This is a genomic window from Treponema sp. B152, from assembly GCF_024181665.1.
Classification (GTDB): domain Bacteria; phylum Spirochaetota; class Spirochaetia; order Treponematales; family Treponemataceae; genus Treponema_B; species Treponema_B denticola.
On sequence record NZ_CP058668.1, the window covers coordinates 2,018,251 to 2,075,921 of the forward strand.

Genomic DNA, 57,671 nt, shown 5'->3' on the forward strand with positions numbered 1-57,671 from the left:
ATAATAATGAAGACTTCAATTTAGCTGAAACGGGGTAGAATTATGAAAAAAATAGCGATAGTGGCGGGAGGCTCAAGCGGTATAGGTCTTGAAATTACAAAGGCCCTGGTTCTAAAAGATTATTTTGTTTACACCATGAGCCGCAGAGAATTTTTAAGTTTGCCTCAAGAAAAGAGTAAGCACATCAGCCTTGATATTACGGATGAAGAAAATCTTACAAAAGCCTTTTCCGATATTTGGAAAAAGGAAGGTCGGATTGATTTAGCCGTATGTGCATCCGGATTCGGTATTTCCGGTGCTGTGGAATTTACAAGCCTTGAAGAAGCAAAAAAACAAATGGATGTAAACTTTTTCGGAGCCTTTTTATTTATAAAGACAGCCGCCTCGTATATGCGCCCCCAATCTTTTGGAAAGATATTTGTGATCAGCTCTATAGCCGGAGAAATTGCCATTCCGTTTCAGGGTTTTTACTCGGCATCAAAGGCAGCCCTTGGCAAGCTCTTAGAAGCTTTTAGAGCGGAACTTCAGCCATTCGGTGTTGACTGTGCCCTAATCATGCCCGGAGATGTTGCCACCCCCTTCACGGCCGCAAGAAATAAATCAAATCTTGGGGATGATGTTTACAATGGAAGAATTTCAAAAAGTGTTTCTAAAATGGAAAAAGACGAGCAAAAGGGGATGAATCCTGAAAAGTTAGGAAAATTCGTCGCCTGCCTCGCTGAAAAGCGAAAAGTCGGATTTTTTTATCCTTACAACTGGACTTACTCCTTCTTGCTGCTTTTATACAGAATTTTACCCCGCAGCCTCGCTCTTTTTATCGTCAAAAAACTATATGCCTAATAAAGATGCTATCAAGGCCCGATGAGTGAATCTCCGTAAAGGAGCTTTTACGTCTTAGGCCTTGACAGCGATTAATTATTTAAAATGCCATTACTTTTTCTTCAATAAGAACCTCCTCCTTTGCCTGTGTTTTTTCGCCTGCATTTTTAAAGATAGGCTTAAACTCTACATGTTCTGCAACAACCTTTACCTTGCTGTAGTTTTTTCCATCGGTACCGACCCATCTATCCTGCTTAATTCTGCCTACAACGCGGACTCCCCTGCCCTTAGCCCCGTTTTGTTCACATAATTTTGCAAGACTTGCCCATGACTCTACATCAAAATAAGAAGTTTCCTGCACAAAGGCATCGTCTTTTTTGTAGTTTCTATTTGAAGCAATAGAAAAAGTACAGATGTCTGTTCCGTTTGCCGTAGTTTTTAAAACAGGGTCCCTAACCATGTTTCCTTCAATAATGAGTGAATTTAATGATTTCATTTTATACCTCCAAAAATCACAAAAATAACGTCACCTTGAACACTTGTTCAATAAGATTTCGAAAGATTGGGCCGGCGCCGCTCCCTTGCCTTCATCTAATTATAGGCTTGTAAACGCAATTTTTAGTAAAATTTTTAAAAAAAAGTTTATAAAATTTTAAAAAAAAAGTTTTTTTTAAAAGCTGACCTCTTATTGACTGAATATGTAAAAATATGATATTGTATTTTCCTATATTTATATTTTAAATTACTTTAAAAAGGATGGGTTTTATGAATTTTATGCCTTTATTGCAAGGAACCGCTCCGGGCGGTTTCGGCTCCTTCGGTTTTTTAATACCGATGCTCTTGGTATTCGTTATTTTTTATTTTTTGCTTATCCGCCCGCAGAAAAAAGAACAGCAAAAAACCGAAAAGATGATTTCTCAGCTTCAAAAGGGGGATAAGATCATCACTATCGGCGGTATTCACGGTGTTGTGAGCTCAACAAAAGAAAAGACAATTATCATAAAAGTTGATGACAACTGCAAGATTGAAATTAACCGTTCTGCAGTAGGGGCCGTTTTAAAAGATGAGCCTCCAAAGCCTGATTTCGGAGGAGAAGGCGAAAAGAAAAAATCTCTATTCGGAAAAAAGGCCGATGACTCCGCAAATGACGATACAGTTTCACAAAACGAGTCAAAATAAAACAATTTGCGGTTTTATTATTAAAACCGCAAAGGGAGATAAATAATGAGCAAAAGATTTAGGTTTATCGTTGTTCTTCTTGTCATCGCCTTGTGCTTTGTTTTCTTACACCCTACCCTTAAATGGTATTTTTGGACAAATCAAGAAGATAAGGCATTAGCCTTGGCATCAAGAGAAAAGATTAAAGATTATTCCGAAAACATGGCAAGAGCTGATGTTGATAAGCTTATAGAAATGGCTGCTTCGAACTCAACAGAGCCTCTTTCGGAAAAATATGCCCCTATTATTAAAGAAGCTAAGAACCGTAGAAAGGCCTTAGGTATGGAAATCCCTTCTCAATGGACGGCTCAAGATGTTGCTGCAAGCTTTAAGCTTTCATCAAAAGAAAAGTTTATACCCATAGCCCAGTCTATTTTAGAAACTGCGTATAGGGATTCCATTTTAGGCATAAAAAACTATCAAACAAATGCCGTTAAACTGGGTCTTGACTTATCGGGCGGTATGTTGGTTATTATCAAAGCCGACTTGGATGCTGCAATTTCTGCCGATGGAGCAAGCAGCGATACAATAGCCGACTCAAAGAAGGCTGCCATGACTTTGGCCATGGACACCCTCCGAAGCCGAATAGATAAATTCGGTCTTACGGATCCTGTTATCCGCCGTCAGGGTGAAGACAGAATCTACATTGAAATGCCGGGAGCTGCCGATGCAGATAAGATAAACTCCATTATCATGGGCCGAGGTATTTTAGCCTTCCATATAGTGGATGATGAGGCGACTCAGGCATTTAGAGAATATTACCGAAACAATCCGGGAAAAACCTTTGATGCCGATTACAATCTTTTAAACCCCGAAATTATTCCTGAAGACTGTATGGTGCTGGGTGTATATCACAAGGATGCCTACGGTATAGATGAAAGAGACGATAGAGAACCCTTCCTTGTCGTAAAAAAGCAGGCAGGCCTTGAAGGAAAACACCTCGTAAGTGTTGACACTTCGACAGATCAAAGATCCAATAACCCCCTCGTAAACTTTTCTCTTGATGCTGAAGGAGCAAAGATATTTGCAGAATTAACTACAAACAATGTCGGAAAAAGGCTTGCCATAGTTTCGGACAACAAGATAAAGTCTGCTCCTAACCTCAAAGAGCCTATCACCGGAGGTTCGGGAAGCATAAGCGGAATGTCTGCAACAGAAGCAAACAACCTTAAAACCGTTTTACGGACTGCATGGCTAAATGTTCCTCTCCAGCTTGAAACACAGCAGGTTGTAGGAGCCAGCTTAGGAGACGAAAAAATTAATGAAGGTATTAAGGCCTTGCAATGGGGCTTAATTGCAGTTTTGGTTTTTATGCTTGTATTCTATAAGGAAGCAGGAATCAATGCCTGTATTGCTCAAATTTTAAACCTTTATATCATGTTCAGTATTCTTTCAGCCTTCAATTTAACTCTTACCTTGCCCAGTATTGCGGGTATGATTTTAACTATTGGTATGGCTGTAGATGCTAACGTTGTTGTTTTTGAAAGAATAAAAGAAGAACTAAGGCTTGGTAAAACAAGGGAAGCCTCCATAAACGCAGGCTTTGAACATGCCTTTTCTGCAATTATGGACTCAAACATTACAACATTCATTGCAGCCTTCTTTTTATCAATTCTCGGAACCGGACCGATAAAGGGCTTTGCATACAGCTTAGCCATAGGTGTTGTTTCTTCAGTATTTACCGCTTTGTTTGTTTCAAGATTAATTTTTGACTTTGGAACTCAAACATTAAAATTGGAGAAGATTCATATCAGCTGGAGGAAGTTATAAAATGAAAAAAATAATCAGTTTTTCGAAATTTTTCGTTCCGTGCATTATTTTAAGTATAGGGCTTATAGCCTTCGGAATTATAGGCTACTTTACCAAAGGAATAAATTTCGGTATTGACTTTCAGGCCGGTTTTATCGAAAAGGTAAAAATAGCCCCTACGGCAGTAGAACTTTCCTATGAAGGACCTTTAACGGTTTCCTTTTCTCAAGGTATATCCGACATTTCGATTACTACCACCTCTCTGGATGGAGAAAACAAATCTTATGTCTTTAAGTTTGCCGATAATCCGACTCTTAAAGATTTCGCTGACGGCCTTGCCTCTATTGATGGTTTAAAGGTAAAAGTTACCGCTTCGGGAAATGTGCTTCTTAAAAACTTGTTTTCCAATTCGGAATCTTCTTCCCGTCTTTCGGCTAATGTGTTTAGACTTCACCATTTGGAAAAAGGTCTTAAACCGATAAATACCGATGAGGTCCGCCATGCACTTTCTTCAATACCCTCAGTTTCGGTCCAACAACTGGGAACGCCTGAAGACAGATATTTTCAGATAAGACTTGCCGATGACGGAAAATATGAAGATGCAAACAAAGAATTACGCTCGATTATAAACACTGCCTTAAATGCAGCCTACGGAATCGAAAACATTGCAGTTATAAGTACGGACTTTGTAGGTTCCCGTTTTTCTTCTTCGTTGGCACAGCAGGCAATATTGCTAGTAGGCGGCGCCTTGGTCTTAATCTTTGTTTATGCGATGTTCCGCTTTCAGTGGAATTTTTCGCTCGCAGCAATTATTGCTCTGCTCCACGATACGCTCATAATGATTATGTTTATCTCGTGGACACAGATGGAATTTAATTCTACGACAATAGCGGCCATTCTTACGATTATAGGTTATTCCATAAACGATACAATCGTTATCTTTGACCGTATCCGCGAAAAGATTCATCTTGAACCTAAGCTGGAATGCAAGGAAATTTTAGACAAAGCCCTAACTGAGGTATTTACCCGAACAATTATTACAACCCTTACAACGATGGTTGCGGTTGTAGCACTGTATTTGTTTACCACCGATTCGATGAAGGATTTTGCCTTAGCCTTAATTGTAGGTCTTATAAGCGGAACCTATTCGTCAATCTATGTTGCATCTTATTTTATCGCTCTTACCTCCAAGGGTAAAAAAGCCGGAGAGATGATTACCAGAGGCAAAAAAGCCCCGGGTGAACTTTCAGGAGCGGTTATCTAACAAGATAGAATAAATTTCAGAAGAGAGAGAATTTTAAGTCAAGCGGTCGGTTAAAAAATCGGCCGCTTTTTTTATGCGTTTTGAGCTATTTTTTTTAAGGCCTCGGCAGCTTGCTTGACTTCTTCAAAGGTATTAAAAGAAGAAAAACTAAAGCGGACAATGCCCTGCTCTTCGGTTCCGAAAGCCTTGTGTACCAAGGGAGCACAGTGGGCTCCTGGTCGGCTTGCGATACCGAAGTCTTCATCGAGAGCACGGCTTATTTCTCCCGAGGGAATATCTCCTATGTTTATACCTACAACAGCCCCCGTTTTTTCGCTCCAAGGATTTCCGTATATTTTAAGATTAGGAATAGTTTTTATTTTCTCGATAAAAAGCAATTTTAAATCGGCCAATTTCTTTTGAATGGAAGTAATTCCTGTTTCTAAAACATAGGAAGCCCCTGCATTTAAGCCCATAAAGGACGGAACATTCATGGTACCCACTTCAAAGATGTCGGGCATCTCTGAGGGGTGAGTCTTATCAAAAGAGTGAACTCCGCTTCCTCCCGAAAAAACAGGAGCAAACTCGAAATTTCCGTTTACGATAATACCGCCCGTACCCTGAGGCCCGTAGAGCCCTTTGTGGCCGGTAAAACAAAAAATGCTTTGCCCGTATTTTGATACGTCTATAGGAATTGTACCCGCACTTTGAGAAGCATCTACAATTAAGATTAGACCGTGTTTTTTGCATATGGAATGAACATAGTCCAAGTCACAGATTGAACCTATCACGTTTGAGCAGTGGTTTACGATAATGGCTTTAGTGTTTGATTTGACCTCTTTTTCGATGAGCTCATAGCACAAAAAGCCGTCTTGGATAGGAATAATTGAAAGTTCGGCTCCTTCTTTTTCGAGCTGATAAAGAGGGCGCAAGACCGAGTTATGTTCAAGAACGGTAGTTATGATGTGAGTATTTTCTTTGCCTGAAAAAAGGCTTTTTATTACGAGGTTTAAGGCAGATGTAGCATTTTGACAAAGAGCAACATTTAAGGGATTTTTTATATTAAAAAGCTTTGCCAAAGTTTGCCTTGTTTTAAAAAGCTCTGCGAGGGCTGCATGTGCCGTACTATGAGCTCCTCTCCCCGGATTTCCGAATTGATGTGAAGCAATCCCCCTAAATACCTCTTGGGCCACGCTTTCAGGCTTTTGAAGGGTGGTTGCGCTATTGTCAAGATAGATCATATTTTTCCACAAACCTCTTATTTGTTTCTATTTTTAAAAGATAAGTTCCCGTGTAAGGAATTTCGGCCTCGGTTAAAAGGCGGGAGGCTTCTTTTATGCCTTCTTCATTTACCCGTAGAACCAAACCGCAGCCCGCAGAAATTTCAGGCGGAAGAGGAATAAGTCTCGCCTCAGTCAGGCCCTCGATTGCACTTGAAGCCGAAGAAGAAAAATCTCCCGAAGTTTCCAATGCTTCAGCATCGGAAACTTCACCTGAAGCTATAACTGCGTCAGCAGTTACAGCTTCAGCGGCTATCGCATGATGAGAAGACGAAAACGAAAAAACTCCGTAGGTTTTCAAATCTTTCTTCCGTTACTCTTTTTTTTGCTACACTTTGGTAAACTATGGGCGGACTACAAAGTGGGTGCGCATAATTTCGGTAATGCGGTACATATTTGTAGGGCTTCCTACCTTGAGCTTTTCTTTAAGCCCGTAAAAGTCCAGACACAAGCCGCAAGACAGAACTTCGCAGCCTTGAGAGGCAAGAGCCTTTAAGTCGTTTACGGTTTTTTCGTTTTCGGTTGTAAGCTTTACACCCGAATTATAGCATACAACGAACTTGGGAAGCACATCCTGTTCCGTGAGGGCATAGATAAAACCTTCTAAAAGCTTTTTGCCGAAGCCTTCATCTCCCGAACCCATCTGATCCGAGTTTATAACAACAGCATATTCAGTATTCGAAGTTTGAGGAACGGCAACAGGATTTAGATTTACACCGTCTTTTGCCTTTAAAAGAACTGTAAACTCTTTTTCAGAAATCTTGTTTACCTCAACCCCTATGCCGAGCTGAGCCGCCATCTTTGAAAGGTTTTGAGTTGCAACCTCATTATCAACCTTGACCGAGATATTTTCTTTACCCGTATTTTCCCTGACAGCCTTTTTTGCCATAATAACGGGAATAGGACAAGCCTGTCCCATAGCATTTACTTCTATCATAACAACCTCACAATATATTAAATTTTTAGATATATTATCATAAATGCTTATAATTAGTCAATGATGAGAATTATCAACATTATTTTATTTTGTGAATGTTAAATATCTTTACTTAAATCGGCAATAGTTGTTTTGTTAAGCGAATCCTTCATTGCTTTTTGGGCATCATCCAATTTAGCATCAAGCACAAGATGAATTTTGCTTCCCACAGGACATTTCGGATTCGGCTTAGGATGAAAATTAAAAATATCCCGTTCTTCATCGCCCTCATTGATTGCGTTGTAAACATCGAGAAGCGTTATTTTATCTGCGGCTTGAGCCAAGTGCGACCCGCCGACCCCTGCGGCAGTTTCCACAAGTCCCGCTTTTTGTAACTGAAGCAAAATTTTTCTTATGATAACGGCATTTACACCTGTGCTTGCAGAAATAAAATCCGAAGTAACGCGCATATCTTTTTCAAAATACCGGATACACAAAAGAGTATGTACTGCTGCCGTAAAACGAACACTTATTTTCATATTTCCAATTATACCATTTTCTTCAAGACTTCGCCAATATCGTCATTGATACAGATAGATTGCTTTTCTATTTTGGGCGGCACAACGGCTTCTCCAAAATTGATGCAGGCATAACTAGCATTCGGATTTTCTTCAGTCATTTGCCAAAACGGATACTTTATGATTCCGGGTGTGTTTACGCCAACGCCGAGCTCAAGGAACAAAACTTTTCCGTCGCCTTCCTGTTCACCGTTTTTTATTATATTCCGAGTTTGCAAAAACTTTTCATATTGTTTTGATGCCTTGTACCAACCTTTATCCGTTACAAAAGTGTGGTCTGCCCTAAGATTCATGCTCATCGGCTTTCCGCAAACAGGACAACGGGGAACAAGTTCTGTCGGAACTTTCATTTCATCACGAAATTCCCACATTGCCCGGATTTGTTTTTCATTGTCATAAGTTTTTTCATGACACGGCTCGCTGCATTGAAACAATCCGTAGTCGCCCTGCGTGTAAAATAGCCGGTTCTTGTCAAAGCCGGCTTTTTGAAAGCAATGGTCTACATTTGTTGTGATCACAAAATAATCCTTGTCCTTCACAAGCGAAAACAAATCTTTATAAACCTGTTTCGGCGGATCCATATAGCGGTTTATCATAATATAACGGCTCCAATATGCCCAATGCTCTTCGAGCGATTCAAAAGGAGTGAACCCTCCGGAATACATATCATGAAAACCGTATTTTACTGCAAAATCTGAAAAATATTTTTCAAACCGTTCTCCGGAATAAGTAAATCCTGCCGAAGTGGAAAGCCCGCTTCCGGCACCGATGACAATTGTTTCCGCTTCTGAAAGAACCTGTTTTAATTTCTTAATCTTCTCTGTCATACAAAAGCCTCTCATAAATTTCTTCATCTTTTTCAGTGAACACATTAAACACAACCTTCATCCCGCCGGCAGGACCTGTCACGTTCGGGCTTGAACCGGATTTCTCGTTTTTTTCTTTCCATTCCCTGACGGCAGCAACCGCGATTTGTGCCGCCTCCTCCTGCGGAAAACCGAAAACGCCTGTTGAAATACAGCAAAACGCTATCGACCTAAGGCCCTTATCATGCGCCAAATCAAGACAAGATTTATAGCATGAAGAAAGCAAATCGCAATCAGTTTGAGTAGGATGTCCGTCCGCAATCGGACCTACAGTATGAAGCACAAACTTACACGGCAGATTAAACGCAGGAGTGATTTTTGCTTGTCCAGTCGGCTCTTCATGCCCTTGTTTTTTTATAATCGAATCGCAGGCGGCACGGAGCCTTATTCCTGCAAAGGTGTGTATGCAGTTGTCGATACAGGAGTGGCACGGCTGCCAGCAGCCTGTCATTCCGCTATTCGCTGCATTTACGATTGCATCAACTTTGAGTGTAGTGATGTCGCCTCGCCAAATGTAAAGATCATCACAGGCCGGAACCAAATCCGTTATGTCGGTAATTCCGCACAATTTAATTTCTTCCTGCAAATACTCATCTTCAATATGCAAAAACTCTTCACTCGCAGGAACGGCATGACGCACATTTACAAGTGAGCGAAGAAGATATTTTTGCTCTGTTTCACTTTCAGGAATCTGCACTCCTCTATATTGTGAATTTTCTGCGAGAAGATATTCAATCAAAAAACGCCTCCGCTCTGTCTGTGTCATAATTCACCTTCTTTCGGGCATCTCTTGCCCGGTGTCTGTGTAAGTTATTCGAATCGTTGTTCTAATTAACTTACATCTATAATATACAACAAATCGTTTGTAACGTCAATAGAACTTCTGATTTTTTTTATTTTCCTATCTCATTTTTTAATTCATTTTCTAATTCCTCAATGCTATGATGATGACCATGTTTTGAATCAGAAATAAAGTGATTATGTAAATGAGAATGGGCTATTGTATGGGTGTGCGTTATGCCGTCATGTGTATGCGTAAATGTATGCCTATGTCCGTGCAAATGTTCTTTAATTAATGTGTCATACACTATAAAAACAGTGCCTATAATCATTACAACTAACGCCGATATATACTTAATTGATATGCTCTCTTTTAATAATATAAAGGCCAAAAATGTTCCTATAAATGGCGCAAGCGAATAATATGCACTTGTTTTAGCTGCACCCAAATATTTTTGAGCACGAATGTATGTAAAAATACTTAATCCGTAGGCTACAAATCCTAACAATAATGCGAAAGGAATATATTTAAGAGCAAAACCGGTTTTACCGGAAACAAGAGCTACAATTATCGAACCAAAGCCTGAACAAAGTCCTTTTATTGTTACAATCTGATATGTACTTTTATTTGATATTCTGCGGGTACAATTATTTTCCAATCCCCAGCAAATTGTTGCTCCAAGGACAAACAAAGAGCCTATGGAAAAATTTAATCCTTCAATATTTTCAAACGAAAGAATTATACTTGAAGCAGTAATAAAAAGAATTGCAAGCCATAATCTCCATGTCACTTTTTCCTTAAATATAATCAATGCAATTAATGCTGTAGCTACTATTTCAAAATTTCCAAGCAAAGACGCATTTGATGAAGTTCCGTATTTCACCCCAAGCATTAACAAAATTGGAGCGACAATATCAAGACCAATCATTCCCAAAGTGTACGGTAAATCAGTTTTACCAAGCCGTTCAGATTTTTGCTCTTTTTTAAAACTGAATAAATACAAAATCCCTACACCAAGTCCCGCTCCAATATAAAGAAGTCCGGCCATAAATACAGGTGAAATATTTTGAAGGAGTATTTTGGAACAAGGAACATTCAATGCATAAAAAGCTGCTGCAGCAACTGCATAAATAATTGCGATTATATTTTTATTCATTTTCAATTAAAACCTTCCTAAATTATTATATTTATAGTTTTATATACTTCAGTTGATTTCATTTTTTTCCTTATATTCTATCATTTCTTTATTCAAAAATACATTTGCATAATATTCATATTCTCTTATTTCCGGATGTTTTTGAAAATCAATATATGGAGCTTTACAATAGGGACATCTAAAAGGATTGTAAAATTTAAATCGTTCATATCCTTTTTTTTCTAATTGAGAATCAATTCTTTTTACCGATTCTTCTGAAATATTTTTACATAACTGACCAGGCATATCTTCAATTGCATCATATGGTACCATTAAAGTTTCGCTGCCATCATCTGAATAAAAATACTGGAAATAACCATTTCCTGCATGGTAACTATGAATATTAAAACTTTTTTTACATTCATCGCAGATGCAGCATAATCTGAAATTTGAAGGAGTTATAAATCCCGAAAAATGTAAGCCTCTGCTGAATAATCCCATTCCCTTATTTTCCGGATTATCATTATTATATGCATTTAATAAAACCGGCTGAAATCTTATTCCGTCTATCTGATTAATTTTCTTTTTTGTTTTAAATGGACTATCATCAATTTCGCCATCGATCACCAGACCAAAATTATTTAAGATCCGGATGCCTAAATGAAGAAATTTCAGACTTGAAAAATTACTTTTATTTCCGGATTCAATTAGATAATTTGCTATACATTTATTATCTTTAAAAATTATTAATTCATTACTTACCTGTTCCATTGTTGTTTTCACATTAACAACTTCAACTAATTCTTTTGACGATATTTTTGAATTATTAATTTCTTTTTCTAATTCAGAGAAATCAATATTTATTTTATTTTTATTTATTGTAATTACTTTTTTTTCTAACATTTTTTCCTGCTACACGCGCCCCAGTGAGGGTTGTCCACATAACATTCACTTAAGCCGCAACAAAGCTTGTCCTCAATGTCAGGTTGAAGCGGGTGTTAGATGCTTTTACATAACACCTGCATATTTTTCTACTATCGTGTTCTGTAATAATTGTGAAAAATTTACATTATTTTTTTCTGCAAGCGTATTCACCCATTTTGGAAGCGTTATATTCTTTCTTACACATTTGCTTGAATATTTTTCACTATACGAATCCATATCTAAAATAAGCATATTTATAAAACTTTTATTATCAGGTAGTTTTATTTTTGTAGGTTCACTTGCTTTTGGAACAGCATTTCCTTCCTCGATTTCCGTTAATATCCACCCTGATGCCGCATCTATTCCCATCTCTATCGCTTCTATAAGAGAAAAACCTCCGGAAACACAGCCTTGCAAATCGGGAAATTCTATACTATAACTATTATCTTCTTCACAATATGTTATTATTGCCGGATATGCTAATTTCATTTTATATTCCTCCATATATCCTTATTTCAATCCTGCCTGCTTTAGAATCGCTTTCACGGTTCCTATGGGTATATCTCCTTTATGATTTGGGACCGTAACTTTTCCGGATTTTACAGTATGTTTATATTGATTATGAGAACCTTTTGCTGTTACAAAATACCAACCATCCGCCTTTAGTATTTTTTCTATTTCTTTTACTGTCATTTTATATCCAATCATATTATACGCATTATGCGTATAATTATCAAGCAGTTATTATAATAAAATACAGCATTTTTACTAAAACTAAGCTATTAATTCGGGTTTTAAGCTTTAATTTATAAAAATATATCCTATTTTTAAAAGTTACAGTTAATTGCCCGAAAGGTATTCGTCTAATTAACGCTTAACCTGCATTTGCGGCTTGTCCTTGTTGTTAGTGTTAAAACTGTGTTATGCTTATATTTACGCTATCAATTTATCTTCCAAATGGTATAGTAAAAATAAGATGTTTTTCTATCTATAAGAATTATATTTCAATCATAAACTTTCAGATAAATCAAGTTTACAATTTCAAAAATTGTTATGACGAATAACCAATTCCAAGTATTTTCTTTTTCTCCTCGATTTGTTTTGCTCGTTCCTTAATATGTCTGAGAGTCGGTATTGGACGGTTGGTTACTTTGACTTCTTCCTCTTCAAGTTCATCAATTTTACCAGCATCCTTTGCAGCCATCGCTTTTATGATGTCTACGATGTCATCGATCTGTTCCACGCCGATAGCCACCCCACCTGTTACATTTGCAATCCATGAGAAAAATTCCGGATGATCAAGACGTGAAACACGATGGGTGAAATCTCCAATTTCAACCTCATACAAAGAAGCAAGACGACGATAATCAATATGGGAAGAACAATAGACAGTATTTATCGTAATTTGCTTTTGATAAAGCGACCTTACTATTTCAAAATAACTATGTTGATAAGGACATTCCGTTTCCTCATGAGGTCTTGCGTCTCCAAAAAGAACGATAGATTTAGAATTAATTTCATTCCAATTCATTTCAAAGGCATCATGCAGCGCATCTTCTACTGCTTCGTCTGCGTCTCCGCCATTTCCATCCGATGTATAAGAAATAAAATTCTGCAACTCCTCAACATTCACCGTAAGAGACTGAACTTTAGTGATATAACTATCTCCACTTCCATGGTCAAGGTAAAAAATTATACCAATACGAAGATGGGGAATAAGTTGAAATAATGTTGTACATATTTCCGTAAATTTAGTTTTTAATATAGCATGATAAGAACTCATTGAACCTGTCAAGTCTCCCATTAAGACCAAATCCAATCCCTTATGTGCCTGCTGTTCTTTGTGCATCTGCTGTTTTATTGTATCATTTTTAAGAACGGCATTTACCGTACTTTGTTTTTTTACTTTATTAAGGTCGAATGACTTTAATGGCTTTTTCCCTTCCTGCTTTTTTGCCATACTACCGCTTGGAGCTTTAAGTGCAGGCAGATTAAGTTTGTTTCCCGATTTAGAATCTGTTGTATTTTTCATTGTATCTCCTTATGCTGCTTGATGCGAATTCCTATTTTCAAGATATGTGCTGTCATATTCAGTGCGCCTGCCTGAATCAGAAAGCTCTTCCCATATCCTATTCAAGTGAGTTGTTATTTCTGTATATTCTGCTAGATCTTCATCTGAAGCCGCATCGGGATGATATTTTTTTGCCATCTTCCGATACTGTTTTTTTAAATCGTTTTCATTAAGCTGAGTGTAATCAAAAGAACAGTCATAATCATTCTCAAATAAGAATTCATAGTAATCTTCCCATTCAGAATCACTTTCATCTGAAGCATTCTCTTCACTACTTTCTGAAGAATCTGCATATTCGTTTAAGATATTGATAATATCAGAATATCCCTTGCAATAACTCAGACCCTCGACTGTATTTCGATAACATTCCGCAAAGAAAAATGACTTGAAATTTTTATCGGCTTCAAGAATACATGTTTCTATTTTCTCAAGCCAGACTGAAAAATCAAGCCCCGTTGATTCTGTGTGTTCTTTTACCGCTTCATACTGGCTTTTCAATTCTTCGTTTACACTGCTGATTTCATCAATTGGAATTGAAAAACCTTTAAATGTACCGCTTGCATACTTTTCATCAAGTTCCTTAAATTTCTGCAAATTTTCTTCAAGCGTTTTCATTGCCATACGGATAGTTTCTTTGACAACAATTTTTGCTTTTTTTCCGTCTTCGCTATCGTCAAAGGCAATATTGTCCATCGTTTCTGTCATTGCTTCCATGTCAGCGAGTCTTCGATCATACTCTTTGATTTTTTCGTTCAAATTATTTTCTATTTCAGCTCGTTCTGTTTCCCAGTGCTCTTTTTCCACTTCAAAAGCTTTAAGAATTGTTTTTTCTGTAGAAGAAAAATTTCTCTCCTTTGTCTCGACATCAAAAAGACGTCTTGAAATATCTTCTTCCAAACTCTTGCATTTTTCCTCTCGAGAATCCAAGTCTTTCAGTTTATCCTCAAATTCGCGTTTTTGCTCGTCTGCAGATTTTTGTCTTTCGATATATTCATCTTTTTTTTCAGTATACTCTTTTTCTGCTTTTTCTGCTTTTGCAACACGTTCTTTCATTGAAATTCGTTCGTCTTTGATATTCTGACGTTCAGATTCCAAGTCTGTATCTTTTTTAGCAACACGCTGCTCATCTTTTTTTACGGATTCGCTACGGATGTGAATCGACATCTCTTCTTTTCTGTTCGCTTCCGCACGGTTTTTCAAATCCTCTTCCCATGAACTTAGTTGAGTTTGCTTTATTTGAAGTTGTTCTTGAAGCCTTTGATTTTCATCTAGTTTTTTCTGGAATTCTGCAACCTGTTTATTAAACGTATCTATTTTTTGCTGTAGTTCTTGTTCACTTTCCAATGACTGCTGCAATACATCTATCGATTGTTTATTGATAGCCGCACTTTTATCAAGATTCCTTTCAGTTTTCTTGATACGCTTTTCCTGTTCTCTCTTGATGCGATTTTCTTTTTGCGATTTTTCATATTCATTACGAGCAAACTCTTCAGCTCGTTTCTTATTGTTCCAAAAATCAAGATGCATGGTTTCCTTCCTTCAGATATCCTATTTTCTATTAAAAAGTATCGTATTATTTAAAAAAATTATACTTTTATAAAATAATCATATCAGCAATATGTTAGCAAATTATTTTTTTGTATTGTCAAATGATAAAAGATTTATTCACATAATCTTTCAAATAATGCTTTAAAATTATTTTCTGTTTCTTCAGATACCGATTCTTCATTAAATAATATTTTTTTCTTAAATAAAGACGATGTAGAAGCATGTTTATCTTTTAATCCAAATTTTTCCATGTCTTCGCTTGAAAATAAGGATTCAATTGTCTTGAATGAATAATTCTGAATTTTTTCTAAAGAAATAACTTCCAACTCAGAATTTTCATTGATGCTCTCCATGATCTTCCCGGCATTATCACCATCTACCAACAAAATAGGATCGTTTTTTCTTATTTCAATGAGGCGTTTACTAATTTGCATATTTTCTTCTTTTGATTTACCTAATCCGTTAATCGGAATAAATACCAATTCTTCCTTTTTTAATTTGTTTTTAAATGCCGTCAAATAATTATAATCAGTTATACCTTCAACAAAAATTATTTTTTTATCAGGATTACAGATTACGTGATTTTCAACAGTCAATGAATTTTTAATTGGAAGTAAAGAATCAGGATCATCAGTATTGACTGCTGCAAAATTATTTGTAATTGAAGTGATATTGTCATTATTTTCTATTATCCTAAGTTCATCGAGATAATCTAAATCTATTAAAAAAGGGGAATGAGTAGCAATAATGATAGAAATATCATTACGTATTGCAAATTCTTTTAGAAATTGTCTTAATTCTCTTTGTCCTTTAGGATGTAAATGAGTTGCAGGTTCATCCATAATGATAATATCACCAGTATTTAGTTCAATACTATTTAATAATCCAAAATAAAGATTGAAAAACCATTTAAAACCGGTTGATTGATAATCTAAAAATAATGATTGTTCATTCCTAAATATTGAAAAATAAATTGTTTCACTTTCTAAATCTATATTAAATGAGTATTTATTATTTTCAAGATAATATAATTTATTAAAATCAGATGAAATTTTTGCTAATTTTTTGTTTAATTTCTTTTCTAATTGCTTTAATACGCCTTTGTTATTTTTTTGTTCTTCAAAAACTTCATATGCCTTTAAAATTTCTTCCGGCTTAGTATTAATTGAATTAAGTAATTTACTAAAAAAGAAATTGTTTTCTATTTCATCAGGACTGCATGATAAATGATCATTACTAATTATTCTTTCTTTATAATATGATATTTTACTATTAAAATCATAATTAAATTCTTTTCTAAAGTTTGTTTCAAGAATTCTCAATGGATCAGAGTCATTTTCTTTATAGTTTATATACTCATCATAAAGTGTTGAATTATCTTGTAAGTACGCGATAAAATCATTATCATTACGACGAAAAGATATAACACCATACTTATAATTATGAGTATAATTATTTACTAGTTTATCTAACAACGAAAAAGATTTTAATACAATCTTGTCAAATTCAGGTTTTGTTAATTCCTCAAAATTAACAGATTCCATTATTTGCCGGAACTCACTACTCGAGAGATAGTCTTCTTCATAGTTTGCAATTACTTCTAATTCATCCAATATATTTTCTTGGTTAAGATATTCAAATTCAATGCAATTGGAATCTTCGTTTTCTTTTGGATAATTTGCTTGTCTTTTCCCATCCATAGTTTTTTTTAAAGAATACTCCTTATCACCTTTATCATTTTTGTAAGATAAGGTTAGACTCGGCTCTCTACATTCTTCTTCCATAAACAAATCAGAAACATCTCTTGTGCTAATTTCAGAATTACTATATATATCTAAAGCCTCTAAAACATTAGTTTTTCCTGAATTGTTTGCTCCAATAAGTATTATTAAATCTCCTATTTCATTTTTCTTTAAAGAGTGACTAAGCACCAGCCTTTCAGTGTTTGGCTTTTTATTTTTAAAACCAATATTTCTAAATGCTTCAATTCTTAATGCCTTTTCCATTTGTTATTTCTCCTTATGTTTATTATCTATGATATTACGAATTTCATCGTAAGGTTTTAATAATTCAATTTCTTCTTTACTCAGATTCCTTTTTCTCAATAAAGGATATATTTTAATAAAATACTCACAAATGTCATTATAATCACTTTTTTTAACCAGTAATTCTAAAAACTTCGATTTACTTGAATCCGGCTCGGATATGATAAGTTTTTTGACTTGCATAAATAGACTTACATCAGTCTCCGTTCCTAATTCTTTTTCATCTACCAAATTAGTTAATATATAGTTTATTGACGATTTCTTTCCTACAAGAGGATTTTCATCTATATATTTTAATAAGGATAAAACATGATTATTTATTGATTGATAGTCTTTTTTATCGTATAAATCAATGAATTTATAAAGAGTAGGCCTGGAAATTTTTAAGTATTCAGCTAAATCTGTTAGCTTAAAATCAATTTCTTTCAATCTTTCTCTTATCATGTAAAACAATATACACTATTTTACATATTTTGTAAAGAGGTTTTAAGATTATTTTTTATAAAAATACGGTAGTTTGTACATTTAAGAAAACATCATACCGCTCGTCTATCTTTTTTTCTTCGTCAATGCACCCCTAAAGGCTATATCCAAAACTTCTTCAACATGGCTTACGGGGTAGAACTTAATGCCCTTTTTAATGTATTCGGGGATTTCGTCCAAGTCCCTTGTGTTAGCCTGAGGAATGATGACTTCCTTTATACCGTTGCGGCGGGCGGCGATTGTTTTTTCTTTTAGGCCGCCTATGGCAAGAACCTGCCCTGTAAGCGAAAGCTCTCCGGTCATTGCAAGTTTAGGCTTGATGGTTTTCCCTGAAAAAAGAGATAAAAGAGCTGTGGCCATAGTGATACCGGCAGACGGTCCGTCTTTGGGGGTAGCTCCCTCCGGCAGGTGAAGGTGAATTATATTTTTTTCGAACCAGTCCGGTTTTTTTATTTTTTGGTCTACGGCAAACATTCGAGTCCATGAAAGGGCTATGCCTGCGGATTCTTTCATAACATTTCCGGCTTGGCCTGTGAGTTTAAAGCCGCCCTTTCCAAGCATAGATGCAGTTTCTATCAAAAGAGTATCTCCGCCCATAGATGTCCATGCAAGACCTATCGAGGTACCGGGAACGTCGGCCTTTTTAATATCGTCATCGCGGAAGATAACCTTGCCAAGCATCTTTTCAATGTCGGCCTTTGTTACGATCAGCTTTTCGTCTTCTTTTCTTTTGCCGTTTACAATTTCGGTTGCAACCTTGCGGTGAATCTTATCCAGCTTCTTTTCAAAGTTGCGCACTCCGGCTTCCCTTGCATAAGAGTTGGCAATGTAAAGGAGCATATCCTGACTGTAGACTACCTGATTCTTTTTAAGGCCGTGCTTTTCAAGGCTTTTGGGAATAAGGTGTTTTTTTGCTATCTGCACCTTTTCGGAATCAATGTAGCCGGAAAGCTTTATTACCTCGGCCCTGTCCAAAAGAGGGCGGGGAATGGAATCGAGGGTGTTTGCCGTGAGGATAAAAACTATGTTGGAAAGGTCGAAGGGCAAATCCAAATAGTGGTCTCTAAAGTTTATGTTTTGCTCGGGGTCTAAAACTTCGAGAAGGGCACTTGAAGGGTCTCCCTGATAGCTTTGGCCCATCTTATCGACCTCGTCTATCATAAAAACGGGAGAATTGGTTTTTACTATCTTTAAGCCCTGAAGGATTTTACCGGGCATGGCTCCTATGTAGGTTCTTCGGTGCCCCTTTATTTCGGCCTCATCCCTCATGCCTCCGACTGAAAATCTAAAGAAGGGCTTAGACATAGCTCTGGCTATGGACATTCCGACACTCGTTTTACCTACACCGGGCGGGCCCAACAAAAGAATAATCGAACCCTTTGTATCCTTCTTTAATTTACGAACGGAAAGGTATTCTATTATTCGGGTCTTTACGTCTTCAAGCCCGTAGTGATCCTTGTTTAAAATCTTTTGAGCTTTTGCAATATCGTATTCTTCGGGTTCCGAATTTTTCCACGGAAGGGAAAGAATGGTTTCCAAATAATTGCGAGTAACTATGTATTCGGAAGAATAGGGGTCGAGCATCTTAAATTTTTCAAACTCGGAGTCCACCACTTCTTTTACCTCTCCGGTAAACTGAAACTCTTCTATCCTCTTTGCAAAATTTTCTTCTTCATTGGTCTTAGGATCCGTGGTCAGCCCCAATTCTTCTTTGATGGATTTAAGTTCTTCCCTTAAAAAATAGTCGCGTTGATTTTTTTCGACACGCATGTTAAGGTCATCCTGTATCTTGCGCTGAACCTGTAAAAGTTCTTGTTCTTTTTTAATGTGAACAAAGACCTCTTCCATTCTCTTTTTTACGTTTAAGGTTTCAAGAATCTTTTGTTGATCTTCTTTTTGAATGTTTAAGATACTTGCAATAAAGTCGGCTATTTTTCCGGGATGGTCAATATTGATCATATTGAGCCTCATCTCTTCGGAGAACAATGGATTGTTTTCAGAAAGCTGCTTCATCTCGCTTATGAGGGCTCTGGTAAGGGCTTCCACCTCGTGGCTTTTTTCTTCTTCATCATCCAGATATTGAACGGCTACGACTATGGGATTTGTATCGTTTACGGTTTTGCGTATCTTAAAGCGTTTTTGAGTGGCTATAAAAACGTTGATCCCGCCGTCGGGCAGATTTATCTTACGCACGACTTTTGCGGCACAGCCTACCTTGTACAAGTCCTTGGCTTGAGGGTTTTCTATATTGTTTTTAAGAAGGGTAAGCCCTATAAAACCGTCGCCGGCATAGGCATCTTCGATTGACTTTATGTCTTCGGGGGCATTAATTAAAAGCGGCGTAAAAATGCCGGGAAAAATCGGCCTGCCGCTCAAAGGAACAATGTTTAACTTTTGAGGTAGCAAGCTTTCTATCGGAACAATTTCTTTTTTATCACTCATTCTTTAAATATCTCAATAATTTAAAAAAAAGTCAATCGGAAAAGCGATTATTAAATGATAATCGTTTTCAACAAGGTATCCAACAAGGTTTTGCCGATGGGGCACACCAAAACAAACTTGAAACTGCTAGAAACTTAACAGAAATGGGTTTTGCCGTGGAAGTTATCGCAAAAGCTACAGGATTAAGTATTGAAGAAAGACCCTATAAAAGAAGGCACATTTTTATTCCTTTATCTCATCTAAGCTTATCCTGAATTCCTCTAGGAGCTTTTCTCTTATCGTTTCATCGTCAATGCGGTTAAAAACCGGTTTAAAGGCGGCTTCGATTATAAGCTTTTTGGCGCTCAGCTCGTCAAAACCGCGGGTCATAAGATAGTAAAGCTTGTCCTTGTTTACCGCCTCAAAGCTCGCAGCGTGTTCTCCTATAACGTCATCCTCATCGCAAAAGATTGTCGGAATTGTAGCACCCACAGTGGTCTTATCGAGCATAATCGTGTTATCCGAAAACTTTGCAATGGATTTTGAGCAGCCCCTGTTTAAAAAGATATTGCCCCGGAACATCTTGTGAGCCTTGTTTTTTAAGGCACCCTTTGCGGTAATTGCACCGAGAGAATTTTTCCCGTTGATGATAAAATTTTGCTCCAAGTCGATGCGTCTGGTCTTATCTGCAAAGTAGAGGGGGTATATTTGAACCTCGGCCCATTCCTCAGGCATATAGGTAGAAGTTGAAGCTCCGTTTATCTTTGCCCCAAGCTGAATATCGTAAAGGGTTACTTGGGCCTTCTCCATCGCAAAGATTTTTACGGTTTCAAAGTTAATGCCGCAATGGCTCAAGTTTTGTACCTTTATAAATTCTACTTGAGAGTTTTTTTCGGCAACTATGCTTAGTAGGCCGTTTCTAAAAAGATCAGCCTTTGAGCAATCGTAGGCCTTTACATCATGATAAAAAAAGATCTTAGCCCTTGCCCCTTCTTCAATTACAATAAGATTTTGGTCATAAAGAACATTATTGTTCTGATCCATTGTAAAATTGATTAGAACATTCGCAGCCTGTTCATTATCCGCGCACTTTTTTACTTTTAAGTAAATACCGGAATTTCTTTTATCCTTTACTTCTTGAACATAATTGTCTCCGAGGCCGCAATTTTTTTCGCGTTTTGTCTTAGTAAAATCAAAGAATTTTTCTATATCTTTTGAAGGGGCTGTTTTTAAAAATTGCTCAATCGGCATTTGTTCTATATTTTCAGCTTCAGCCCGGCCGTTGGCCTTGCAGGTTAAATTGCAAAAAGGCTTTGAAGGGATATCCGTTTTTGTGTAATCAAGCCGTTTAAAATAAGTTCTGTCACTCATATCTATCCTATAGTTCCTTCCAATTCGATTGTAATAAGATTGTTCAATTCAACGGCATATTCCAGAGGCAGTTCCTTGGAGATAGGTTCGACAAAGCCCTTGATGATAAGGGATTTTGCAGCAGCCTCATCCAAACCTCTTTGCATAAGGTAGAACACCATTGATTCGCTTATCCTTCCGATTTTGGCCTCATGGCCTATATCTACATCATCGATATGGGATTCTATAATCGGAATCGTATCGGAGCGGGATTTATCGTCAAGCATTAGGGATTCGCATTCGGCCGCAGCCTTAGCCCCGGTTGCATTTGCTCCTATGTATAAAAGACCTCGGTAGTTTGCTTCCCCTCCGTTTTTTGCGATGGAACGGGAGCGCATTTCCGAAACGGTGTTTTTTCCGATGTGAACGGTCTTAGTTCCCGTGTCAAGGCACTGCCCTTCCGAAGCGAAAGTAACCCCTGTAAACTCCGAACGGGAGCGGTCGCCTTTTAAGATGCTCATAGGATAAAGCATTGTAACCCTTGAACCGAATGAACCCGAAACCCATTCAATAGCTCCGTCTTCTTCGACTATGGCCCTCTTAGTGTTTAAGTTATATAGGTTTCGCGACCAGTTTTCGATTGTCGAGTAACGCAGGGTTGCTTTTTTTCCTACATAGAGCTCGACAGCCCCTGCATGCAAAGCATTTTTATAGTATTTGGGGGCACTGCATCCTTCAATAAAATGGAGGTAGGCTCCTTCTTCTACAATTATAAGAGTATGCTCAAACTGTCCCGACTGTTGGGCATTTAGTCTAAAATAGGATTGAAGCGGAAGCTCGACCCTTACACCCTTGGGAACATACACAAAGGAGCCGCCCGACCAAACGGCGCCGTGGAGGGCTGCAAATTTATGGTCATTCGGCTTTATAAGCTGCATAAAATGCTTTTTTACTATATCTTCGTACTTGTGAACGGCCGTTTCCATATCCAAGTAGACTACGCCCTGTTTTTCTAAGTCTTCTTTTAGGCTGTGATAAACGACTTCCGAATCGTACTGGGCACCCACTCCTGCGAGGGAACTGCGTTCCGCTTCCGGTATACCCAGCCTGTCAAAGGTCTTTTTTATTTCTTCCGGAACGTCATCCCAAGTCTCTGCCAAGGGCTTTGTGTCGGAAACAATGTAGTGGATTATCTCTTGAATATCCAAATCGGAAATATCGGCTCCCCAGTCAGGCATGGGCCGAGCATTAAAGTATGCAAGGGATTTAAGGCGTAAGTCCAGCATCCACTCAGGCTCATCTTTACGTGCAGATATTTTTTTTACGACTTCTTCGTTTAAGCCGAGCCCCGTCGAATATTTATAATCGATGCTGTCCTTTATGTCATAGACTCCGCGTTCTATATCCGAAACAAAGGTACGCTTTCTTTCTTGAAAGAGGGTTGTCTCCTCCGGTGCTTTATCTGTGTTTTGGTTTATGGCTTTACTCATAGGCATTCTTTTATGTTTTCGTACCCGTTCTTTTCGATATATTCTACCAGTTCCAGACGGCCTGTTTTGACAATAGTGCCGTCAACAAGAATGTGTACAAAATCGGGCTTTATATAGTCTAAAACTTTATTATGATGGGTAATAATTAAAATTCCCATATCGGGGGTGCGTATTTTGGAAACGCCTTCAAAGACTATCTTTGTAGCGTCAATATCCAGCCCCGAATCCGTTTCATCGAGGATTGCGAGCTTGGGGTTTAAAATAGCAAGCTGTAAGATTTCGTTTTTCTTTTTTTCTCCGCCCGAAAAACCGACATTTAGGCTGCGGTTTGCGTATGCAGGATTAATTTTAAGCTGTTTCATTGTGTCCGATAAAAGCTTGTGAAATTTTATCGCAGGTGTTTTTTCACCCGTTACGGCTTCTTTTGAAGCGCGCAAAAACTCTTCTACTTTTAAGCCCGGCACCTCTTCAGGTATCTGAAAAGAAAGAAATATACCTTTACGGGCTCTTTCGTAGACGGGAACATCGTTTATAAGTTCATCTTCAAAATAAATCTTTCCCTTATCGATATTGTATCGAGGATTTCCTACTATGGCAGCCGCCAAGGTGGACTTTCCTGCTCCGTTTGGCCCCATGACCACATGAACCTCGCCCTTGTTTATACTCAAATTAAGGTTTTTAAGAATCTGCTTCTCGTCAACCGACATTTGAAGTCCCTGTATATCTAATAGTTTCATCATGACTCCTATAATCTCCTGTATAATATAACAATTTGAAAATTAATATTCAATAAGAAAGACGTATAAACTTTGCACTCATTTTTCATTTTTCATAATGTGACTTAGTCTCTTGAAAAAATATAAAATTTATGGTAAGCTTGTTTATCGGGACTGTTCATTTCCATTATACGCAGTATGCTTCTAAAATCATATTTTCTTTTTGTAATAGACTTGAATAATCCCTAATACTTTTATAAGGACGGTTTTTATGAGCCAAGAAAAAAAACTTGTAATGATCGACGGTAATACTGCTGCCGGTCACGTTGCCCACGCCTTAAGCGAGGTAATTGCCATTTACCCGATCACACCGTCAAGTCCGATGGGTGAGGTTGCTGATGAATATTCAGCCCGCGGAAGAGAAAATATTTGGGGTACTGTCCCCGATGTTGTTGAGCTTCAATCCGAAGGAGGTGCTGCAGGTGCCGTACACGGAGCCTTGACCACAGGAGCTCTCTCTTCAACTTTTACAGCATCTCAGGGCTTGCTCTTAATGATTCCGAACATGTACAAAATAGCCGGCGAGTTGACCAGCACTGTTTTCCACATTGCTGCCCGAGCCGTAGCTTGCAGTGCTCTTTCAATCTTCGGAGATCATCAGGACGTAATGGCCTGCCGCCAGACAGGTTGGGCTATGTTGGCATCCAACTCGGTTCAGGAAGTTATGGACCTTGCCATTATTTCTCATGCAGCCACATTGGAAGCAAGAGTTCCCTTCCTCCACTTCTTTGACGGATTTAGAACTTCTCACGAAATTCAAAAAATTGAAGAAGTTTCTTATGACATTATGCGCCAAATGGTAAGCGATGAGCTTGTTCGAGCTCACCGAAAACGCGGTTTAACCCCTGAAAAGCCCGAACTCCGCGGAACAGCTCAAAACCCCGATATTTACTTCCAAGGCAGAGAAGCCGTAAATAAATACTATCTTGCTACTCCCGAAATTGTTCAAAAACAAATGGATAAGTATGCAAAACTTACAGGAAGACAATATCATCTTTATGACTACTACGGAGCAAAGGATGCCGAGCAAATCATAATCCTCATGGGTTCAGGTGCGGATACTGTTGAAGAAACGGTAGACGAACTTAATTCCAAGGGCGGAAAATACGGTGTTATTAAAGTAAGGCTTTACAGGCCCTTCAGCGCTGAGCACTTTGTAAAGGCTATTCCGACCACAGTGAAAGGAATTGCAGTTCTCGACAGATGTAAGGAAGCAGGCTCTTTAGGTGAACCCCTCTACGAAGATGTCAGAACAGCCATCGGCGAAATGCAGGCTGCAAAAAAATGCCCCTTTACTCATTATCCCGTTATCATCGGCGGACGCTACGGTCTCGGTTCAAAAGAATTTACACCGGCAATGGTTAAGGGTGTATTCGACAACCTTGAAGGCGAAAAGAAGACCAACTTCTCCGTAGGTATCGAAGATGATGTTACACACACCAGCATCAAATATGACCCCAACTTTAAACTTGAAGATAAGGACATGCATCAGGCTATGTTCTTCGGTTTGGGTTCAGACGGTACCGTAGGTGCCAATAAAAACTCTATTAAGATTATCGGTGAAGCCACAGACAATAAGGCACAAGCCTACTTCTCCTATGACAGTAAAAAGTCGGGCGGTTTTACGATTTCTCACTTGAGATTCGGAAAACACGCAATCCGAAAGCCCTACTTAATTACAAATGCGGACTTCGTTGCATGCCATAAGTTCAGCTATCTTGAAACCTATGATATGCTCCACAGCCTTAAAAAAGGCGGAACCTTCCTTTTGAACGCTCCTTACGGAAAGAATGAAATATGGGACAATATGCCCATCGAAGTTCAAAAGCAGATTATCGAAAAAGAAGCTAAATTCTATGTAATCGATGCTATTAAGATTGCAGAAAAAGCCGGAATGGGTAACCGAATTAACGTTGTTATGCAGACCGCCTTTTTCAAAATCTTCGGAATCTTGCCTGAAGCCGAAGCCGTAGATCTAATCAAAAAATTCATTGAAAAGTCCTACGGAAAAAAAGGTCCGGAAATCGTTCAAAAGAATATTACGACAATAGATATGGCTCTTGAGGGAGTTGAAAAGGTTGATTATCCCAAGACAGCAACAAGCAAGCTCAAGATGCACCCTGCAATCGCAGGCGATGCTCCCGAATTCGTAAAGAATGTTTTGGGCAAGGTTGCCATCCAAAAAGGTGATGATATAAAGGTCAGCGAAATGCCTGAAGACGGTACCTTCCCGACCGCTACCACTCAATACGAAAAGAGAGCTATCGCAGAACATATTCCGATCTGGAAGAGCGACATCTGTATTCAGTGCGGTCAGTGTGTCATGGTTTGTCCCCATGCCTGTATCCGAATGAAGGCTTATGACAGCTCACTTTTGGCAAAGGCACCCCAGGGCTTTAAATCCTGCGATTATAAGGGCAAGGAATTTGAAGGAGCTAAATTTACAATTCAAGTTTCATCGGAAGATTGTACAGGCTGCGGTCTTTGCGTTCAGCAGTGTCCTGCAAAGTCCAAGGAAAATCCCGAAATTAAAGCCATCAATATGGAAAACTTTGTTGAACACAGAAAGCAGGAAGTTGCAAACTGGAACTTCTTCTTTAACGATATTCCTGAGCCTGATGTAAAGAAGCTTAATTTGAGCGTTCCCAAGGGCATCGGTATGAAGAGACCTCTTTTCGAGTTCTCAGGTGCATGTGCAGGCTGCGGTGAAACACCTTATGTAAAGCTTCTTTCACAGCTTTTCGGAGACAGAGCCGTTATTGCAAACGCAACAGGCTGTTCTTCAATTTATGGAGGAAACCTGCCCACAACACCCTATGCAAAACGATGTGACGGAAGAGGCCCGGCTTGGTCTAACTCCTTGTTTGAGGATGCAGCGGAATTCGGTTACGGTATGAGGTTGACAAGCGATAAGCTCGCCGTTTATGCCCGCGAAGTTGCCGCTAAGGCAAAGGCAAAAGGTATTGCAGCCGGCGTAATCGACAAGATTCTCAATAACGCTCAAGAAGATGATGCAGCTATTGAAGACCAGAGAGCCTTTGTTGCAGAGCTTAAAAAAGAGTTAGCAGGTTCAAAAGACGAATTGGCTAAGGAATTGGATTCTTTAACCGACCACTTTATCAAACGCTCAGTTTGGATCCTCGGAGGAGACGGATGGGCTTACGATATCGGATACGGCGGATTAGATCACGTTCTTGCTTCAGGTAAAAACATCAATGTTCTTGTAATGGATACTGAAGTTTACTCGAATACCGGCGGACAGATGTCAAAAGCTACACCTATCGGTGCAGTTGCAAAATTTGCCGCTTCAGGTAAGGAAGTAAGCAAAAAAGACTTGGGTATGATGGCCATGAGCTACGGCTATGTCTATGTCGCTCATATTTCTATGGGTGCAAACATGAGTCAGGTAATCAAGGCCTTCCGCGAAGCCGAAAGCTATGACGGACCTTCGATTATCATCGCTTACAGTCATTGTATCAACCATGGTATCAACATGACAAAGGGTATGACAAACCAAAAAGAAGCTGTTTCTTGCGGTTTATGGCCCTTGTACAGATACGATCCGAGACTTGTCGAGCAGGGTAAAAACCCCTTCCAGCTTGACAGCAAGGAACCGGACTTTAATCTTGCAGACTTTATGTACAAAGAAGTCCGCTTCAAGACCTTAAAGAATGCCGATCCTGCAAGAGCTCAAATGCTCTTGGATAAGGCTGTTGCTAAGGCTAAGAGGCAGTGGCAGGAATACAAGTATTTGGCTGATAGACCCTTCTAAAACTTAAGGAGGAGAGGAAAACTTTTTCGGATAAAAGTTTTCCTCCCCCCCTCTCCTTTCAAAAGAACCGCTTAGGGGCTTTTTTTAAATTTTACTTATCCAAGATAGTTATTTCGACACGTCTGTTTTTAGCCATATTTTCAGGTGAATTATTGGCAGCGACGGGCCGGCGGGCACCGAAACCTCGGGTATATACGTGTTCTCTTTTTTGAACGCCCAACTCTATAAGATAATTAGCTACGGCAGCAGCCCTTTCTTCGGAGAGCTTTTGTCTTTCTTCTTCGGTACCTGCTAAGGCCGTATGTCCGGAGATCAAAAATTCCCTATCGGGAAATTTTAAAAGAATTTCGCCTATTTTTTTTAATTTTTCTTTTTCACTTTCTCGTAAAATTGCAGAGTTGGGCAAAAACTGGATATTTTCAATGCTGATTGTTAGGCCTTCATCGGTTTTTTCAATAGTGGTATTTTCAAGATTTAGGTCCTCAACACTCTTTTTTATTTCTTCTTCAGCGGCTGTATCAATCTTTTTTACTTCAATAACCTTAGCCCTTGCAGTCCCTATAAAGTCATAAGTGTAACCTGAATAAAGGAGCATTTTAATGCTAAATTCTTCATTATAGCAATAGAGATTACCTCTTTCTTCATCCCAATATAGGTTTTGTCTCGATTTTCCTAAAATTTTGACAGGCACGTCTATTTTTCCCTTATAATTTTTAAGAACATTTTGAGGAACAACGTGGTTTAAGTCATAACTTGCAGTTATGTGGCGGTAGATTTGACCGTCTATTTCTGCAAGTCCTATGTATTGATATTCAACTTTGAACGGAAAGGTGAAAGGTTTTTCAATGCCGAATGCATCCCTAAAATCATGGGCTTCGAAGCCTTCGCCGGTCCAAGTATCGCCGGGTTTAACAGGATGCTTTGGAAATGTCGGCACATTCCGTACCACAGGCATAAAATATTCATCGCCTATAGAGTAAAAACCGGCATCATCCCTCCTAAAAATACTCGGGTAATTTCGAGACCAGTCGAAGGTTTTGTTGGAATTTTGCTCGCTGGTCATAAACATACACGAAAAGAGGGCTGAAGCGGTTTTATCGCCTTCTCCGGTTTCTATATCCGAGACTTCTACCTCAATTCTATTGATAATTTGGGCTTTATGATGAAATTTTCCGTTTACATAGACCTTTTCATCTACAACGGAGTGAATCTTATATGCATCATCGTCAATAAATTTAAATTTAAAGAGAAATTCGGCATCTTTCTCACCCTCTTGAGCAAAAAGGAGAGAAAAAAGCAAAACAAACACGAACAAGACAAGTTTTTTTAAAATATTATTCTTAAAAATACGGCATTTCACACTTTCTTATCGGTATTTTTAGAATAAACCTTTAGGAACACTTTTTTACAAAAAAAATGCTCTTTTTACATAAAAATGTAAAAATTTTTCTTAAATTTTTACATTTTTATGTAACCAAAAGCCCCTAAATAGTTTTGTTTAGTGTATGTTGAACGACAACAAACAATTCAATATACCTCCTTTGCAGTTTCCCGACAGGTTTTTCTCCTCCTTTTGCCTGTCGGGTTTTTTATTTTCTTGATAACTTATTTCAAAAATTACTATATTTTATATATAATTATTGACATTATATATAATTATATATAAAATATAGGTATAAATTAGGAGGTTTTATGGCTCAAATAAATGTCAACATAAGAATGGATTCCGAAGTAAAACAAGAGGCTGAACAGCTTTTTGACAGTTTAGGCATGAATATGACAACTGCATTTAATATTTTCATTCGTCAATCATTGAGAATCGGCGGTATACCATTTAAAATTATAAGTGATGAAAGAGGTTTTTATAATAAATATAATCAAAAAAAACTACATGCTGCTGCTAAACGAATGAATGAAGGGAAATATATAGTGCATGATATAGTGGAATAGGCTAATGATTAAAGCATGGGATGAAGATGCATGGATAGATTATGTCTATTGGCAAACAGAAGATAAAAAAACACTAAAAAGAATCAATATGTTGATTAAAGATATTGAAAGGAATGGTCACAATGGTTTAGGCAGCCCTGAGCCATTAAAGGGAAATCTGTCAGGATTCTGGAGCCGCAGAATAGATAAAAAAAATAGATTGGTTTATAGAATAGTCGATAATGTGATACAAATAATTCAGTGTAGAACACATTATGGTGAAAAATGATAAAAGAAGCTTCAATAAAATTAAATGATTACCAATCTTCTCGAATTTGTTTGCATAATGAATTTTGCTTGATTTTTCATACAATATCTTATATAATATACTTGGAGGTATGGTATGGCAATTTTACAAGTCCGTGATATGGATGATCGTTTATATGACAGATTAAAATTCGCAGCAAAACGAGATAACCGATCAGTCAGTCAGCAAGTTATCACAATTTTACAAGATTATTTTACTTCTGCTCCCGTAAAAACAAAAAATGCTACAGAGGAATTTTTAAAACTTGCAGGCTCATGGGAAGATTTAAGAAGCGCAGAAGAAATTATCGATGATATAAGAGATTCCCGTATCAATTCAACAAGATTTGAGGTTTTAGATGGCATATTTGATTGATACTGATATAATAATTTTTGCACTCCGAGGCGACAAGACCGTACTGGCAAAATTTGAAGAAAACAAGCATATTCCTATTTCTATTTCGATGATTACTTATGCAGAACTTGTCTTTGGTGCAAAGCGGTCTCAGAATGAACATAAGAATATGATAAAGGTAAATCATATTCGCGAAATTTATCCCATCGAAGAATTAAATGCTGATGTCATGGAAGTATTTGCCGACATAAAGGCAAAGCTGTATGCAAAGGCAATAAGAATAGAAGATATGGATTTATTTATTGCAGCAACGGCAATTTACAACGATTTGACTTTAGTAACAAATAACACAAAGCATTTTGAGAATATTCCATTATTGAAATTGGAAAACTGGAAAAAGAATGTTCAATAAAATTAAATGATTATCCATACTATACGTAACCGCATTTCGATTAATCCTCGTAATGTCCGCGCAGGAAAGAATTTCCAAAGTATTTTTGCTCACTCGGTATACAAGCCTGCTCACTTCATCAAACCATATTTTTTTCATTCGCCCGTTTCGATCTTTTGTACAGGTTAGCTTGAAACCTAGTGTTTTTTGTGATATGATTAAAGCAAGGAGATATGATAAACAGTTCGGCAGGAATTCAACCTCACTGTTTATCTACCGAGTTTTGTACTTTGAGTACAAAACATCGTATTATTATATGTATGTGCTTTTATAGCACACACTTGAAAAAACTTTTTTCATGATTTGATAATCCTTGCAAAAAGTTTTTATGGGGGAGGAATTATGTCTTATGATATATTAATTGAGCAAATACGAACTCTACCGGAACAACTTTTGATGTCTGTTTCTGTATTTATTAAGTTTCTCCAATCGGAGCAAAATAGTGTTTTAACTAGGCATACAGAAGTCAAAAGCAAGCAAGCATTTTTTGATTTGGCAGGAAAAATTCAATTAGATTGTAATGCCGTTACTGAACTACGGGAAAAAAGTCTTGTATGATTTTAGTAGATACAAATATAATAATAGATTTTTGGAACAAACCAACAGCCAAAGTAAAGAAAATTTTTGAGAAAAACGATATAGCAATTTGCGGTGTTATTAAAACAGAACTTTTACGAGGAAGTAATTCCGATTCGCAATTTTTACATATCGAAACAGCACTAAACGGTTTTTATTACTTAGATTTTATTGAGAATGATTGGATTGAGCTTGCAAAACAATTTATTACCTTCAAAGAAACAGGTCTTACAGTTCCATTTCAAGATGCTATAATTGCATATCTTGGAATAAAATATGATTGCAAAATATGGACAAATGATAAACATTTTAAGCTTATGCAGGCTGCTATTCCCAAACTAAAATTATATGAAGAAATTCAGGAAGAATGTTAGGCAGGAGGTCATATCTGTAGTGGTCGTTTTCCTGAATTTTTAAGAGTTTAACTATGCGCTCGGAAAGACTTTTTGAAATCGTATTTATCCTTCTCAATCGGAAGCAGACAACTGCACAAGAACTTGCAAAAAAATTCGGCGTATCGGTTCGTACTATTTACCGCGACATGGATATTTTAAGCAGTGCAGGAATCCCCGTGTATACGATGCAGGGTACCGGCGGAGGTATTTTTATCGATGAAAGCTACACAATCAATAAATCAATTTTGACAAAAGGAGAGCAGGAGAAAATACTGCTTGCTTTGCAATGCCTTTCACCAATCGATGAGATACACACCGAATCTATCTTAAACCGCTTATCTGCAATCTTTCAAAAAAATGCCGATTGGATCAGGATTGATTATTCCCGCTGGGACAACAAAAACGATCATCACCTTTTTAAAACGCTTAAAGATGCAATTTTAGAAAGAAGAGCCGTCAAGCTGGAATATCTCAGCTCATACGGAGAAAAAACGGAACGAACCGTCTACCCCTTACGTCTTTTGTATAAATCGAAGGCTTGGTATGCCGAATGCTATTGTACAGAAAAAAACGCATGCAGACTTTTTAGATTAACCCGTATACTTTCTATTATAAAGACCTTAAAAACATTTAACCGTGCAGACCTGCTCGGCAAAATACCTGACGATAAAAAAGCGGCACCGCCTCCCCTTACAAACATTAAATTAAAATGCACTGCTAAAACCGCCTACAGACTCTACGATGAATTTCCTCCTGAACTTATCGCAAAAAATTCCGACGGCTCATATACCCTGAATGCAGCTCTCCCCTTTGATTCGTGGGTCTGCGGTTTTATCTTGTCGCTCGGCACCGAAGTAGAAATCCTTGAACCGGAAAACTTAAAAACCGAAATCGCCCAACTTGCAGAAAAAATTATGAAAAAGCATAGAAAAGTTTAAATTCTTTTTAAAACCTGACACATTCTGACAGGTTGATGTGCTATAATGAGTTTACATATTTTTATGGGAGAAACCTATGCCGAGACCTACAACAAAAGAAGATTTGATTTTTGCTTCAAATGAGCAGTTTGAAAAACTGTGGAACTTAATTGACGGTATGACCGAAAAAGAAAGAACTGCCGATATAAATCCGAACGAGCGCGATAAAAATCTACGCGATGTAATTGTTCATCTTTATGAATGGCACTGCCTTTTATTGAATTGGATAAAGTCCAACACGCAAGGAAAACCGGCAGCCTTTTTGCCTGAACCTTACAACTGGAAAACTTATCCTGAAATGAATGTTGAGTTTTGGAAAAAACATCAAGGCACCCCTTATGCCGACGCCGAAAAAATGCTTAAAAAAACTCATAAAGAAGTTATGAAACTAATCGAAACTTTTTCCAATGATGAACTTTTTTCAAAAAAATATTTTGACTGGACCGGTACAACCACTCTCGGAAGTTACTGTGTGTCTGCAACTTCCAGTCATTATGACTGGGCAATCAAGGATATAAAAAAAGCATTGAAAAAATATCGGGGAAAATAGTATCCAGCAAAGGCCGCTCCCAAATGGAACAGCCTTTGTCCTATCGGATAATTTTATTATACTTATTTAAAGTAATCTTATAAAAAAACAAATATAAAATCAGGGTAAATCCTCCGGTTAAAAGCAGGGCGGCAAAAAAGACTGCCGTATTAAAAAGTCCGAAGACCAATAGGAGCCGGCTGAACAATGGAGAAGCAAAAAAGCAGTGAACTATAGAAACCAAAACAGGCAGCACAAAGAGCCAGACAAGCTGGGAGTGTGAAGCTTTTTTGATTAAAGAAGAGTCCATTCCTATTTTTAGCATTATTTGATAGCGTTTTCTATCTTCTACACCTTCAGCAATCTGTTTGAAGTACATAATTAGGATGAGCCATATTAAAAACATAAGACTTAAAAAGCCTCCTAAAAATAAAAAGCTTCCGTCAAATTCTCTTCTGTCTTTATAAGACTGAAATTTATTATCATAAAAAAAATCTGCCTCCGAAGACTTTGCCAATTTTTTTATGTCTTGAATGTAGTTTGGAGGAATAGTTTTAAGATTATCGGCGGAAGTATTCCAAAACAAGGATTCTTCAAGTGCAAGCAGTTTTTTATTTTTAAACCGAGCCCTTGCGTTTTCTTTTAATGCGTTTAACTCATTTTTAATAAGCTCAAGACTTTCAGAATTTTTAGCTATCAGATTTATATAAGGAAAGGGAGAATACGGAATATAGGGCGAGTTATTCATTATAGAAACAAATTCGCTTTCAAGTTTTTTTAGTTTAAATTCTTTTTGCCCTATCTGTAAGGGTTTTTTGTAGTCAATCTTCTTATTAGAAAAAATAAAAAACTCATCATCACTCATACTTGCAGCGTCAGTCAATAATTTTTTATAGAGTTTATCAGGGAAAATATTTTTAATATCTTCAAAACTGCACAACATAATCTGAACATTGTTGCGGGAAAAATATGAATCATCATTTTCATAAAGAGTATTATCGTTTATATTTGAAATTCCATAAAAATATCTTACATATAAAAAATCATTTGTTTCCATATTATACTTTAAGCCTATCTCTTTTATGTCCGCAATTAAGCTTTCTTTATTTTGTAATTCTACATTGTCTTTTTTAAAGAGCCTATTCAATTGATGATTTCGTATAAAGGCCTTTGATATGATTTTCTCGCTTACCATATAAATACTTGTTACTGAAGCCAGGGTAAGTAAGATCATCGTAAGCAAAATACAAATGCTTGCCAAACCTTTTGCATGCTGACCCATTCTATAAATCATTCCAGAAACGGAAATAAATTTTGCAGGCCTGTAATAGGATTTACGTTTTTTCATTTTATTTAAAATAAAAATGGTAATACTTTCAAAAAAGAAAAAGGTGCCGGCAATCACAAGAAGAACGGCAGGTAAAAATGTTTTTAAGGCAGCTATGGGATTAAGACTTAAAACTGAAAGGGTATAACCGCTTCCGATAAAAAGAATAGCAAGGAATGTCTTTAAGCGTAAATATTTCGATCTTTTTTCTCCGCTCTTTGATTCGGTTAAAAGCTGAATGGGATTTAAAAGACTTATCTTCTTTAAATTATAAAGATAATTTATTGTAAAAAAACAAAAGAATACTATACTCGCAGGTTTTAAAAAGCTAAAGGAAAGACTGTAGTTTATTTTTGAAGGAATACCGCTTACCTTAAACAAAATTAAAAAGCATAATTTTCCGAAAAGAACGGAGCCGATTGCTCCAAAGACTAAACTCAAAAAATAACAGGCTAGGAATTCAAAAAATAAAACTCCTGCAATATGCTTTTTTTCGAGTCCCAAAACGGTATACAATCCTATTTCTTTCACTCTGTTTTTAATCAAAAATTTATTTCCGTAAAAGATAAAAATCATTGAAAAGAAACCTACTATTATCACACCGAAATTCATCAAGGTAATTAAACCGGCTGAATTTTGACTAAAGGCTTCTTTTGAAAGCGTATACATAATCGAGAACATCATTATCGAAAGTGAGCAGGCAAAAATGTAGGGAATATAAGTTTCTGCTCCCGTAGAAATATTTTTTTTGGCAAGCTGAAAATAAAAATTAAATTTCATAAAGTTTCCTCTCTGTACCTTATTCCTTTTACGAATCCATTCTGTTCATCATAAAAAGCCCTTCGTTGATTCTTTCCCTAAAGACAGCCTGTCCCATATCGCCTTTATATATTTCGTAATAAATATTTCCGTCACGCAAAAACAAAACACGCTTTGCATAACTTGCCGCCCGTGCACTATGGGTTACCATTATGATGGTCTGCCCTGCCTCATTCATTTGAGAAAAAGTTTCTAAAAGCATATCCGATGATTTTGAATCAAGAGCACCTGTAGGTTCATCGGCCAAGATGAGTTGAGGTTTTGTAATAAAAGCCCTTGCAGCCGCAGCCCTTTGACATTGCCCGCCTGAAATCTCATAAGGGTATTTTTCGAGAATATCTGAAATCCTCAAAGCTTCAGCAAGAGGAAGAAGTCTTTTATTCATCTCATCAATAGGATAATTTGAGAGCACAAGAGGAAGTAATATATTATCCTTTACGGAAAACTGATCCAAGAGATTATAATCTTGAAACACAAAGCCTAATTTATTACGTCTAAAAGCAGAAATGTCTTTGCCCTTTATTTTGGATATGGGTTCTCCTTTTAAAAATATCTCACCGGAAGAAGGTTTATCCAAGGTTGCAAGTAAATTAAGCAAGGTCGTTTTCCCCGAACCGGATTCTCCCATAATAGCCGTAAATTCATTTTTCTTTACCGAAAAACTTACATCGCGCAAGGCAACCGTTCCCTGTTTTGAAAATCGGGACTTGTAAATTTTTTGAATATTTTTAACATCAAGTAATGTTTCCATAAAACACCTCTATAAAACTCCATAAGATTTAAACAATTTTATCAAAAAATTTAAAATCCTGCATTGACGGAGCCTTACATTTTGTTTTTTTGACTTACATTTTTGTAAGGATTAAACCTGTTCAACAACGGGGTTATCGAATAGGTCTATTGAGGTTTCCGTTCCGAGTTTAACCTCTGCTCTAGTCCATTCACCTTGAAGAGAGTTTATTGTAAGAGTGCAGCCGAGCCTTTCGGATATTTCCCGAGCAAGGTAGAGGCCGAGGCCTGTAGCTTTTTCGCTGAGACGGCCGTTTAAACCGGAGTATCCCTTATCGAAGATTTTGGGGAGGTCTGAAGGGCTTATTCCGATTCCATTGTCTTCAATTACAAGGATTGAAGGATTTTGATTTTCAATATAGATGCTTAAAATTCCTCTTTTGCCGTCTATGCCGCAATATTTTAGGCTGTTGGAAATTATCTGCTCAATCATCAATTCAAAAAGAACTTGATCGCTTATAATGTTTAGATCACAAGGTTTATAATTAAGCTCTATATTTTTATAAATAAAAATACTTCTGTATTTACGGAAGATGTTTTGCAAAACTTCATTTAAATTAAACTTAATAAAGTCCAAATCCCTATCAGGACTTTGGAGCTTTAAATAATGCAATGCCATTTGGGTATAATTATCTATACTTAAAAGAGCTCTTTTTATTTCAAATACTTCATCTTTTGAAGAATTCATATTTTGCAATAAAATATTTATAGAAGTAATAGGAGTTTTTATTTGATGAATCCAAAGAGAAAAATAATCGTTTTGATCGATAAGTATTTTCCGGTTATTATAAATAGAAGCTTCTCTTTCCAAGATTATTTTTTTTATCTTTTTTAACGAAATAATTTGCGATAAAGAAAGATCAAGCCTGTTTTCAAACTTTTCATCATCAGAGCTTTCCGAATTTACTTCATATTGCTCCACGAGGTCAAAATAGTTTTTTATTTTACGATAGTAAAAAATAAATTTTAATATAAAGAAGATAATCAAAATGGAAATACTTAATGAGCTTATATAAGATACGAGACCCCTTTCGGCATTACTTAAATATAAGATAAGCACTTGTAAGAAGATTAAAAGAAACGGAACAAATATAAATAAAAAATTATCTTTAAAAAAACTTTTTATAATTATGCTTAATTTTAATTTACCGGTTTCCGTGATGTTCATTTAGTTTATATCCCAAACCTTTTTTGTTTTCGATAAAATTAAAAAGCCCTGCGTTTTCCAGCTTTTTACGCAAGCGGGTTATATTTACCGAAAGAGTATTATCGTCCACAAACTGATTATTTTGCCAGAGCACATCCATAATTTTTTCTCTCGAAACAAATTCGCCTTGAGCCAAATAAAGACATTTTAAGATTTTAATTTCATTTGCAGTCAGCAAGGTTGTCTTATTATTATACACAAGAGTGAGTGTGCTCAAATTTAAAACGGTCCCGGCAAAACCGATTTCATTCATCGAAGCGGTAAATTGGTATGTCCGCCTGATAACGGCCTGTATCTTTGCAATGGTTATATCCATATCAAAGGGTTTTTCGATATAATCATCGCCGCCCATTTGCATAGCCATTACAATATCCATCTTATCGTTACGGGAAGATAAAAATATAATAGGGACTTGAGACTTATTCCTGATTTCGGAACACCAATGATAACCGTTAAATGCCGGAAGCCCTATATCCATTATTACCAAAGAGGGTTTATAGTCTTCAAACTCCTCCAAGATATTGCTGAAATTTTTTGCACAGCGTACATTAAAGTTCCATTGCTCCAAATTATTTTTTAAAACCGAGGCTATAGTATTATCATCTTCTACAATCAAAATTTTTATAAGCTGTTTCATTTTTTATCCTGAATTATAAAAACCAGTATAGCATATTAGGATATTTAATGTAAATATAAAAAGCCGCCCTAAACATTAAAGTTTAAGACGGCTTTAAGAATTTACTTTTTAATAAATTTATAAACCTTAACTCGGTCTAAAATTATTTACCAAGCTCCTGCATTACATAAGCTACAAAAAGAGCAGTACCTTTGTAAAACTGCGATTCATCTAAGGCAAATTTGGGATTGTGGTGAGGCCAGACTTTTCCTTCAATGGGGGATGGAGTCGATAAGAAGATAAATGAACCCGGAACTTTTTCTAAGTACCATGCAAAATCTTCTCCTCCCATGACCGGCCGCTGCATAAGCTTAACATCATTCGGGAAAAGCTCCTTGGCGGCTCCCATAGCCTTATCCGTAACTTTCGCATCGTTTATAAGAGGAGGCGGCTGTCTAAAGAATTGGTATTCAATTGAACCTCTAAAAGCTTTTGCAATATTGGAGGCAACTTCTTCAATCCGTTTCGCTATCAATTCCCTCGTCTCATTTGTTACGGCCCGTACGGTTCCTTCAAGATAAGCTTCAGGCGGAATTATATTGAATGCCGAGCCTGAATGGAATTGTCCAACCGTTATTACAGCCGGCTCCGTAGGATGTACCTCTCGGCCTAAGATTTCCTGTATTGCAACAACTATGTGAGACCCGATTACAACGGGGTCTACTGAAAGTGATGGATAAGCTCCGTGAGCTCCTACGCCCTTAACCTTAATTGAAAATTTATCCATACAGGCCATCATCGAGCCCTTTGAAAAAAGGAATTCGCCGGGTTTTGCTTCATCGCTTATACAGCCTACATGAAGACCGATGATTTCTTTTACGTCATCAAGGATTCTTTTTTCACAGATGTCTACAGAGCCTGTTCCCAGTTCTTCCGCAGGTTGGAAGATAAGCTTAACGGTTCCTTTAAAACTGCCCTTTAAATCGTTTAGTACCTTTGCAGCCCCAAGCAATATCGAAGTATGAGCATCATGACCGCAAGCGTGCATAAAGGAATTCTTAGAAGCAAAGTCAAGCCCGGTAGCTTCGCAAACAGGAAGGGCATCCATGTCTGCACGCAGAGCAATAACATCTCCTTTTTCTGCACCGTGAATATAACCTATAACGGCACTTTTTGCCGCATTTCTGTCATACTTAATCCCGAACTCATCCAATTTTTTACATACAAAATCTATTGTATTAGGAAGTTCAAAGCCAACCTCAGGATTTTGATGCAAATGGCGGCGCCAAGAAATTATGTCTTTTTCTATTTCTTTTACCTTTTTTAATATATCCACTTTTCCCTCCCTTAAGCTTGCGCTTCAGTCTTAGGCTTCTTATAAGTTAAAAAACCGAAAGCTACCGTTCCGAATACACAAGCCGGAATCATTATATATACCGGTATTTTGATAATGTTTAATAAAGACATGGCCAAGATAAAAGCAAAGATGCCGTATTTTATATTTTTAACGGCAAACATTCCAAACATAGCACCGAAGATTGCAGGCGAAACATAGGCAAAGGCTTCCAATACTTTTTTGGGGAAGATGTTCATTAAGGCAGCTCCTCCTACAGCGGCAATAGTTACAATTATAAGATTGGTAACTATCGACCCTGCAATACCGAGGGTAGAAACTATTTCGGCTTTCTTTGTGCCTGGTTCCACACCGACAGCTTCTTGCGTAACGGCCGAAGTAGGTAAACGTACATTTCCAATATTACCTGAAAGGAAAGACATATAAGTTCCGGGTAAGCCGAGTATGGGGAAATAACTGATAGGTTCAACAATAGAATAGATTGCATATACGGATGCTGCCAAGCCCCAACCTGTCAATATATCCTGTGTTGACGGCTTTACTCCATAAACGACCCAAACAAGAATGGAAGGCAGAAAGCAAAGAACCAAGGATAATAGGTTTGTAAACCTTCCATACCTTATTATAGGTTTTGTAAAAGTTTTTTCATATAATTCGTCACTCATTTAGCTTCTCCTTATTTTAAAATTAAGTCTTTAAATACCATTGCAATTACCATTGCAAGAATCATAACTATTCCTAAGCTGTATTCTTTTAATTTAGGATATTTGTTGCCGAGTTTTTCAAATACAACCATTAGAAGAGCTGCAGATACGGCAGCAGCAACAGCCGGATAATTTTTCCCTTTTACCGATCTAAGAGCTTTTGTTATTTCATTACTGCATAAAAAGCCGAAGGCTCCGCTCATAGCTGTAACCATTAAAATAGCCAGCTTGGCAGGATCCCCTTTCGATATTTTTTTTGATAAGCTATTAAGCTTATCGGAAAATAAACCTGTCATAAAAAGCCACGCACTTCCGTTTAAAGCCATAACCCACGTTGCATTTGCAAAATTTATTAAGCCGTAATCGGGGCTTGATAAGTCAATGCCTTGAGCTTGAGCTGCCATCTGTGCCGCTGCGAGTTCCGTTGAGGCTGCACCTATAATCGAAAGGCGCATCCACGCAAGAGGGCCGCCTATTACCGACATTAGGCCCAGCATTACAATAAAAACGCCCAAAACCGGTCCGATAGAAGATGTCATACCGATACGGAAAGACTTCCGCACATCGGCATCACTTAAGCCGACGATTTTAGCAGCGTCCTTTGCTTTTTTGCTAAAAATTATAGCTTGAAACAATACCGTAATCAATAACGGAAAAGCTGAAAGCCATAAAACCCAAGAGTTCGCAACATTCAAATAACTGTCCATAGATTTCCTCCGAAATTTTATTTTTAAGACAACTCTTATAGGGGATATTCTATCATGCTTTTTTAAATTTGTCCAAACAAAAATGTAAAAAAAAAAAAAATTAAAAATAATCTTAATACAAAATAAAAGTCCGTTTTATTAAATAAATTCCCTACTTGAAAAACTCCCAAAAATATGCTAAGTTTAAAAACATTATGACGGAAAAACCGTATAATCTATTTCAAGTTGTACAACACAACAGGAGGAAAAAATGAGTATTTCACTCGCATTGTATGCCGTGCTCGGAGGCGGGATTGTTGCCCTGGCTTATGCACTTGTAAGAACCTTATGGATTTATAAACAAAAGGTTTCAGATCAGGCTTTAAAAGAAATTGGAGGCCATATAGCTGACGGAGCTATGGCTTTTTTAAGAAGGGAATATATAACTCTTCTTCCTTTCATTGCCATAGTTGCAGTTTTTCTAGCAATAGGAAATAAAGGAGCTCTGAAGTTCCAATCTCTTTCATTCTTGCTTGGTGCTCTTGCTTCAATGTCAGCCGGTTACATAGGTATGCGTGTTGCAACACAGGCCAACTCACGCACAACACAGGCTGCTAAGGATCATGGCCTAAACGGAGCCTTAAAAGTAGCGTTTTCAGGCGGAAGCGTTATGGGAATGAGCGTCGTAGGCCTTGCATTTATAGGTCTTTTTATCGTTCTTATTCTATCTACTTCAATATTAGGAACTACGGAAAACGTACTTAAAGATATTATTTTACCTCTAGCTACAGCTTTTTCACTCGGAGCCTCGTCTATTGCTCTGTTCTCACGTGTAGGCGGCGGTATTTATACAAAGGCTGCCGACGTAGGAGCCGACCTTGTAGGAAAGGTTGAAGCAGGCATCCCCGAAGATGACCCCCGAAACCCTGCTACTATTGCAGACAACGTAGGAGATAACGTAGGTGACGTTGCAGGTATGGGTGCCGACCTCTTTGAGTCCTTTGTAGGCTCATTGGTAGGAGCCATGATTTTAGGTCTAATAGTAGACACACCGGATTCTTCTTTAAAATTAAGGATGATGCTTTTACCTCTGCTCATTTCGGTTGTAGGTCTTGCAGCTTCCTTAATCGGAACATTCTTTGTAAGGGCAAAGCCGGGCTCAAACCCTCAAAAGGCCCTCAATACGGGAACCTTCGGCGCCGCTCTTATTGCAACAATTTTCGTTTTCTTTACCGTAAAATTTGTTATGGGAACCGAAACATTTAACGGAACTCAAGGTTATTTACACGTCTTTGCTTCTACTGTGATAGGTCTTGCTGCAGGCGTTTTAATCGGTATCATTACCGAATTCTACACAGGTACGGGAAAAAAGCCCGTTAAGGGAATCGTAGATGCTTGTGAAACAGGGGCTGCAACCACAATTATTTCAGGTTTAGCCGTAGGTATGAGAAGTGCCTTCCCCGTTATGATTTTAATCGGAGCTTCAATCTTTTCAAGCTTTATGCTTGCAGGCCTTTACGGTGTAGGTATAGCTGCTGTAGGTATGTTGGTAACCCTAGGAATCCAGCTTGCAGTTGACGCTTACGGCCCAATAGCCGACAATGCAGGCGGTCTTGCCGAGATGGCAAACTTCCCCAAAGATGTCCGCAATATTACCGACAGCCTCGATGCCGTAGGAAATACAACAGCCGCTATCGGTAAGGGTTTTGCTATCGGATCAGCTGCCTTAACAGCCATAATCCTCTTTACCTCATTTAAAGAGCAGGCCGGCGTAGCAAGCGTAGATATCACAAATATCAATGTTCTTGTAGGAGTTCTCTTAGGAGGAGTATTCCCCTTCTTGTTCTCGGCTCTAACAATGTCGGCTGTAGGAAAGGCTGCGCATAAGATGATCGAAGAGGTACGCCGCCAGTTTAAGCAGCACCCCGGCATCTTGGAAAATACCGAAAAGCCCGATTATAAGAGATGTGTAGACATCAGTACTCAGGCCGCTTTAAAAGAAATGGTTATCCCTGGTATTGCCGCAATTATTACACCCATCCTTGTAGGCTTTGCAGGAGGCCCCGCAATGTTAATCGGTCTTTTGACAGGAGTAACGGTATCGGGCGTTGTATTGGCAGTCTTTATGTCCAACGCAGGCGGTGCATGGGATAATGCAAAGAAGATGATTGAAGGCGGAATAGCAGGCGGAAAAGGCTCACCTTCTCACAAGGCCGCTGTTGTAGGCGACACTGTAGGAGACCCCTTCAAAGATACTTCCGGCCCCTCCATCAACATATTGATTAAGCTTATGTCAATGGTTTCATTGGTTATAGCCCCGATGTTAAAAATATACTGGGGATAAGTTATTGAATTTCCGGTAAACGGAAATCCGATAAACACAAAAAAAGACGGCGTAATAATTGCGCCGTCTTTTTTTTATCAGTGTTGTTGATTTCTCCCGTAAAATTTATTATAAAAAACGCTTTAAAGATCCAGCTTTAAATCTCCGTCCTTAATCCAATTTATTTTTCTTAAAATAAAAGTAAAAAATAATGTTAAAACAGCCGGCAAGATAAAATGTAAAAGAAGAATAGCAAAATATGTGTTCAAACCGCCCCTTCCTATAGATTCCATTGCCGTGATAGTTCCTATTTGACCGACAAGGCCGCAGGTTCCCATTCCTGAACCGAGGGGTATGTTTTCCATTTTAAAAATAATGGTAGCCAAGGGGCCTAAAACAGCCGCCGTCAAGGTAGGGGGAATCCATATCTTAGGATTTTTGATAATATTGGGCATATGGAGCATACTGGTTCCTATGCCGACAGCAAAACTCCCTCCAAGGCCGTTATCCCGATAGCTCATAACCGCGAAACCTATCATTTGAGCGGCGCAGCCGACGGTTGCAGCTCCTCCTGCAAGCCCCGCAAAAGAAAGCATCATACAGATGGCAGCACTGCTTATAGGCAGGGTAAGAATGACACCGACCAGCACCGAAACCGTAACCCCCATCCAAAACGGCTGGAGGGTAGTAGCGTCCATAATGATTTTTCCGAGCCATGTCATAAAAGAGGACATTCCCGGCCCTACCAGGGCGGCAATTATAGTACCGGAAATAATAGTTACCATTGGGGTAACTATAAGATCTATCTTTGTTTCGCGGGATACGGCCTTTCCCAGCTCGGTGCTGATTATGGTTGCGATAAAGGCTCCTACAGGCCCGCCAAGCTTGTTGCCTGCAAAACCTACTATAGTTGCCGAAAAAAGCACAAAGGTGTGGGCTTTTAAAGTATGGGCTATTGCTATACCGATTGCAGCTCCCGTCATATCTCGGCAAATCGGCCAGACGGTTTTAGTTAAAAAGGGAATATTAAGTTTAAGCCCTATGCTGTTTAAAATCGTACCTACCAAGAGAGAAGAAAAAAGGCCCATGGCCATCGCACTCATAGCATCAATAAAATAACGCCTAGCCGATATTTCTATATTCTTCTTAGTCAAAAAGTTTTTAAAAGAGTTGTTCATTTAAAATGCTCCCGGAAAATATTTAACGGAAAAAAATAATGGAGAATATGGGAATCGAACCCACGACCTATTGATTGCGAACCAATCGCTCTACCAACTGAGCTAATTCCCCAAAGCTGTAAATAAGATTCTCACAAACAACGTTCTGTAATGTTACATCAAATGAAAAAAAAAAGCAATCAGGTATCTTGCTTTTTTCAAATTTTTTACGTAGAATAATAGCTATGAAAAGAAATCTATATTTTTTATTCCTTATTACGAGTTTCCTTACCTTTACCTTGTCATGTGAAACATTTAATGCAGCTACCGGCAAAAAAACATTAAAAGAACAAGACAGTATTTCGGTTCCTTTCGATCAATACCTGACAGAAAGGGTTTGGCGCTTGGCAGGCTGCTATTTTGAAAACGGTCTTTATGTACAGCTTGATGCAAATTTGACAAGCCCCCGTATTAATTTTTTTTATAACGGAAAGTTTCAAGCCACAACAGGTATAACAAACTATGAAGGAACATGGAAGCATAAAAAAAATAGTTCTTTTAAATTTCAAATAACCGGAAAAAAACTTATAGACCCTTCAAATACGATAGGTAAATCCTTTGACTCTTCTTTTGAAAAGAATTTAATAAATACCGACAGGATTGAAATAACTAAAAATGAAATAAAATTTTATGCTAAAGAAGGCGAGCTTTTACTCCGGTTTATAAGACTGTAAGATAGCTTTTGCTAAAGGTTTTACACAAAAAAAAACCGTCCTTTCGGACGGCTTTTTTATTAATTTTTAAGCAAATTCTTTACCGTAACGGTTTATAGCAGCAGCCATATTATCAAGACTTACCTGCTCCATAACTCCGCCCATTTCCCATGCAACCCTAGGCATACCGTATACAACTGAAGAGCCTTCATCTTGCCCTATTGTACGGGAACCTTCGGTGTAAAGCTTTGTAATATTCTCGGCACCATCCTTCCCCATACCGGTCATGATTATTCCGAGAGCATGGTTTTGGTATTCCTTTGCAACAGATCCAAACAGAACATCAACGCTGGGCTTATGGCCGCTTTGAGGCTCCGTATCTATAACCTTTGCAACTGCGGCAAGAGATCGTTTTTCTACAACCAGATGTTTTCCGCCGGGAGCGATAAGAATACGGCCGGGCTTTATAAGATCGCCGTCTTCAGCTTCCTTTACCTCAAGAGGACAAATTTTGTCCAAACTCAAAGCAAATTCCTTTGTAAAGCCCGGGGGCATGTGCTGAACCACAACTATCGGTTGCGGAAGATCTTTATCGATAGATGCAAAAACTTGGCGTAAAGCATTCGGCCCGCCGGTTGAAATACCTATAGCAATAATCTGAATATTTCCATGTTCTCGTTGAGGTGTAGGTTTCTCTTCTTTTTGAGGCTCAGCCGCTGTCATAGGCTTAGGGATAGTACTCTTAAACGGCTCAGAGAAAGAGTTCGTTGTATCTGTACTTCTTGTACCTGTTTCAATTTGATGACGGCGGCCGTAGGCAAGCAGCATCTTGGAAAGAGTTTCCGAAACGGTATTAAGATTGGCAGATTCCGAACCGGAAGGCTTTGTGATAAAATCGCAAGCTCCAAGTTCCAAACAATCCATAGTAACCTTAGCTCCTTCCTTTGCAATACTGGACAAGATTACTACAGGAATTTTTATGTTTTGCTTTTTAAGCTCTCTTAAAAATTCGATACCGTTCATTTCGGGCATTTCCAAGTCCAAAACGATAACATCCGGAGCCACACGCTCAAGTTTTTGAAGGGCAAAACGGCCGTTCATTGCCTTATCGGCTATTTTTAGGCCGGGAGTAGCATCAACAATCTTCCCTATAAGGTTTCTCATCAATGCAGAATCGTCTACTATTAAGACACGAATATCTTCCATAAAAAAACTCCTTTAGAAGAATTATATAAAACCTTTAAAATCAAAACCCCTTTTGATAAAAACAAGCCCAATCCGTTTTTAAAAACTTAAATTGAGTTTCCATACCAAAGAGAGATTCGGAATGACCTATAAATAAAAAAGATTTAGGCGACATAGCACGCCAAAACCTATCAATAACCTCTTTTTGAACAGGCTCGTCAAAATAGATCAAAACATTTCGGCAAAACACAAGATCAAAGTCGGTATGTTTTGAGTCATGTTTTAAGTTATGATAGTCAAAATTCACCATTTGCATTATATCTTTTTTTACCTGATAACCGTCATTTAGCTTATCAAAATAAAGCTTCAAATAATCTTCAGGTATTCCTGTAACTCTGGATTCCTGGTAAAAGCCGGTCTTACCGACAAGAAGACATTTTAAGGATAAGTCGGAGGCTGTAATCTCGGCAGTAAATCCTATCGGAAGGTGTTTTTTCATAACCATAGCTATGGTATAAGGCTCCTCCCCTGTTGAACATCCGGCGCTCCATATTTTAAGTTTATTCTTTCCTTCAGCTTTTTTTACCTTTACAAGCTCAGGTATAACGTAATTTTCCAATGCATCAAAATGAGGCTGATTTCTAAAAAACCTTGTAAGGTTTGTTGTAACGGAGTCTAAAAGGATCTTTTGCTCTTCCGAATCCTTCATAAGCATCGCATAATAATCAGACACCTTTTCAAGTTTCTTATCCCTAAGTTTTTCTTTTAACCTGCTTTCCAAAATAGACCTATTAGTATCGGAAAAAGTAATACCGCTTGCGGTATATATTAAATCGCTGAACATACGGAATTCTTGATCAGTTAAAAAATCTGCCATACTCTAGGCTCCTGTAATCCTTAAATTTATTTTTTAAATCTTTCACATAGTCTATGTCTTATACGATATTATGTCAATCGGCAGTCAAAGGCTTTTGACTAAGATTAAAAAAGATAGTATAATAAACTATGAATTTTAAGGAAGCTCAAACTTTTATTATAGCCTCCATTCTTGCTATTATATCATTTTCTTGTAGTTTAAACTATAGTAAAGAGGCACAAAATTTTGAAAAAAAACCGAATTTTGTATTTAAAAATGCAGTTTTGGATCAATATGAAGAAAATTCCTTAAATTTGCGTATAAATTTTATGGAATTAGAGATTTATGATTCGGATAGAATATGGGCCGGGAAAAATCTGCGTTTCTTTAAAATAGATAAAAAATCGTTTGAAAAAGGCAATCCGGAGGCAGAACTCAAGGGACGAGCCGGGATTATCAAAATAAACGAAAAAAACAATCAGTACTTTTTGGGGCAAAAGGTTTTTTTTGAAGATTTAAAAGAAGGCCTGATGATTTCCGGAGATGCATTTTTTTGGAACAAAAATGAAAATCTCCTATATGGAGTAGAAGACGGTTCGGTAAAGGTAAAAAGAGGTGATGAGCTTTACATAAGCGGATCGGGGTTTATAGCAAACACTCTTTCGAAAGAATTCGAATTTTTAAATTCGATAGAAGGTAAGATTCAGACTAAAAATGAGGAGAATGAAAATGAAGAAAATTCAAACCGAAATTCGGAATCACAAGAGCCTTAAACTTCTTGCGGCATATCTTCTCATATTCCTTTTTTTAATTGATATTAATGCTCAAACATCAACAATAAGTTTTAAAGCCGATAAAGTAACAGCCTCGGTATCTGAAAATAAAAAATCGACCAATTTAATAGGAAATGCCGAAGTAAAGGTAGACAGCTTAACCATATCGGCAGACCGTATCGAAATTTTCGGAAAAGACTATAGATATGTAAATGCAACAGGTTCGGTCAAGGGTGAGGATGACGAAAAAGGGTACAGCTTTAAGGCCGATTTAATCAATTTTGACAGAAAAACCGATACGGTTACTATGTTCGGGAAACTGGAGCTTAAGGACACAAAAAATGATGTCAGTATTAATGCCGAAAATATTGAATATAAAAAGAAGCAAGAAATAATTATCATGCGCTTTAATGTAAAGATAATAAATAAAGATATAAACTGTAATTCAATGTTTGCTTTTTATAATAGAAAAGAATCAAAGGTAGAATTAACAGGCAGTCCCGTCGTAAAAAAAGGAAAGGACGAATTTAGGGCCGGAAAGATTTCCGTTAATTTGGATACGGAAGATATAACCCTTGACGGACGAGTCAGAGGTTCCGTCGAGCAGGGAAAAGACGAACCCCAAGCTGAAACCAAACAGGAACAAAATCAAGAGGAAAAACCAAATGTTTAACGAAAAAAGTATTTTAAAAGTTGAAGGATTAAACAAATTTTTTAGAAAAAAACATGCGGTAAAGGATGTCGGGTTTTCGATGTATCAGGGCGAAATTGTAGGCCTGCTGGGCCCTAACGGAGCAGGAAAAACAACCACATTCTACATGATTGTAGGTTTTTATAAACCGAATTCCGGCAACATATATTTGGACGGAAATAGTATAACAAACCTGCCAATGTATAAAAGAGCCCACGCAGGAATTTCATATTTACCGCAAGAAGCTTCGGTTTTTAGAAAACTCACCGTAGAACAAAATATCTATGCGATTTTAGAAACACGCAAAGACCTCTCCAAAGAGCAAAAAATGGAAAGGCTTGAATTTCTTCTTGAAGAATTCGGAATTACAGCAAACAGAAAACAACAAGCCTATACCCTCTCCGGAGGAGAAAGAAGGCGAACCGAAATAGCCAGAGCTCTAGCCATTGAACCTAAGTTTTTGCTTTTGGATGAACCATTTGCCGGAATCGACCCGATTGCAGTACATGACATTAAAAGCATAGTCCGTATTTTAGCCGATCAGGGCATAGGAATTTTGATAACAGACCACAATGTCAGGGACACCTTGGAGATAACCGACAGGGCATACATAATCGGCAGCGGAGAAATTGTAGAACAAGGCTCACGGGACGAAATTCTAAATTCCGAAATTGCCCGAAAAATATATCTTGGCCAAGAGTTTAGAATGTAATTGGAGATGAAATGATAGATTTAATCGTTTTTTTAGGCAACTACGGAAAAAAATATGAAAATACAAGGCATAATGCAGCTTGGGTTTTATGCGATTCAATAGAGATAGGCTCAAATGCCGTATGGCAGGGTAAATTTAAGGGACAATATGCAAAGCTGCCTTCTTCTATGACGGCCGGCAGAGCTGTACATCTATTAAAACCCGAAACCTATATGAACCTATCAGGAGAAAGCGTAATAGCAGCTTCCTCCTTTTTTAGACTAAAGCCTGAAAATATTTTAATAGTGCATGATGAACTTGAATTAAAACCAGGCATTCTCAGCTTTAAGTGGTCGGGAGGCCTCGGCGGACACAACGGATTACGCTCCATAAAATCGGTTTTAAATACGGCAGATTTTTTCCGCCTAAGGATAGGCATAGGCCGGCCCGATTTTTCTTCTCAAGGAGGAGATGCTTCCCCCGATATTTCAGGCTATGTGCTTTCCCGTTTTGCACAATCCGAATTGGATGTCCTAAAAAGCCAAACACCTCAAGCCGACTCTTTTTTTAAAGAATTATTGGAAGCTGATGAGCCTCAAACTCTTATAAAAAAATGGGCTAAAGTATTGCCTTCTCAAAGTTAAACTCTTACTTAAGATTTTTTTTATTTTTCCGAAACTAAAATGAGGATGAGTATGAAAAAATCACTATTCTTATTAATTTTTATTAGTCTTTTTTTGATGACAGCTTTTTCGGAAAAGAGTATTGAGCCCGAAGTTTATCAAAAACTCGTAGAGTCTATTGTACGTATTGAAGCTCCTAAAATTAAGGACGGACATATAATCTTTACTTCAACCGCTAGGCGCCATGTAGGTATAGCCTTTTCTCATGAAGACTACAAGCATATTCATTCTTTTCGAAAACTACCCCAAAGCGAACTGTATGAAGGCAAGGAGCCCATCTTATTCTATATTCTCCCGATTCCTGATGAGTTAACGGAAATAAAATATAGGCTTGTAATAGACGGACTTTGGTCATCGGATCCGGTAAATATGAACACAGCCTTCGATAACATACACAGCATGAGTGTTTCACGTATTGAAGTTCCTTACAAAAAAGAGTATAAAACCGAGGTAAGCAATAAAAGCTTGGTAAAATTTACATATTTAGGAGAACCTAAAAAAATTATAAGGCTTGCCGGCTCCTTTAATAATTGGGATCCCTTTATGTACGATCTTATAGAGGTTTCTCCGGGACGATATGAGTTGAATTTAAATTTACCTTCGGGGACTTGGCTATATGCTTACTTTTCAGGCGGAAGCCAGCTGCCGGATAATACAAATAAGAATTATGTATATACGGCCGATGGACGGATCGCTTCGGTTATAACCGTTAATTAAAGTTTTTATAGGAGATATGATAAACAGTTCGGAAGGAATTCAGCCTCACTGTTTATCTGCCGAGTTTGCCTTTCAGGCAAACATCGCATTATTGTATGCAGTTTGTAAACAAACTGCGTGAAAAAACTTTTTTCAGGATTTGATAATCCTTGCAAAAAGTTTTTATAGGAGTTACGTATGCACGAATATATTATACAAGGCGGATTTCCCGTAAAGGGGACAATAAAAGCAAGCGGAAATAAAAATGCAGCCCTGCCATGTATTGCGGCCGCCATCCTTTCGGAAGAACCCATTATCCTCAAAAACATTCCCGAAATTGAGGATGTTTTTGTAATGCTTCAAGTTTTTGAAGCTCTGGGAGGGCACTACGAAAAAATAGAAAAAAACGCATTTAAGCTCCAAATAGAAAAGGTAAAAGCAAGCAAGATACCTGAGGATCTTGCGACAAAGATAAGGGCTTCCATTTTATTTGCAGGTCCGCTTTTGGCAAGAACAGGCAAGGCTGTTTTGCCCCCTCCGGGAGGAGACGTTATCGGAAGGCGCCGTCTCGATACACACTTTTTAGCCCTGACGGAATTGGGCGCCAGAGTCGAAACCGATCAAAATTTTTCTTTTATTGCACACAAGCTGATGGGAGAAGACATATTCTTGGATGAGGCCTCCGTTACGGCAACGGAAAATGCCATCATGGCTGCCAGCCTTGCAGAAGGAACTACCATCATTTCAAACGCAGCAAGCGAGCCCCATGTTCAAGAGCTTTGTAAGATGTTAAATAAGATGGGAGCAAAAATCAGCGGAGTAGGCTCCAATATACTGACTATTGAAGGTGTTAAAAAATTGAACGGTACGGAACACCGCATCGGCCCTGACTATATGGAAATAGGTTCTTTTATCGGTCTTGCAGCCGTTACCCGCGGCCAGCTTAAAATTACCGATGTAGAACCTAGAGATATGAGACCCCTGCGTGTAGCCTTCGGCAAGTTGGGCATAGGCTGGTCTTTAGAAGGAACCACCCTTACCGTTCCCGACAAGCAAAAGATGCAGGTAAACTGTGACCTCGGTGGAATGATACCAAAGATTGATGATGCCCCGTGGCCGGGTTTTCCGCCTGATCTTACGAGCATAATGACCGTAATAGCAACTCAGGTAGAAGGTACGGTTTTAATCCACGAAAAAATGTTTGAATCCAGAATGTTCTTTGTAGATAAGCTAATCGGAATGGGAGCCCGCATTACCCTGTGCGATCCTCACCGTGCAGTCATTTCGGGCCCAAGCTCCCTCCACGGAAGCGAATTGGTTTCCCCCGATGTAAGAGCCGGCATGGCCATGGTAATAGCCGCCTGCTGTGCCCGGGGAGAAAGCATTATCCGGAATGTCTACCAGATAGAAAGAGGTTATGAGCACCTGATCGAAAGGCTCAAATCCATAGGCGTAAAAATAGAGCTTAAAGAAAAATAGAAAGCATTATTGTTTTCTATATAATTTTATATATAAGAGCTATTGACCATCCTTGTTTTTTTTTGTAAATTGTTTCCCGTCTGTTATCTTTAATCGCAAGTGTGCTGCTATCTTTATAAAAAGATTTTATTCTGTAAGTATATAAAACTTTAGCTTACAGAATAAAAGATTAACCTGCTCTCAAATTAAGCACATTTCAATTATTGAATCTTTTATAATATTTAGGAGGGTAAATTTATGAATGAAATCAAGGGTAAAAAAGTCTCCAAAGTTCAAGGAATACACAGATATTCAATTTTAACAATAAGAAAAAAAATAATGATTGCCTTAATTTCGGTTCTATCCGTATTTTTGGTTCTTACAAGTATAGTCCTTGTAAAAAAACTAAGTGGAACTTCAAAACGAAACGCTGTTGTAAAATTATATGATTCCAGTAAAAACCTCGGTTTCTTTGTAGAAACGGTTATCAAGAATGTATACGATACAAATAAAACCTTAGCAAAAACATTTGAATCCTTCCAAGATATTCCGCCGGAAAACAGAAGATCTTATTTCAATAGTTTACAAAAAGAAATTTTAAGAGATTCGGAAAAATTTATAGATGTATGGACTGTTTGGGAACCTAATGCCCTCGATAAGCTTGATTACAAATTTAAAAATACTGAAGGCCATGATAATAGCGGGAGATTTATTCCATACTGGACAAAGGTCAACGGTAAAATTTCAATGGTCCCCTTAACTGAATATGTAAGCAGTTTTTGGTATGAAAAACCTAAGACATCGCAGCATGGTATCTTGATTGAGCCTAATAAATATGAACTCCAAGGAAACATGATTTATGTTGCAGGTACTGCAATTCCAATACGCGACAAAACGGGGAAATCCTTAGGAGTTGTAGGAATTGACTACTCCCTTGATTATATGCAGGAAAAACTTTCACAAGAAGTTTTCTTTAAATCCGGCTATGCAATTCTCATTTCGGCTAAAGGCACTGTTCTTGCACATAAAAATAAAAACCTAATATCAAAAACACTTCCCGAATTTGAAAACAAAGAAATAGCAACTTACTTTTTTGATGCAAAGAGATCTCTTACTCCATTTTTAATTGAAACTCAAGTAAATGGAAATAAGCATCTTGAAGTATTTACGCCTGTCAAGATAGGCCGTACGAATGAAGTATGGTTTGTAGGTACTTCAATACCGGAAAAAGAAATCTATGAAGAAAGTACAAATTTAATTAAACTTGTTTCCATAATTTTATTGGCAGGTTTTATTGCATCAATAATCATTCTAACATTTATAATAAACGGAATCACCAAGAGGATTTCAAGCGTAGTTAAGGCTCTCAGAAATATTGCTCAAGGAGACGGAGACTTGACAGCCCGCTTAACAGGAAAGGGTAAGGATGAAATTGCAGACCTATCTCATTCCTTTAATCAAACAATAGAAAAAATAGGTTTTACGGTAAGGAATGTTGCAAACAGTACTTTGGATATGCAAAAGACAGGTGAAACTCTTGCAGTAAATGTTTTTGAAACCGCAAGTTCAATAAGCCAAATAAGCAAAAATATTTTAAGGGTAAAAGACCAAGCCGAATCTCAATCGGCAAGTGTGAGCGAAGCTACTGCAAATGTCGAACAAATTCTTCAAACAATAAAACAGTTAGACGGCCGTATTGAAAGTCAAGCTGCAAATGTTGTGCAATCTTCTTCCGCAATTGAAGAAATGGTTGCGAATATTTCTTCAGTAACAAAAATATTGGATCAAAGCGATTCGACAATTAAAGAGTTGGCTGATGCAACAGTCTACGGTAAGGATGCTCTCCACCTTTCAAATTCGGTTACACAAAAAATTGCAGAAGAATCAGGCAGCTTGATTGAAGCTTCAAATGTAATTCAGCACATTGCAAGTCAAACAAACCTGTTGGCCATGAATGCGGCAATTGAAGCTGCCCATGCCGGAGAAGCAGGAAGAGGCTTTGCAGTAGTTGCGGATGAAATCAGAAAATTAGCCGAAGAATCAAGTCTTCAAGGAAAATCAATATCATCTGCTCTTAAAAAATTCTCAGAGGAAATTTCCATATTAGCATCTTCTTCAAAAACCGTAGAAGAAAAATTTAATGCAATTTTTAGTCTTGCTGAAAATGTCAAATCGATGAGTAACAGCGTAATGACTGCAATGAGAGCTCAAGAGAGCGGAAGCCATAAAGTTCTATCTGCAATTCATGATATAAACAACATAACTGTAGATGTTCAAACAGGCTCCGGAGAAATGCTTAAGGCAGGAGAAGATGCCGTCAAAGAAATGAACAGGCTTGAGGGTTTGACACAGATCATAAATAGCAGCATCCAAGAGATGTCGGCAGGCACAAGTCAAATACAAACCTCCTGTTCCGAAGTAAAGGGTATTTCACAAAAAATAAAATGAATATTGAAGCCTTGGCACAAGAAGTCGGCAAATTCAAAATATAAATTAGAGCTTTAAGTTTTCAGAGCCAAATGCTCTGAAAACTTTTCTCCTTATGATTTTAAAATTTTAACCTCTTCCTATTATACCGAATTTGTGATATTCTGTATTCTTAGCTTAACAAAAGGCTCGGTTTACAATATGCTTAACTTTATTTTAAAGAGAATTTTATACGGTATTCTTACAATGTTCATAGTTGCAAGTATTACCTTTTTTTTAGTGCATATTATTCCGGGCAATCCCATTGAAACCATAGCAGAAAATTTACCTGAAGAAAGACGGAACGAGCTTTATTCTCAATACGGATACGACAAATCTCTTTTTACTCAATATATGATTTTTTGGAAAAACCTTTTGATTAAAGGAGACTTAGGAACCTCGCTTTATTACCGAGGAAGGCTTGTTACCGATGTAATAAAAACCCACGCACCTATTTCGGCAAGACTGGGCCTCCAAGCCTTATTTTTCGGCGTTTCAGTAGGTTTGAGTTTAGGCATATTATCAGCCGCTAAGCGCGGAAAAAAATTCGATTATGCCGTTATACTAATCGCAGTTATAGGAATATCCATTCCCAATTTTGTTCTGGGACAGATGCTGCAATACTTTTTCGGCATCAAACACAACCTGCTTCCGATTACAGGCTGGGGCAGTTTTAAATATACAGTCCTCCCTTCTTTAGCCTTGGCCATAGGTCCGATTGCAAAATACTCCCGCTATATGCGTTCCAATTATTTGGATATTATAAACCAAGATTATATTTTAACTGCAAGAGCAAAAGGAGCTTCAAAGGTAAGAATTATAAAAAGCCATATTTTACGAAACGCTTTTTTACCGATCATAACTATGCTCGGTCCTCAAATAGCTTTTACCTTCACAGGCACTTTTATAATCGAAAATATTTTTTCGGTTCCCGGCCTGGGTTCCTATTTTGTACGTTCAATTTCAGAAAGAGATTATACGATGGTAATGGGTCAAACTATTTTTATTTCTTTTCTATATGTAGCATCTCTAATTATAGTAGACATAGCTTATAACCTGCTCGATCCGAGAATTAAGGTGCAAGCAAAAAATGAGGTTCTTTAAAAATGAACGAGAAAAAAATTGCAAGCTATGATGAGCCGGCTAAGAAACTAAATTTAAGTCCATCGGATTTTGAACCCGTTATAAGAACAAAAAAGACGCTTCAAACAACAAGAGTCAGTATAGGCTTTTGGGAAGATGTAAGGCGGAGGTTTAAAAAAAGCAAAAGAGCTCTTTTTTCTTGTGCAGTCTTGGGATTAATTATTTTAATATGTTCATTCGGCCCGATTTTAAGCGGCATGTCAATCGATGACGGAAACTTAAAAGAAAAAAATTTAAGTCCCTCGTTTTCTCATTTTTTTGGAACGGATGAATTGGGGCGTGATATATTTACAAGGGTCTGTAAGGGCGGCAGGGTTTCTCTTATAATTGCAATTATAGGAGCTGCAATCGACATGAGCATAGGTTTAATTTATGGAGGTATTTCAGCATACTCAGGCGGAAGAACCGATACTATAATGATGCGCATAGTCGAAATACTTTCAAGTATTCCTTATTTAATTACCGCTATTTTAATTTCTCTTATTTTCGGTAAAGGAATTTTTTCGATTATCATCGCAATGACAATTACAGGCTGGTGTTTTACTGCTCGGCTTGTGCGGGGGCAGGTCTTACAGATAAAAAATCAGGATTTTATTTTAGCGGCACAGGCCTTGGGCACGGGCTCATTTAAAATCATAATAAAGCATTTACTTCCCAACACTGTGAGCATTATGATAATCGCCTTAACCTTTGATATTCCTTCATTTATTTTTGGAGAAGCCTTTTTATCTTATATCGGCTTAGGAATTCAGCCGCCATATACCAGCTGGGGAGTGTTGGCATCCGAAGCCCAAAAGACAATGCTTTTTTATCCTTATCAATTATTTTTTCCTGCCCTTTTTATAAGTCTGACAATTTTATCGTTGCAGATTATCGGCGATGCTTTACGGGATGCAATGGATCCGTATTTAAGGAAGTACAAATGAAACCTATTTTACAAGTTAAAGATTTGGCTGTTACTTTTAAAACTTATGCGGGAACAATCCATGCCGTAAACGGTATCTCTTTTAATCTATACGAGGATGAAACTCTTGTACTTGTCGGAGAGTCCGGCTGCGGAAAAAGTGTTACGGCTCATTCAATTTTAAAACTCCTTCCCGGAAAAAAAACACGCATACACGAAAAATCCCAAATTATTTTTGAAGATAAAAATATCTTGGAATATTCCGAAGAAGAAATGCATCACATAAGAGGAAATGAAATATCCATGATTTTTCAAGACCCCCTGACATATTTAAATCCCACGATGCCCATAGGCAAACAGGTTATGGAAAGTATTTTAATTCATCAAAGGTTGAGCAAAAAAGAAGCCTTAGAGCGAACCGTAAAAATTTTAGAGCTGGCTCAAATTCCTGACCCCGAAAAAAGGCTCAGGCAATATCCTCACGAATTTTCAGGAGGCATGAGGCAGAGGGTTTTAATCTCGATAGCCCTTGCAAGCAATCCTAAAATTTTAATTGCCGACGAACCTACAACGGCACTGGATGTTACAATTCAAGCCGAGATATTGGAACTTATACAAAAAATTCAAAAAGAAACAAAGACGGCCGTAATGCTCATCACGCATGACCTCGGAGTTGCAGCCGAAATTGCTGACCGCATTCAGGTTATGTATGCCGGAAAAATTATCGAACGCGGAAGAGCCGAAGATATTTTTAAAAATGCACAACACCCGTATACGAAGGCTCTGCTTGCAGCCGTTCCCTCAATAGATCAATTAAAAGAAAATAAGCTTTATTCACTCGAGGGCAATCATCCCGATATGCTTTCTATTTCAGACGGCTGTGCTTTTGCCAACAGATGCGAAAAATGTATGAAAGTTTGCCTTAGGCATAAACCTCCCGAAATGCAGATAAGTGATGAACACTTTACTTCCTGCTGGCTTCAACATGAATTTGCAAAAGGAAAAAACAATGGCTGATACTCTTTTAGAAGTTTACAATTTAAAAAAATATTTTACTCTGGGCCGTAAAGAAATTTTACATGCAGTGGATGATGTAAGCTTCACGATAAACCGAGGAGAAACGGTAGGCATTGTAGGCGAATCGGGCTGCGGCAAAACCACTTTAGGGAGAACTGTCCTCGGCCTTTACCGCCCTACTGCCGGAAAAATAATTTTTGACGGAACCGAAATCGGATCGGCCTCAAAAAAAGAACTACACGCTTTTAAAAAGAGGGCGCAAATAATTTTGCAAGATCCTTTTGCTTCTTTTAATCCCCGTATGACAATTTCGCAAATTATTTCGGAGGGGATGGAAGCTCACAATTTATATAAAACAAAAAAAGAAAGGGAGAATAGCGTATACTCTCTTCTTGAAACCGTAGGCCTTGTGCCTGAACATGCCAATAGA

Annotated in this window: 55 protein-coding genes, 1 tRNA gene and 1 pseudogene (1 of these 57 running past the window's edge); 26 read left to right on the forward strand and 31 right to left on the reverse strand. The window is 37.7% G+C overall.

All coding sequences use genetic code 11. The annotated features are described in order from the left end of the window. The first annotated feature begins 42 nt into the window (after positions 1-42). Positions 43-840, forward strand: a complete 798-nt coding sequence (locus HYB91_RS09425; protein ID WP_002677067.1) for an SDR family NAD(P)-dependent oxidoreductase — start codon at positions 43-45, stop codon at positions 838-840. Between the two features lie 79 nt (positions 841-919). Here HYB91_RS09425 and HYB91_RS09430 read toward each other — a convergent pair whose 3' ends face one another. Continuing rightward, entirely contained in the window at positions 920-1,315 is a 396-nt protein-coding gene (locus HYB91_RS09430; RefSeq protein ID WP_002669930.1) for a single-stranded DNA-binding protein, read from the reverse strand. Positions 1,316-1,584: 269 nt separating this feature from the next. On the opposite strand from HYB91_RS09430, the gene yajC reads away from it, so the two are divergent. Genes yajC through secF form a run of 3 tightly spaced genes read left to right on the forward strand, consistent with a single transcriptional unit; the run spans position 1,585 to position 5,050 of the window. Further along, positions 1,585-1,998: a preprotein translocase subunit YajC gene (gene yajC / locus HYB91_RS09435; RefSeq protein ID WP_002672297.1), complete on the forward strand. Its 414-nt coding sequence runs from the start codon at positions 1,585-1,587 to the stop codon at positions 1,996-1,998. A 45-nt stretch (positions 1,999-2,043) separates the two neighbouring features. Next, positions 2,044-3,807 (forward strand): protein translocase subunit SecD, encoded by a 1,764-nt coding sequence (secD, locus tag HYB91_RS09440; RefSeq protein WP_002677066.1) that lies wholly within the window; start codon positions 2,044-2,046, stop codon positions 3,805-3,807. Between the two features lies 1 nt (position 3,808). Continuing rightward, positions 3,809-5,050, forward strand: a complete 1,242-nt coding sequence (gene secF / locus HYB91_RS09445; protein ID WP_002672302.1) for a protein translocase subunit SecF — start codon at positions 3,809-3,811, stop codon at positions 5,048-5,050. A gap of 71 nt (positions 5,051-5,121) precedes the next feature. On the opposite strand, the gene HYB91_RS09450 is transcribed toward secF, so the two are convergent. From HYB91_RS09450 to sufC, 18 genes are all read right to left on the reverse strand, one after another. Beyond that, a complete protein-coding gene (locus HYB91_RS09450; RefSeq protein WP_002677064.1) occupies positions 5,122-6,270 on the reverse strand; it encodes an aminotransferase class V-fold PLP-dependent enzyme in 1,149 nt (382 codons plus the stop codon). Further along, positions 6,257-6,610 (reverse strand): putative Se/S carrier protein, encoded by a 354-nt coding sequence (locus tag HYB91_RS09455; RefSeq protein ID WP_002677063.1) that lies wholly within the window; start codon positions 6,608-6,610, stop codon positions 6,257-6,259. The genes HYB91_RS09450 and HYB91_RS09455 overlap by 14 nt, the downstream gene beginning before the upstream one ends. A gap of 42 nt (positions 6,611-6,652) precedes the next feature. Then, positions 6,653-7,246 (reverse strand): sulfurtransferase-like selenium metabolism protein YedF, encoded by a 594-nt coding sequence (gene yedF, locus HYB91_RS09460; protein ID WP_002677062.1) that lies wholly within the window; start codon positions 7,244-7,246, stop codon positions 6,653-6,655. A gap of 98 nt (positions 7,247-7,344) precedes the next feature. Next, entirely contained in the window at positions 7,345-7,764 is a 420-nt protein-coding gene (locus tag HYB91_RS09465) for an Rrf2 family transcriptional regulator (protein WP_002677061.1), read from the reverse strand. An 8-nt stretch (positions 7,765-7,772) separates the two neighbouring features. Next, the gene (locus HYB91_RS09470; RefSeq protein ID WP_002677060.1) at positions 7,773-8,630 is read right to left on the reverse strand and encodes an SIR2 family NAD-dependent protein deacylase; all 858 of its coding nucleotides are present in this window, start codon (positions 8,628-8,630) and stop codon (positions 7,773-7,775) included. Further along, positions 8,614-9,435, reverse strand: coding sequence for a protein-ADP-ribose hydrolase (locus HYB91_RS09475; RefSeq protein ID WP_044909814.1), 822 nt, complete (start codon positions 9,433-9,435; stop codon positions 8,614-8,616). The genes HYB91_RS09470 and HYB91_RS09475 overlap by 17 nt, the downstream gene beginning before the upstream one ends. A 127-nt stretch (positions 9,436-9,562) precedes the next feature. Beyond that, positions 9,563-10,606, reverse strand: a complete 1,044-nt coding sequence (locus HYB91_RS09480) for a DMT family transporter (protein ID WP_002677058.1) — start codon at positions 10,604-10,606, stop codon at positions 9,563-9,565. Positions 10,607-10,654: 48 nt separating this feature from the next. Further along, a complete protein-coding gene (locus HYB91_RS09485) occupies positions 10,655-11,488 on the reverse strand; it encodes a hypothetical protein (protein WP_002677057.1) in 834 nt (277 codons plus the stop codon). A gap of 105 nt (positions 11,489-11,593) precedes the next feature. Beyond that, complete coding sequence (locus tag HYB91_RS09490; protein ID WP_002672315.1) at positions 11,594-11,998, reverse strand: type II toxin-antitoxin system HicB family antitoxin; 405 nt, start codon at positions 11,996-11,998, stop codon at positions 11,594-11,596. 21 nt (positions 11,999-12,019) lie between these two features. Further along, positions 12,020-12,202 carry a type II toxin-antitoxin system HicA family toxin gene (locus HYB91_RS09495; RefSeq protein ID WP_002672316.1) on the reverse strand — a complete coding sequence of 61 codons (183 nt, stop codon included), beginning with the start codon at positions 12,200-12,202 and terminating at the stop codon, positions 12,020-12,022. Between the two features lie 358 nt (positions 12,203-12,560). Further along, entirely contained in the window at positions 12,561-13,541 is a 981-nt protein-coding gene (locus HYB91_RS09500) for a vWA domain-containing protein (RefSeq protein ID WP_002677049.1), read from the reverse strand. A 9-nt stretch (positions 13,542-13,550) separates the two neighbouring features. Further along, on the reverse strand, positions 13,551-15,107 hold the full coding sequence (locus HYB91_RS09505) for a DnaJ domain-containing protein (RefSeq protein WP_002672322.1): 1,557 nt from the start codon (positions 15,105-15,107) through the stop codon (positions 13,551-13,553). Between the two features lie 134 nt (positions 15,108-15,241). After that, positions 15,242-17,134: an AAA family ATPase gene (locus HYB91_RS09510; protein ID WP_002672323.1), complete on the reverse strand. Its 1,893-nt coding sequence runs from the start codon at positions 17,132-17,134 to the stop codon at positions 15,242-15,244. 3 nt (positions 17,135-17,137) lie between these two features. Continuing rightward, entirely contained in the window at positions 17,138-17,602 is a 465-nt protein-coding gene (locus HYB91_RS09515; RefSeq protein ID WP_252508185.1) for a hypothetical protein, read from the reverse strand. A 120-nt stretch (positions 17,603-17,722) separates the two neighbouring features. Beyond that, complete coding sequence (gene lon / locus HYB91_RS09520; protein ID WP_002677047.1) at positions 17,723-20,098, reverse strand: endopeptidase La; 2,376 nt, start codon at positions 20,096-20,098, stop codon at positions 17,723-17,725. Positions 20,099-20,320: 222 nt separating this feature from the next. After that, a complete protein-coding gene (gene sufD, locus HYB91_RS09530) occupies positions 20,321-21,448 on the reverse strand; it encodes a Fe-S cluster assembly protein SufD (RefSeq protein WP_002677046.1) in 1,128 nt (375 codons plus the stop codon). Positions 21,449-21,450: 2 nt separating this feature from the next. Continuing rightward, positions 21,451-22,917 (reverse strand): Fe-S cluster assembly protein SufB, encoded by a 1,467-nt coding sequence (gene sufB, locus HYB91_RS09535; protein WP_002677045.1) that lies wholly within the window; start codon positions 22,915-22,917, stop codon positions 21,451-21,453. Then, the gene (gene sufC / locus HYB91_RS09540; protein WP_002677044.1) at positions 22,914-23,654 is read right to left on the reverse strand and encodes a Fe-S cluster assembly ATPase SufC; all 741 of its coding nucleotides are present in this window, start codon (positions 23,652-23,654) and stop codon (positions 22,914-22,916) included. Before sufC ends, sufB begins: the two co-directional genes overlap by 4 nt. Positions 23,655-23,904: 250 nt before the next feature. Between sufC and nifJ the strand changes: the two genes are divergently transcribed. Next, positions 23,905-27,465: a pyruvate:ferredoxin (flavodoxin) oxidoreductase gene (gene nifJ / locus HYB91_RS09545; RefSeq protein ID WP_002677043.1), complete on the forward strand. Its 3,561-nt coding sequence runs from the start codon at positions 23,905-23,907 to the stop codon at positions 27,463-27,465. Positions 27,466-27,556: 91 nt separating this feature from the next. Here the strand turns inward: nifJ and HYB91_RS09550 are convergent, their stop codons facing one another. Then, positions 27,557-28,825: an OmpA family protein gene (locus HYB91_RS09550; protein WP_002677041.1), complete on the reverse strand. Its 1,269-nt coding sequence runs from the start codon at positions 28,823-28,825 to the stop codon at positions 27,557-27,559. A gap of 332 nt (positions 28,826-29,157) precedes the next feature. Here HYB91_RS09550 and HYB91_RS09555 point away from each other — a divergent pair, with 332 nt between their 5' ends. The 8 genes from HYB91_RS09555 (at position 29,158) to HYB91_RS09590 (ending at position 33,004) form a co-directional block, all read left to right on the forward strand. Continuing rightward, positions 29,158-29,415, forward strand: coding sequence for a type II toxin-antitoxin system RelB/DinJ family antitoxin (locus HYB91_RS09555; protein WP_002677040.1), 258 nt, complete (start codon positions 29,158-29,160; stop codon positions 29,413-29,415). A gap of 4 nt (positions 29,416-29,419) precedes the next feature. Further along, the gene (locus HYB91_RS09560) at positions 29,420-29,683 is read left to right on the forward strand and encodes a Txe/YoeB family addiction module toxin (RefSeq protein ID WP_002677039.1); all 264 of its coding nucleotides are present in this window, start codon (positions 29,420-29,422) and stop codon (positions 29,681-29,683) included. Positions 29,684-29,797: 114 nt separating this feature from the next. Then, a complete protein-coding gene (locus HYB91_RS09565) occupies positions 29,798-30,076 on the forward strand; it encodes a FitA-like ribbon-helix-helix domain-containing protein (RefSeq protein ID WP_002677038.1) in 279 nt (92 codons plus the stop codon). Next, complete coding sequence (locus HYB91_RS09570; protein WP_002677037.1) at positions 30,060-30,467, forward strand: type II toxin-antitoxin system VapC family toxin; 408 nt, start codon at positions 30,060-30,062, stop codon at positions 30,465-30,467. Before HYB91_RS09565 ends, HYB91_RS09570 begins: the two co-directional genes overlap by 17 nt. 381 nt (positions 30,468-30,848) lie before the next feature. Next, positions 30,849-31,064 (forward strand): hypothetical protein, encoded by a 216-nt coding sequence (locus tag HYB91_RS09575; RefSeq protein WP_002672335.1) that lies wholly within the window; start codon positions 30,849-30,851, stop codon positions 31,062-31,064. Beyond that, positions 31,061-31,456 (forward strand): PIN domain-containing protein, encoded by a 396-nt coding sequence (locus HYB91_RS09580; RefSeq protein ID WP_002672336.1) that lies wholly within the window; start codon positions 31,061-31,063, stop codon positions 31,454-31,456. Before HYB91_RS09575 ends, HYB91_RS09580 begins: the two co-directional genes overlap by 4 nt. 53 nt (positions 31,457-31,509) lie before the next feature. Then, complete coding sequence (locus HYB91_RS09585; RefSeq protein WP_002677034.1) at positions 31,510-32,415, forward strand: helix-turn-helix transcriptional regulator; 906 nt, start codon at positions 31,510-31,512, stop codon at positions 32,413-32,415. Between the two features lie 76 nt (positions 32,416-32,491). Further along, positions 32,492-33,004: a ClbS/DfsB family four-helix bundle protein gene (locus tag HYB91_RS09590; protein WP_002677032.1), complete on the forward strand. Its 513-nt coding sequence runs from the start codon at positions 32,492-32,494 to the stop codon at positions 33,002-33,004. A 40-nt stretch (positions 33,005-33,044) separates the two neighbouring features. On the opposite strand, the gene HYB91_RS09595 is transcribed toward HYB91_RS09590, so the two are convergent. The 7 genes from HYB91_RS09595 to HYB91_RS09625 all read right to left on the reverse strand — a co-directional run bounded on the left by HYB91_RS09595 (position 33,045) and on the right by HYB91_RS09625 (position 40,506). Then, entirely contained in the window at positions 33,045-35,090 is a 2,046-nt protein-coding gene (locus tag HYB91_RS09595; protein WP_002677030.1) for an FtsX-like permease family protein, read from the reverse strand. A gap of 28 nt (positions 35,091-35,118) precedes the next feature. Beyond that, positions 35,119-35,880: an ABC transporter ATP-binding protein gene (locus tag HYB91_RS09600; RefSeq protein WP_002677028.1), complete on the reverse strand. Its 762-nt coding sequence runs from the start codon at positions 35,878-35,880 to the stop codon at positions 35,119-35,121. A 111-nt stretch (positions 35,881-35,991) separates the two neighbouring features. After that, a complete protein-coding gene (locus HYB91_RS09605) occupies positions 35,992-37,086 on the reverse strand; it encodes a sensor histidine kinase (protein ID WP_002677026.1) in 1,095 nt (364 codons plus the stop codon). Next, a complete protein-coding gene (locus HYB91_RS09610) occupies positions 37,064-37,762 on the reverse strand; it encodes a response regulator transcription factor (RefSeq protein ID WP_002677024.1) in 699 nt (232 codons plus the stop codon). The genes HYB91_RS09605 and HYB91_RS09610 overlap by 23 nt, the downstream gene beginning before the upstream one ends. Before the next feature lie 142 nt (positions 37,763-37,904). Next, a complete protein-coding gene (locus HYB91_RS09615; protein WP_002677022.1) occupies positions 37,905-39,077 on the reverse strand; it encodes a M20 metallopeptidase family protein in 1,173 nt (390 codons plus the stop codon). Between the two features lie 11 nt (positions 39,078-39,088). Then, complete coding sequence (locus HYB91_RS09620) at positions 39,089-39,760, reverse strand: hypothetical protein (protein WP_002677021.1); 672 nt, start codon at positions 39,758-39,760, stop codon at positions 39,089-39,091. A gap of 11 nt (positions 39,761-39,771) precedes the next feature. Further along, a complete protein-coding gene (locus HYB91_RS09625; protein WP_002669897.1) occupies positions 39,772-40,506 on the reverse strand; it encodes a DUF5058 family protein in 735 nt (244 codons plus the stop codon). Positions 40,507-40,756: 250 nt separating this feature from the next. Between HYB91_RS09625 and HYB91_RS09630 the strand changes: the two genes are divergently transcribed. Next, a complete protein-coding gene (locus HYB91_RS09630; RefSeq protein WP_002672352.1) occupies positions 40,757-42,829 on the forward strand; it encodes a sodium-translocating pyrophosphatase in 2,073 nt (690 codons plus the stop codon). Between the two features lie 122 nt (positions 42,830-42,951). On the opposite strand, the gene HYB91_RS09635 is transcribed toward HYB91_RS09630, so the two are convergent. Together HYB91_RS09635 and HYB91_RS09640 are read right to left on the reverse strand one after the other, a co-directional pair. Then, the gene (locus HYB91_RS09635) at positions 42,952-43,986 is read right to left on the reverse strand and encodes a PTS sugar transporter subunit IIC (protein ID WP_002677018.1); all 1,035 of its coding nucleotides are present in this window, start codon (positions 43,984-43,986) and stop codon (positions 42,952-42,954) included. A 39-nt stretch (positions 43,987-44,025) separates the two neighbouring features. After that, positions 44,026-44,098, reverse strand: a tRNA-Ala gene (locus tag HYB91_RS09640). A gap of 112 nt (positions 44,099-44,210) precedes the next feature. Between HYB91_RS09640 and HYB91_RS09645 the strand changes: the two genes are divergently transcribed. Next, positions 44,211-44,699, forward strand: coding sequence for a hypothetical protein (locus HYB91_RS09645; RefSeq protein ID WP_002677017.1), 489 nt, complete (start codon positions 44,211-44,213; stop codon positions 44,697-44,699). 66 nt (positions 44,700-44,765) lie between these two features. On the opposite strand, the gene HYB91_RS09650 is transcribed toward HYB91_RS09645, so the two are convergent. Both HYB91_RS09650 and HYB91_RS09655 read right to left on the reverse strand, forming a co-directional pair. Continuing rightward, on the reverse strand, positions 44,766-45,884 hold the full coding sequence (locus HYB91_RS09650; RefSeq protein ID WP_002669893.1) for a protein-glutamate methylesterase/protein-glutamine glutaminase: 1,119 nt from the start codon (positions 45,882-45,884) through the stop codon (positions 44,766-44,768). Positions 45,885-45,924: 40 nt separating this feature from the next. Beyond that, positions 45,925-46,740 carry a CheR family methyltransferase gene (locus HYB91_RS09655; RefSeq protein ID WP_253719486.1) on the reverse strand — a complete coding sequence of 272 codons (816 nt, stop codon included), beginning with the start codon at positions 46,738-46,740 and terminating at the stop codon, positions 45,925-45,927. Positions 46,741-46,868: 128 nt separating this feature from the next. On the opposite strand from HYB91_RS09655, the gene HYB91_RS09660 reads away from it, so the two are divergent. From HYB91_RS09660 to HYB91_RS09710, 11 genes and pseudogenes are all read left to right on the forward strand, one after another. Further along, positions 46,869-47,492, forward strand: coding sequence for an LptA/OstA family protein (locus tag HYB91_RS09660; RefSeq protein WP_253719487.1), 624 nt, complete (start codon positions 46,869-46,871; stop codon positions 47,490-47,492). After that, entirely contained in the window at positions 47,449-48,165 is a 717-nt protein-coding gene (locus HYB91_RS09665) for an LPS ABC transporter substrate-binding protein LptA (RefSeq protein ID WP_002692696.1), read from the forward strand. Before HYB91_RS09660 ends, HYB91_RS09665 begins: the two co-directional genes overlap by 44 nt. Beyond that, entirely contained in the window at positions 48,158-48,895 is a 738-nt protein-coding gene (gene lptB / locus HYB91_RS09670; protein WP_253719488.1) for an LPS export ABC transporter ATP-binding protein, read from the forward strand. Before HYB91_RS09665 ends, lptB begins: the two co-directional genes overlap by 8 nt. Before the next feature lie 11 nt (positions 48,896-48,906). Then, positions 48,907-49,518 (forward strand): aminoacyl-tRNA hydrolase, encoded by a 612-nt coding sequence (pth, locus tag HYB91_RS09675; RefSeq protein WP_253719489.1) that lies wholly within the window; start codon positions 48,907-48,909, stop codon positions 49,516-49,518. A 51-nt stretch (positions 49,519-49,569) separates the two neighbouring features. After that, positions 49,570-50,274, forward strand: coding sequence for an early set domain-containing protein (locus tag HYB91_RS09680; protein ID WP_253719490.1), 705 nt, complete (start codon positions 49,570-49,572; stop codon positions 50,272-50,274). Between the two features lie 177 nt (positions 50,275-50,451). Continuing rightward, a complete protein-coding gene (gene murA / locus HYB91_RS09685) occupies positions 50,452-51,732 on the forward strand; it encodes a UDP-N-acetylglucosamine 1-carboxyvinyltransferase (protein WP_253719491.1) in 1,281 nt (426 codons plus the stop codon). Positions 51,733-51,969: 237 nt separating this feature from the next. Further along, a pseudogene (locus HYB91_RS09690) lies at positions 51,970-54,203 on the forward strand (methyl-accepting chemotaxis protein). A gap of 136 nt (positions 54,204-54,339) precedes the next feature. Continuing rightward, entirely contained in the window at positions 54,340-55,281 is a 942-nt protein-coding gene (locus tag HYB91_RS09695; RefSeq protein ID WP_002677013.1) for an ABC transporter permease, read from the forward strand. A gap of 2 nt (positions 55,282-55,283) precedes the next feature. Further along, on the forward strand, positions 55,284-56,246 hold the full coding sequence (locus tag HYB91_RS09700; RefSeq protein WP_253719492.1) for an ABC transporter permease: 963 nt from the start codon (positions 55,284-55,286) through the stop codon (positions 56,244-56,246). Further along, positions 56,243-57,241 (forward strand): ABC transporter ATP-binding protein, encoded by a 999-nt coding sequence (locus tag HYB91_RS09705; protein ID WP_002677011.1) that lies wholly within the window; start codon positions 56,243-56,245, stop codon positions 57,239-57,241. Before HYB91_RS09700 ends, HYB91_RS09705 begins: the two co-directional genes overlap by 4 nt. Beyond that, positions 57,234-57,671 carry the beginning of an ABC transporter ATP-binding protein gene (locus tag HYB91_RS09710; protein ID WP_002669881.1) on the forward strand. It continues 531 nt past the right edge of the window, so 438 of the gene's 969 nt are visible here — the first part of the coding sequence; its start codon is at positions 57,234-57,236; its stop codon lies beyond the right edge, outside the window. The genes HYB91_RS09705 and HYB91_RS09710 overlap by 8 nt, the downstream gene beginning before the upstream one ends.

Coding starts and splice junctions, on each gene's coding strand:
- HYB91_RS09620 (WP_002677021.1), bottom strand. CDS start 39,760: ATGAGTGACGAATTATATGAAAAAACTTTTACAAAACCTATAATAAGG.
- HYB91_RS09425 (WP_002677067.1), top strand. CDS start 43: ATGAAAAAAATAGCGATAGTGGCGGGAGGCTCAAGCGGTATAGGTCTT.
- HYB91_RS09470 (WP_002677060.1), bottom strand. CDS start 8,630: ATGACAGAGAAGATTAAGAAATTAAAACAGGTTCTTTCAGAAGCGGAA.
- HYB91_RS09465 (WP_002677061.1), bottom strand. CDS start 7,764: ATGAAAATAAGTGTTCGTTTTACGGCAGCAGTACATACTCTTTTGTGT.
- murA (WP_253719491.1), top strand. CDS start 50,452: ATGCACGAATATATTATACAAGGCGGATTTCCCGTAAAGGGGACAATA.
- HYB91_RS09570 (WP_002677037.1), top strand. CDS start 30,060: ATGGCATATTTGATTGATACTGATATAATAATTTTTGCACTCCGAGGC.
- HYB91_RS09635 (WP_002677018.1), bottom strand. CDS start 43,986: ATGAACAACTCTTTTAAAAACTTTTTGACTAAGAAGAATATAGAAATA.
- HYB91_RS09605 (WP_002677026.1), bottom strand. CDS start 37,086: ATGAACATCACGGAAACCGGTAAATTAAAATTAAGCATAATTATAAAA.
- sufB (WP_002677045.1), bottom strand. CDS start 22,917: ATGAGTAAAGCCATAAACCAAAACACAGATAAAGCACCGGAGGAGACA.
- HYB91_RS09600 (WP_002677028.1), bottom strand. CDS start 35,880: ATGGAAACATTACTTGATGTTAAAAATATTCAAAAAATTTACAAGTCC.
- HYB91_RS09660 (WP_253719487.1), top strand. CDS start 46,869: ATGAATTTTAAGGAAGCTCAAACTTTTATTATAGCCTCCATTCTTGCT.
- HYB91_RS09430 (WP_002669930.1), bottom strand. CDS start 1,315: ATGAAATCATTAAATTCACTCATTATTGAAGGAAACATGGTTAGGGAC.
- pth (WP_253719489.1), top strand. CDS start 48,907: ATGATAGATTTAATCGTTTTTTTAGGCAACTACGGAAAAAAATATGAA.
- HYB91_RS09655 (WP_253719486.1), bottom strand. CDS start 46,740: ATGGCAGATTTTTTAACTGATCAAGAATTCCGTATGTTCAGCGATTTA.
- HYB91_RS09650 (WP_002669893.1), bottom strand. CDS start 45,884: ATGGAAGATATTCGTGTCTTAATAGTAGACGATTCTGCATTGATGAGA.
- secF (WP_002672302.1), top strand. CDS start 3,809: ATGAAAAAAATAATCAGTTTTTCGAAATTTTTCGTTCCGTGCATTATT.
- HYB91_RS09590 (WP_002677032.1), top strand. CDS start 32,492: ATGCCGAGACCTACAACAAAAGAAGATTTGATTTTTGCTTCAAATGAG.
- sufD (WP_002677046.1), bottom strand. CDS start 21,448: ATGAGTGACAGAACTTATTTTAAACGGCTTGATTACACAAAAACGGAT.
- HYB91_RS09585 (WP_002677034.1), top strand. CDS start 31,510: ATGCGCTCGGAAAGACTTTTTGAAATCGTATTTATCCTTCTCAATCGG.
- HYB91_RS09480 (WP_002677058.1), bottom strand. CDS start 10,606: ATGAATAAAAATATAATCGCAATTATTTATGCAGTTGCTGCAGCAGCT.
- yedF (WP_002677062.1), bottom strand. CDS start 7,246: ATGATAGAAGTAAATGCTATGGGACAGGCTTGTCCTATTCCCGTTATT.
- HYB91_RS09510 (WP_002672323.1), bottom strand. CDS start 17,134: ATGGAAAAGGCATTAAGAATTGAAGCATTTAGAAATATTGGTTTTAAA.
- HYB91_RS09580 (WP_002672336.1), top strand. CDS start 31,061: ATGATTTTAGTAGATACAAATATAATAATAGATTTTTGGAACAAACCA.
- HYB91_RS09630 (WP_002672352.1), top strand. CDS start 40,757: ATGAGTATTTCACTCGCATTGTATGCCGTGCTCGGAGGCGGGATTGTT.
- HYB91_RS09645 (WP_002677017.1), top strand. CDS start 44,211: ATGAAAAGAAATCTATATTTTTTATTCCTTATTACGAGTTTCCTTACC.
- nifJ (WP_002677043.1), top strand. CDS start 23,905: ATGAGCCAAGAAAAAAAACTTGTAATGATCGACGGTAATACTGCTGCC.
- HYB91_RS09695 (WP_002677013.1), top strand. CDS start 54,340: ATGCTTAACTTTATTTTAAAGAGAATTTTATACGGTATTCTTACAATG.
- HYB91_RS09705 (WP_002677011.1), top strand. CDS start 56,243: ATGAAACCTATTTTACAAGTTAAAGATTTGGCTGTTACTTTTAAAACT.
- HYB91_RS09665 (WP_002692696.1), top strand. CDS start 47,449: ATGAAGAAAATTCAAACCGAAATTCGGAATCACAAGAGCCTTAAACTT.
- HYB91_RS09450 (WP_002677064.1), bottom strand. CDS start 6,270: ATGATCTATCTTGACAATAGCGCAACCACCCTTCAAAAGCCTGAAAGC.
- HYB91_RS09475 (WP_044909814.1), bottom strand. CDS start 9,435: ATGACACAGACAGAGCGGAGGCGTTTTTTGATTGAATATCTTCTCGCA.
- yajC (WP_002672297.1), top strand. CDS start 1,585: ATGAATTTTATGCCTTTATTGCAAGGAACCGCTCCGGGCGGTTTCGGC.
- HYB91_RS09700 (WP_253719492.1), top strand. CDS start 55,284: ATGAACGAGAAAAAAATTGCAAGCTATGATGAGCCGGCTAAGAAACTA.
- HYB91_RS09575 (WP_002672335.1), top strand. CDS start 30,849: ATGTCTTATGATATATTAATTGAGCAAATACGAACTCTACCGGAACAA.
- HYB91_RS09485 (WP_002677057.1), bottom strand. CDS start 11,488: ATGTTAGAAAAAAAAGTAATTACAATAAATAAAAATAAAATAAATATT.
- HYB91_RS09680 (WP_253719490.1), top strand. CDS start 49,570: ATGAAAAAATCACTATTCTTATTAATTTTTATTAGTCTTTTTTTGATG.
- secD (WP_002677066.1), top strand. CDS start 2,044: ATGAGCAAAAGATTTAGGTTTATCGTTGTTCTTCTTGTCATCGCCTTG.
- lptB (WP_253719488.1), top strand. CDS start 48,158: ATGTTTAACGAAAAAAGTATTTTAAAAGTTGAAGGATTAAACAAATTT.
- lon (WP_002677047.1), bottom strand. CDS start 20,098: ATGAGTGATAAAAAAGAAATTGTTCCGATAGAAAGCTTGCTACCTCAA.
- HYB91_RS09610 (WP_002677024.1), bottom strand. CDS start 37,762: ATGAAACAGCTTATAAAAATTTTGATTGTAGAAGATGATAATACTATA.
- HYB91_RS09505 (WP_002672322.1), bottom strand. CDS start 15,107: ATGCATCTTGATTTTTGGAACAATAAGAAACGAGCTGAAGAGTTTGCT.
- HYB91_RS09500 (WP_002677049.1), bottom strand. CDS start 13,541: ATGAAAAATACAACAGATTCTAAATCGGGAAACAAACTTAATCTGCCT.
- HYB91_RS09595 (WP_002677030.1), bottom strand. CDS start 35,090: ATGAAATTTAATTTTTATTTTCAGCTTGCCAAAAAAAATATTTCTACG.
- HYB91_RS09490 (WP_002672315.1), bottom strand. CDS start 11,998: ATGAAATTAGCATATCCGGCAATAATAACATATTGTGAAGAAGATAAT.
- sufC (WP_002677044.1), bottom strand. CDS start 23,654: ATGAAACTATTAGATATACAGGGACTTCAAATGTCGGTTGACGAGAAG.
- HYB91_RS09555 (WP_002677040.1), top strand. CDS start 29,158: ATGGCTCAAATAAATGTCAACATAAGAATGGATTCCGAAGTAAAACAA.
- HYB91_RS09565 (WP_002677038.1), top strand. CDS start 29,798: ATGGCAATTTTACAAGTCCGTGATATGGATGATCGTTTATATGACAGA.
- HYB91_RS09625 (WP_002669897.1), bottom strand. CDS start 40,506: ATGGACAGTTATTTGAATGTTGCGAACTCTTGGGTTTTATGGCTTTCA.
- HYB91_RS09495 (WP_002672316.1), bottom strand. CDS start 12,202: ATGACAGTAAAAGAAATAGAAAAAATACTAAAGGCGGATGGTTGGTAT.
- HYB91_RS09560 (WP_002677039.1), top strand. CDS start 29,420: ATGATTAAAGCATGGGATGAAGATGCATGGATAGATTATGTCTATTGG.